Raw genomic sequence first — 45,784 nt, forward strand, 5'->3', positions numbered from 1 at the left:
AACCCTTCGCCCGGCTTGCTGGCTTTACGCTGCAGCATCACAATCTGCCGCGAGCTGCGGGCCAGATGCGGCCCTTCCGGGCGCAGGCCGCCTGCCTGCTGCAGGCTGGTATCAATGCCCCATTCTACGCAAAACTCCGCGATATTCTGGCTGGTGGGCTCGCCCGGCTGGCTTAAGTACATCGCCGTATCAAAACCGATGCCGCCGCAGCCGATGATCGCCACGCGCTGCCCCACCGGCGTCTTGTCACGCAGCACGTCCAGATAGGTCAGCACTTTCGGGTGATCGATGCCGTCGATCGGCGGGGTACGCGGCGCGATCCCGGTAGATAGGATCACTTCATCAAAGCCGAGGAGATCGTCGGCACTGACGCGCTGGTTGAGCTTCAGCGTCACACCGGTGACGTCGATCATCCGGCGGTAGTAGCGCAGCGTTTCGTAAAACTCTTCTTTGCCGGGGATCTGCTTGGCGATATTAAACTGCCCGCCGATCTCCGCGCTGGCGTCGAACAGCGTCACCTGATGGCCGCGCGCGGCGGCGTTGATCGCAAACGCCAGCCCCGCCGGGCCTGCGCCGACGACCGCCAGGTTTTTGCGCGTGGTCGCTGGAAGGATCGGCATTTTGGTTTCGTGACAGGCGCGCGGGTTGACCAGGCATGAGGTTACCTTGCCAACAAAGATCTGATCCAGACAGGCCTGGTTGCAGCCGATACAGGTGTTGATCTCATCGCTGCGTCCCGACTGAGCTTTTGACAGCAGCTCGGCATCGGCAAGGAACGGACGGGCCATCGACACCATATCGGCATCGCCGCGTGCCAGAATATCGTCCGCCACCTGCGGATCGTTAATGCGGTTAGTGGTAATCAGCGGAACGGTGACCACACCTTTTAATTTGCGCGTCACCCAGCTAAACGCACCGCGCGGTACCGGCGTGGCGATGGTTGGGATCCGCGCTTCGTGCCAGCCGATCCCCGTGTTGATGATCGTTGCACCCGCGGCTTCGATCGCCTGAGCGAGACGTACGGTTTCATCAAAGGTGCCGCCGTTGTCTACCAGGTCGAGCATCGACAGGCGATAGATAATAATAAAGTCTTTCCCGACACGCTGGCGTACGGCGCGCACCACTTCTACCGCGAAGCGCATGCGGTTCTCATAACTGCCGCCCCATTGATCGTCGCGCTGGTTGGTGCGCGCGGCGAGAAATTCGTTAATCAGGTAACCTTCCGAGCCCATCACCTCTACGCCGTCGTAGCCTGCTTCCCGCGCCAGCTGGGCGCAGCGGGCGAAGTCGTCAATCAGCGCGAGGATACCTTCGTGGGTGAGTTCGCGCGGCGTAAAGCGGTTGATGGGGGCCTGAAGTGGGGAAGGGGCGACCAGGTTTGGCTGGTAGCTGTAGCGCCCGGTATGCAGGATCTGCAGCGCAATTTTGCCGCCTTCCTGATGGACGGCATCGGTAATGGTGCGGTGGTGCGGCAATTGGCTGACATCGTTCAGCATCGCGCCGCCGGCCATCCCTACGCCGGTAGCATCCGGTGCGATGCCGCCGCTGACGATCAGCGCCACGCCGTGACGTGCGCGTTCCGCGTAGAACGCCGCCAGACGCTCGGCGCCATCGGGATACTCTTCCAGCCCGGTATGCATGGAACCCATCAGCACGCGGTTTTTCAACTGGGTAAAACCAAGATCGAGCGGGGCAAACAGCGACGGATAGCTCATAAGGATGTCCAGTATGTGAAATTATTGTTATGTGGTCGGATGAGTTACTAATTTAGCCGTCGGCGGGAAAAAGGGAAAAGGGGAATGCGATGATTGTGATGGGATTCAAAGAACGCCCCCCCACCAAAGGGTAGGGGGCGTGAGTTTACTGCTCGGTGGCAACCTGACTCTGGCTGACACGCAGGGCCGCCAGCGCGTTACGCGCGGCCTTAAGCACCTGGTCGCATTGTTCCATCGTTAAGGTTAACGGCGGTTCGATGCGGATGGTCTTGGCATTGTTGAGCGTCCCGGCAACCAGCACGCGCTGGCGGAACATCTCGCTAGCAAAGTGATAGCCGATTTCGTTATCGACAAACTCAATGGCCATCAGCATGCCTCTGCCGCGCGCTTCACGGACCAGATCCGGATATTCACGCGCCATGCTGCGGAAACCGTCCAGCAGAATATCGCCTTTCTGCTCCGCCTGAGCGGGCAGGTTTTCGGTCAGCAGCACGTTGATGGTCGCCAGCGCGGCCGCACAGGCCAGCGGGTTACCGCCAAAGGTGGTGGTGTGCAGGAACGGGTTGTCGAACAGCACCGAGAACACCTCTTCGGTGGCGATGGTCGCGCCAATCGGCATCACGCCGCCGCCGAGTGCCTTCGCCAGGCATAAAATGTCCGGCTGAACGTTCTCATGCTCGCAGGCAAACATCTTACCGGTGCGCCCCATGCCGGTTTGCACTTCGTCGAAGATAAGCAGCGCGCCAAACTCGTCGCACAGCTTACGCACGGCGGGCAGGTAGCCTTGCGGTGGCAGAATGACGCCACCTTCACCCTGGATGGGCTCGAGGATCACCGCCGCCACGTCATCGCCGGTTTTCTGGCATTCGCTCAGCATCGTGCGCATGGCGTCGAGATTACCGAACGGCACGTGGCGGAAGCCCGGCAGCAGCGGCATAAACGGCTTGCGGAACGTTGACTTAGCGGTGGCCGACAGCGCCCCAAGCGATTTGCCATGGAACGCGCCGCTGGTGGCGATAAAGGTGAACTTGCCGCGCGGCGACTGGTAGGCTTTCGCTAGCTTCAGCGCCGCCTCTACCGACTCGGTGCCGCTGTTGCTAAAGAAGCTGTACTTCAGCTTGCCCGGCGCCAGCGCCGCCAGCGTTTTAGCGAGCATCGCCCGTAGCGGGTCGAGGAGTTCCTGGCTGTGAAGCGGCTGTTTCGCGAGTTGATTCTGTACGGCGGAAACCACAACTGGATTACGGTGCCCCACGTTGAAAATACCAAAACCGCCCAGGCAATCGAGAAACTCCTGACCCTGGGTGTCGACAAGCGTATTTAACCCTCCCGCTTGCCACTCTACGGCTCCGTAATCCCCACCGGCAGTTACAGATTTTCGGTACTCTAAAAACCCCGGATTCACATGTTCTTTGAAGTATTCCCTGACCTCCTGGTTAAGAGCTTTCATCTCCTCATGATCAAGCGTTCGCTTTTCAATGAGATTCAGTGCGTGTGCGCTGCAGGCCAGAGCCGATGCGCTGGAAGGTAACCTGTTCAAAATAAGCTCCTGGGGATCACGTATCACACGATACTGATTTAAGTATTGCAGGGATTACGCCACATCAGCGTTGACGGTAAAAATCGGGATAAACGCCAGGGGAAATCGCACTTGTACAATATTTGATCGTCCAGAGAAATGGGAGAGTGTGAAAGCGGTCACGCAGAGGTGCGTTGTGGTTGGGCGTATTGCCCTACAAAAGGGCAGGTTTTGCGCCACGACTGAGCAGCAAAGAATGACGTGGGGAAAGTAGGGCTTTTGTCGATTTTGCGATCTAACGCAAAATTAACAATTAAGGTTAATTTAATATCCTCCGATATAACAATTGTAATACATTTCTCTTTGCACCTGAAAAGGATGTTCGTATGTCTACCCTGCCCGACCTGAATTCGTCCGAATCGCTTCTGGACGACCACACCACTTTGATGTCCACCACCGATCTCAACAGCTATATCACCCACGTAAACGATGCCTTTATAAAGGTGAGCGGCTATAGCCGTCACGAGATGCTGGGCCAGCCGCACAACATGGTGCGCCATCCTGATATGCCAAAAGCTGCTTTCGCCGATATGTGGCGTACTCTGAAGCAGGGCGAGCCGTGGAGCGGCATCGTCAAAAATCGCCCGAAACACGGCGGCCATTACTGGGTGCGTGCGAACGCCATCCCCCAGGTGCGTAATGGCAAAACGATTGGCTATATGTCGATTCGTACCAAAGCCAGCGAGGAAGAGGTGGCGGCGGTTGAGCCGTTGTATCAGGCGCTTCGCGAAGAACGCAGCAATAAGCGTCTCTATAAAGGTCGCGTTATTAGCAAGCGCTGGTGGGGCAAGCTGTCGGCTATTCCGCTGCGCTGGCGGGTCAGAAGCATTATGTTGGGGTTCTATCTGCTGCTTGCGGCGAGCCTGCTGGCCCTGGGCGCACCGATTCTGCCGGTGCTGGCGTCAGCGGTGATCCTCTTACTGACCACGCTGGTACTGGAGTGGCAGATTGTTCGCCCGGTGGAAAATGTGGCGCGACAGGCGCTTAGCGTGGCAACCGGTGAACGTAACAGCGTTGATCCGTTGCCGCGCAGCGATGAGCTGGGCCTAACGCTACGCGCGGTTGGCCAGCTCGGGTTGATGTGCCGCTGGTTGATAAACGATGTCTCGACGCAGGTGAATAGCGTGAGCGACGGCAGCGATGTGCTGGCGCGCGGTAATGAAGATCTGAATCAGCGCACTCAGGAAACGGTGGTCAACGTGCAGCAAACGGTGGCGACCATGAGCCAGATGGCGGCGTCGGTGCAGAATAACTCTCAGACGGCCGCCGAGGCCGATAAGCTTTCGTTGGCGGCCAGCGGCGCGGCGGCGCAGGGCGGCCAGGCGATGCACCGGGTGGTGCAGACCATGGAAGATATCGCTGACAGCACGCAGCGCATCGGTTCTATCACGACCTTGATTAACGATATCGCGTTCCAGACCAATATCCTGGCGTTGAACGCCGCCGTTGAAGCGGCGCGCGCGGGCGAGCAGGGGAGAGGGTTTGCCGTGGTCGCCGGGGAAGTTCGCCATCTGGCGAGCCGTAGCGCGACGGCGGCAAACGAAATTCGTCAGCTGATTGAGGCCAGCGCCAGCAAGGTGCAGTCGGGCTCCGAGCAGGTTCACGCTGCCGGGCGCACGATGGATGACATTGTCTCGCAGGTACAAAATGTCACCCAACTGATTGCGCAGATTAGTCAATCTACGTCTGAACAGGCCACGGGGCTGTCTGATTTAACGCGTGCCGTGGCGAAGCTGGATGAGATCACCCAGAAAAACGCCGGACTGGTGGCGGAAAGCGCCAACGTGTCGGCGATGGTAAAACACCGCGCCAGCCGTTTACAGGATGCGGTCACCGTCCTGCATTAATCCAGCTGCGAGATCTCCAGCGCCGCGCGGTCGATAATGCCAATCACCTGTTTCAGCTGCGCGTCGCCGATCTCGCCCTGATTCACCTTCAGGTCGAGCACCGCCTTAAAGTTATCCAGCGCCCGCTTCATTTGCGGGTTTTTGCGCAGCTCATGTCCGACCATCCTGGACTTCAGACGTGCCTGAATATGTTCCAGCGGTTCCTGATTTTCTTCCAGCGTCTGGATGCCTTCTGCGGTAATGGCGATTTTTTTACGCCCGCCGTCCTCTTCATGCACGGTAATCAGCCCCTGGTCCTGGAGCAGGTCGAGCGTCGGGTAGATAACGCCTGGGCTTGGGCTATAGTTGCCCTGGGTTAGTGTCTCAATGGCTTTAATCAGTTCATAGCCGTGGCTGGCGTTATCCTTCAGGATGTTGAGGACCACCAGGCGTAGTTCGCCGTGGCCGAAGAAGCGCTGGCGACGTCCGCCGCCGCCGTGGCCTTCACCACGCCCGCCACGATGTTCACACTCACCGTGCTCGCCGCGATGTCCGCGACCACCACGGCCACGATGTTCAGAATCAGAGAAAGGTCTCATGATGTTTATCCTTACGTTATTTAGATATATCTAAATTACATCTAAAGTTATGTCTTTAGCAATATCGAAAATGAGAAAATTATTAATTTATTGATATTTAATGATTTTAATTTTGGTGGTGAGTTTTTTGTGCGCTGTTATTCATATATCTTAAAAATAGCTTGCTTTCTGTTTAGTTGGCAATCATTATCATTTGCAAATGATTTAGATATATCTATTTGTGAGAGAGACGCCGAATGAAAGAGAACAAGTACCCACAGCGCGTGCGCAATGAACTCCGTTTCCGTGAACTGACCGTCCTGCGCGTTGAGCGCATTGGCGACGCTTTCCAGCGCGTGGTGCTGGGCGGCGAGGCGCTGGATGGTTTTAGTTCGCGTGGCTTTGACGATCACACCAAGCTGTTTTTCCCGCAGGCAGGTAGCACCCTGACACCACCGACGATGACCGATGAGGGCATTGTGTGGGCAGACGGTGTACGCCCGCAGGCCCGCGACTATACGCCGCTCTATAACGCCGAGCGCCATGAGCTGGCCTACGATTTCTTTATCCACGATGGCGGTGTTGCCAGCCAGTGGGCAATTGAGGCAAAAGCAGGCGATACGCTGCTTATCGGCGGCCCGCGCGGTTCACTGGTGGTGCCGGAAGATTATGCCTGGCAGCTGTATGTTTGCGATGAAACCGGTATGCCAGCGCTGCGTCGCCGTCTGGAAGCGCTGCAAACGCTAGCGGAGCGCCCGCAGGTAACGGCGCTGGTGATGGTAAAAGACGAAGCGGATAAAGCCTATCTGGCCGGGTTTGATGGTTTCAATATCGAGTGGATCTCCGGCTACGATGCAGCCACCGTTGCCGCGCGGCTGGCACAGCTCACGGTGCCGGCGTCGGATTACTTTATCTGGCTGAGCGGTGAAGGGAAGGTGGTAAAAAACCTGACCGATGGTTTTGTGACCGACGCTATCGACCCGCAGCTGGTGCGATCAAGCGCCTACTGGCACGCGAAATAACCGCATTCCGGTTGCGCTATACGATGACGTGATAGCGCGACCCCCTTCCTGCCATCTCTCTCCCCATGATTTATCCTGATCTTCCATCATCATTATGATGAACACCCCGTTTTCCATACTTTTTATACGATTATTTTGCACAGTTATTAAGGCTTTATTTAGCGATTGATTTTTATCTAATTGATTGTTTTTAAATGATTATTATCACTTAAACATATGGTTATGTGATGTCAATCACTACATTCGGTTTTCCAATACAAAATCTGTAAAACTAGAACTTTGTCGACTTTTCGTCTAAAAATACCGGGTCAAGGGCTAGACACGACCACTTAATGGTTATCAAATGGTTAAAAAATACCGTGTCAGATGTTATTCATCGACAAAATTAAAAAATGGTTAGCCCGCATATACCCTAAATAATTCGAGTTGCAGGAAGGCGGCAAGGGAGTGAATCCCCAGGAGCTTACTCTAGTAAGTGACTGGGGTGAGCGAACGCAGCCAACGCACCTGCAACTTGAAGTATGACGGGTATACACGACTTACCTGCGTTACGACGCACCTTCTGGAGAAACTATGCATTCCTCTGTTAATAAAAACGAAAGCCGAACCTTTTTCGGTCATCCGTACCCATTGGGTTCGCTGTTCTTTACCGAAATGTGGGAGCGATTCTCGTTTTACGGTATCCGCCCGTTACTGATTCTGTTTATGGCGGCAACCGTCTATGACGGCGGCATGGGCTTAGCGCGTGAAAACGCCTCGGCGATTGTAGGGATCTTCGCGGGGACCATGTACCTGGCGGCGCTGCCGGGCGGCTGGCTGGCCGATAACTGGCTTGGCCAACAAAAGGCAGTGTGGTACGGCTCCATTCTGATTGCGCTCGGCCACCTGTCGATCGCGCTGTCGGCCTTTATGGGTGACAACCTGTTCTTTATCGGCCTGATGTTTATCGTGCTGGGCTCTGGTCTGTTCAAGACCTGTATCTCGGTCATGGTTGGTACACTGTATAAAAAGGGCGATGCCCGTCGTGACGGCGGCTTCTCGCTGTTTTATATGGGTATCAACATGGGGTCATTTATCGCGCCGCTGATTTCCGGCTGGCTGATTAAATCCCACGGTTGGCACTGGGGCTTTGGCATCGGTGGTATCGGGATGCTGGTGGCGCTGGTTATCTTCCGCGTGTTCGCTGTACCGGCGATGAAACGCTACGACAGCGAAGTGGGCCTCGACTCCACCTGGAACAGCCCGGTGGCGAAGAAAAACGGCGTCGGCGCGTGGCTGCTGGCGTTAGCGGTAGGCGTGGCGGTGATTATCACCCTGATTGCCCAGGGCATCATTGTGATTAACCCGGTGGCGGTTGCCAGCGTGCTGGTGTACGTGATTGCGGCGTCCGTTGCGCTGTACTTCATCTACCTGTTTGCCTTCGCGGGCCTGAGCCGTAAAGAGCGCGCGCGTCTGCTGGTGTGCTTTATTCTGCTGGTCTCCGCCGCGTTCTTCTGGTCGGCCTTCGAGCAGAAGCCAACGTCCTTTAACCTGTTTGCCAACGACTATACCAACCGCATGATCGGTGATTTTGAGATCCCAGCGGTGTGGTTCCAGTCGATTAACGCCCTGTTTATCATCCTGCTGGCACCGGTCTTTAGCTGGGCCTGGCCTGCGCTGGCGCGTAAAAACGTCCGTCCAGGCAGTATCACCAAGTTCGTTATCGGTATTCTGTGTGCGGCGGCAGGCTTTGGCCTGATGATGCTGGCGGCGCAAAACGTGCTGAGTAACGGCGGCGCTGGCGTATCGCCAATGTGGCTGGTGGGCAGCATCCTGATGCTGACGCTCGGCGAACTGTGCCTGAGCCCGATTGGTCTGGCGACCATGACGCTGCTGGCACCGGAGAGAATGCGCGGCCAGATGATGGGGCTGTGGTTCTGCGCCAGTGCGCTGGGTAACCTGGCGGCGGGTCTGATCGGTGGCCACGTGAAGGCTGACCAGCTGGATATGCTGCCGGACCTGTTTGCCCGCTGTTCTATCGCGCTGCTGATTTGTGCGGCGGTGCTGTGCGTGCTGATTGTGCCGGTTCGCCGGATGCTGGAAAACGCCAAATCCAGCGCGGAGCAAAAGCCAGTCAGCAACGCGTAATCCCGTTCTGACACCTGAGCCGGTACAATGCTGTACCGGCTTTTTTTTGCGCAGCGTGCACCATTTCTTGCGCAAAACAGCCATAAAACGTGATTTTTGATCGAGAATAAGTGCAATAACGTGAGCGGTTCCTTTGAAATTGCGGCGGATTCCGGTCCATAGTATAGACTTGATTACTACGTGGTTAATTTTAAGGACAAGCATATGCCAGCAGTCATTGATAAAGCGTTGGATTTTATTGGTGGTATGAACACGTCTGAGCCAGTACCACAGTCCATGGATGAAAGTACGGCAAAGGGAATTCTGAAATATTTGAAAGAATTAGGTACTCCGGCGAGCGCTGCCGATGTGGCTGAACGCGGCCATCAGGAAGGCTGGAGCGACGGATTTACCGAAAAAGTCGCAGGATGGGCCGACAAGGTTGAGTCCGGCGAGCATATGGTGATTAAGAACCCTGAATTCTTCTCTTCCTACATGCGTGAAGAGCTTCGCTCACTGGTGTGAGTTAATCCTGTATAAACCGCAATAACCGATCCCGGATGCTTTCACTTTCAGCGTGAGAGCATCCTTTCTTAGTTTGTGCCCTTCATTTTCCAACCCTGCAATATTCGCTTTTTTCCCGCCGCGATGCTGGTATTACTTGTGGCGAAATTAAAATCACATCACGTATTTATTTTAAGCATTTTAAATATTTCATTTATTAGCAGTGATTTTATTACCAGACTATTTATTTCGGCGTTTATTTTTATCGTATTTTTTCTATCAAGAAATTTAACCTTTCTTGTCGCTATTATTTTTTTTCATCATCTTAAATTAAAAAATTATGAATAAATTGCTACTAAGGTTAATCGATTACATTATTTTGATTTGCGAAAGCAGCGGTGATGATTAAAGAATCATTGCGGATTTATTGATATTTACCGTTGAAATTTGATTTTAGTCAACAAATCATGCTGATGATTTATGCTGAAGGCACAGTGGGTATGGAGTTAAACCTACCTGTCATGAGGCTTTGCTGCCATTCGTTACCTATTTTAGAGATGTTGTTTAACAATTAATTCATGTTGACGGAGTTACATTTTAAATATTAGGCTTTACACAAATTTACGACCAGAAGTAAACGCTTTCACACCTATCTGAAAGCCAGTTATTTCTGCGTTGAAAAGAAATAAAAGCACCGATAACGAGTGCGTAACAAAAAATACCGTAATAAAAACTGCAAAAGCAGATGTGGTGTTTTTTGACGATCCATTATTTGTTAATTGATGAGTGGCAAAATGATACGGAATGGTTCTATGCGGAGCATGATAGCCTCTGCACGTTCGTTCGACATACGTCAAATCGATTCTGAATCCCGCTTGCATCGCGGGATGCTCGGAAGCCAGCTCATCCTTTGAATTCGGTAATCAGCCTTAGGCTCTCCCTTGCGGGAGGGCTTTTTTAATGACGCGCGATAGCCTTGCGAGCCATTAAAAAAGCCTGGATTACCGGGCAAATCCCTACGGGGAATAATAATCAAAGGAACATAAAAAAATGATGAAAAGCAAGCTGGCAATTCTGATCGGTCTCGTGGCGCTGGCATCCACCGCTCACGCTGCTGAAATCTATAACAAAGACAGCAACAAACTTGATCTGTACGGCAAAGTGAAGGCAGAGCACGACTTCACCTCTTCCGTTGGCAACTCTGACGCGACCTATGCTCGTCTGGGCTTCAAAGGTGAAACTCAGATCGCCAACGGCGTGGTGGGTTATGGTCAGTTTGAACACCAGTTCAACGCTGACCAGGCCGAAGGCCCTGCGCAGACTGAATCTACCCGTCTGGCGTTTGCTGGTCTGGATCTGGGCGACTACGGTTCTATCGACTACGGCCGTAACTACGGTATCCAGTACGACATCGGTTCTTATACCGACGTGCTGACCGAATTCGGCGGTGACTCTTTCCAGAACGTCGACAACTACATGAACCAGCGCACCACCGGTGTTCTGACCTATCGTAACAAAAACTTCTTCGGTCTGGTCGACGGTCTGGCGCTGGGTCTCCAGTACCAGGGTGCTAACGAACGTGAAGATGCGCCGCTGAAGTCAAACGGAGAAGGCTTCGGTACTTCCCTTCAGTACGAAATTCCTGATTCTGGTGTGACTGTAGGCGCAGCATACAGCCGCGCGAACACGACGGATGTGGTATATGAAATCCCGGGAGGTGGCGCTTCTTATAAACCTGCTTTAGGCAATACTGCTGAAGCCTGGTCTGTGGGTGCAAAATATGATGCTAATAGCCTCATGCTGGCCACCACTTATACCGAAACTCATAACATGACCCCACTGAAGCCAGTGATCCATGATGAGATGCTCCCGATCTTCACCGATAAATCTAAAGCGTTTGAAGCTATCGCAGGTTACACCTTTGACTTCGGTCTGCAGCCTACCGTTGGTTACGTACAGCAGCGTGCGGAACTTGCCGGTCACTCTTTCGACGCGGTTAAATATGTTCAGCTGGGCGCTGCTTACTACTTCAACAAAAACTTTGCGGTGGATGCAGCATACAAAATCAACCTGCTGAAAGATGGTAATGACTTCGGTTTCAAAACCGACGATCAGACCGTACTGGGCGCTACCTACCAGTTCTAATTCAGGTAGCAAACTCTCATTAGTTTGTTTTTTTTATATGTGCCTAATTTTTTTGAACGTATTTTGCCCCACTTTGGTGGGGCTTTTTTATGCCCTAATTTTCGGCTTTTAACCTGCGCCAGAAGGTGGTGCGGCTCACCCCCAGATAGCGCGCGGCGGCACCTCTATCGCCGTTAAACTGCGCGAGTACCTGATGCGGTGTAAGCGAGACTGACGGCGGCGAGTCGGCGCGGCATTCTGTAAGTTCAGGCAGGCACTGGCGTAAAAAATCACCGTTCAGCTCCGGCTGTGGCTCAACGCTTAAAAACAGCGCCAGCCGCTCCATCATATTGCGCAGTTCGCGGATATTGCCTGGCCAGGTGTAGCTCAGCAGTACCGACTGGCTTTGCATCAGCCCCTGATGCATCGCTTCGCCAAACGGCGCGTGTAATGCCGCCAGCGACTGCTGCAAAAAACCTTCCGCCAGCGGCACGATATCTGCCAGCCGCTCACGCAGCGGCGACAGCTTCAGCCGCAGAATACTCAGGCGATAAAACAGGTCCTGACGAAACTGCCCGCGCTTCATCTCCGCTTCCAGATCGCAGTGGGTGGCGCTAATCACCCGTACATCGACCGGAATCGGTAGGTGCCCGCCAACGCGCGTGACCTCTTTCTCCTCCAGCACGCGCAGCAACCGGGTTTGCAGAGGCAGGGGCATCTCGCCAATCTCATCTAAAAACAGCGTCCCGCCATGGGCGATTTCAAACAGCCCGGCACGCCCGCCGCGCCGCGAGCCGGTAAACGCCCCTTCTTCATAGCCAAACAGCTCTGCTTCTAAAAGCGATTCGGCAATTGCCCCGCAGTTGACGGCGACAAACGGTGGGAAGGATTTACCCTGACGATGACCGAGCTTCGCGAAATATTCACGATGGATTGCCTGCGCCGCCAGCTCTTTCCCGGTGCCGGTTTCCCCCTGAATCAGCACCGCGGCGCTGGAGCGCGCATAGAGCAGGATGGTATGGCGTACCTGCTCCATCGGCGCGGACGCCCCACGCATATCGTCTAATGCATAACGCGTGCGCAGGCCGTTACCAGCGGCATAGCGGCGACTTTGTCGCTGGGTCAGGCGAGTCATATCCAGCGCATCGCTAAACGCCTGGCGGACGGTGGCTTCGGAGTAGATAAAGATGCCGGTCATCCCGGCCTCTTCGGCGAGGTCGGTAATCAACCCGGCGCCCACCACGGCTTGTATACCGCTGGCCTTTAACTCGTTGATTTGTCCGCGCGCGTCCTCTTCGGTGACGTAGCAGCGCTGATCAAGGCGCAGGTTAAAGGTCTTTTGAAAAGCGACCAGGGCGGGCAGCGTCTGCTGATAAGTCACCACGCCGATAGACGCGGTGAGCTTGCCGGCTTTTGCCAGCGCCTGCAGCACGTCAAAACCGCTGGGTTTAATCAGGATAACCGGCACGGAGAGGCGGCTTTTTAAGTACGCGCCGTTGGAGCCTGCGGCAATGATGGCGTCGCAACGCTCGGTCGCCAGCTTCTTGCGGATGTAGTTCACCGCTTTTTCAAACCCAAGCTGGATGGGCGTAATAGTGGCCTGGTTATCGAACTCGAGACTGATATCGCGGAACAGTTCAAACAGGCGCGTTACCGACACCGTCCAGATAACCGGCTTGTCGTCATTCACCCGTGGCGGAAGAGGGGTAGCTGCCATTGTGTGCTCAAAAAAAGAGGGCCGAATATTGGGTGTAGACCATGTTTCATGAATGTTGCAATGAAACGTTATGGAACGATAAGTGAAACGTTAGCTGACACGCTTTAATCGCCAGATATAGCGCAGTGAATGGCTAATCTATTGTTATCAAAGATGTTTAAAGAATGGTGGTGAAAAATCAGCTGTTGGCATACCCCTTGCTTTATCTGAATCAACAGATAGTAACAAGTTGATAACAAGAGGACGGGATATGTCTCTACACTCTCCAGGCCAGGCATTCCGCGCTGCGCTAACGAAAGAAAACCCCTTACAGATTGTTGGCACCATTAACGCTAACCACGCGCTGCTGGCTCAGCGAGCCGGGTATCAGGCTATTTACCTCTCCGGCGGCGGCGTGGCGGCCGGTTCCCTCGGGCTGCCGGATTTGGGCATCTCCACGCTCGACGACGTGCTGACCGACATTCGCCGCATTACCGACGTTTGCCCGCTGCCGCTGCTGGTGGATGCGGATATCGGCTTTGGCTCATCGGCGTTTAACGTGGCACGGACGGTGAAGTCGATCAGTAAGGCCGGAGCCGCCGCGCTGCACATTGAAGATCAGATTGGCGCTAAGCGCTGCGGCCATCGCCCGAACAAAGCCATCGTCTCAAAAGAGGAGATGGTCGACCGCATTCGGGCGGCGGTAGATGCGCGTACCGACCCGGACTTCGTGATCATGGCGCGCACCGATGCGCTGGCGGTGGAAGGGCTGGAGGCGGCTATCGATCGCGCTCGTGCTTATGTGGAAGCGGGGGCCGACATGCTGTTCCCGGAGGCGATTACTGAACTGTCGATGTACCGCCAGTTTGCCGATGCGGTACAGGTACCGATCCTTGCCAATATCACCGAATTCGGCGCGACGCCGCTGTTCACCACCGATGAACTGCGCAGCGCCCACGTGGCGATGGCGCTCTATCCGCTCTCGGCCTTCCGCGCCATGAACCGCGCCGCCGAACAGGTCTACAACGTGCTGCGTCAGGAAGGCACGCAGAAAAGCGTTATCGACATCATGCAGACGCGTAATGAGCTGTACGAAAGCATCAACTACTACCAGTACGAAGAGAAGCTCGACGCGTTGTATACCAAAAAGTAGGCCGGATAAGGCGTACACGGACACCCTCAGTACCCTACACATGATAATAATGACGAGGACAATATGAGCGACACATCGATCCTGCAAAATAGCACCCATGTCATTAAGCCTAAAAAATCCGTCGCCCTTTCCGGCGTACCGGCGGGAAACACCGCGCTGTGCACCGTCGGTAAAAGCGGCAACGACCTGCACTATCGCGGCTACGATATTCTCGACTTAGCGGAGCACTGCGAGTTTGAAGAGGTGGCCCATCTGCTGATCCACGGCAAGCTGCCGACCCGCGATGAACTGCAGGCCTACAAGATTAAACTTAAGGCGCTGCGCGGCCTGCCGGCCAACGTGCGCACCGTGCTGGAAGCGCTGCCGGCGGCTTCCCACCCGATGGACGTGATGCGCACCGGCGTCTCGGCGCTGGGCTGCACGCTGCCGGAAAAGGAGGGGCATACCGTCTCCGGCGCGCGCGATATTGCCGACAAACTGCTGGCCTCGCTCAGCTCAATCCTTCTCTACTGGTATCACTACAGCCACAACGGCGAACGCATCCAGCCGGAAACCGACGACGACTCGGTCGGCGGCCACTTCCTGCATCTGCTGCACGGTGAAAAGCCCTCGGCCAGTTGGGAGAAGGCGATGCACATTTCGCTGGTCCTCTACGCCGAGCATGAGTTTAACGCCTCCACCTTTACCAGCCGGGTGATTGCCGGGACCGGTTCTGACGTTTACTCGGCCATTATCGGCGCCATTGGCGCGCTGCGCGGCCCGAAACACGGCGGGGCCAACGAAGTGTCGCTGGAAATTCAGCAGCGCTATGAAACGCCGGATGAAGCCGAAGCGGATATCCGCAAGCGGGTGGAAAACAAAGAGGTGGTGATTGGTTTCGGTCACCCGGTTTATACCATCGCCGACCCGCGCCATCAGGTGATTAAGCGCGTCGCCAAACGACTCTCTCAGGAGGGTGGTTCACTCAAAATGTACAACATTGCCGACCGTCTGGAGTCGGTGATGTGGGATACCAAGAAGATGTTCCCCAACCTCGATTGGTTCTCGGCGGTCTCCTACAACATGATGGGCGTCCCGACCGAAATGTTCACCCCGCTGTTCGTCATCGCCCGCGTGACCGGCTGGGCGGCGCACATTATTGAACAGCGCCAGGACAACAAAATTATCCGTCCTTCCGCCAACTACACCGGCCCGGAAGACCGCGAATTTGTGCCGCTGGATAAGCGTCAGTAATCCCTTACCGCTAACGATAAAAAACAGGAAAAGTACCTTATGTCCGCTCAGATGATGAATGTTCGCCCGGAGTTTGATCGTGAAATCGTGGATATCGTGGATTACGTGATGCACTACGATGTCACCTCAAAAGTGGCCTATGACACCGCCCATTACTGCCTGCTTGATACGCTGGGCTGCGGGCTGGAAGCGCTGGAATACCCGGCTTGTAAAAAGCTGATGGGGCCGATTGTCCCGGGCACCGTCGTGCCGAACGGCGTACGTGTGCCGGGCACCCAGTTCCAGCTCGACCCGGTGCAGGCGGCGTTTAACATTGGCGCGATGATCCGCTGGCTCGATTTTAACGATACCTGGCTTGCCGCCGAGTGGGGTCATCCATCCGATAACCTTGGCGGAATTCTGGCGACGGCGGACTGGTTGTCGCGCAACGCCGTTGCTACAGGCAAAGCGCCGCTGACCATGAAGCAGGTGCTGACCGGGATGATTAAGGCCCATGAAATTCAGGGCTGTATTGCGCTTGAGAACTCCTTTAACCGCGTCGGCCTCGACCACGTACTGCTGGTGAAAGTGGCGTCTACCGCCGTGGTGGCGGAAATGCTGGGGCTGACGCGCGATGAGATCCTCAACGCGGTTTCTCTGGCGTGGGTCGATGGCCAGTCGCTGCGCACCTATCGTCATGCGCCGAACACCGGGACGCGTAAGTCCTGGGCGGCAGGGGACGCCACCTCCCGCGCTGTGCGTCTGGCATTGATGGCGAAGACCGGTGAAATGGGCTATCCGTCGGCGCTGACGGCGAAAACCTGGGGCTTCTATGACGTCTCGTTTAAGGGCGAAGCGTTCAGCTTCCAGCGCCCGTACGGCTCCTACGTGATGGAGAACGTGCTGTTCAAAATCTCCTTCCCGGCGGAGTTCCATTCGCAGACGGCGGTCGAAGCGGCGATGACCCTGTATGAGCAGATGCAGGCGGCGGGCAAAACGGCCGATGATATCGAGAAGGTGACCATCCGCACTCACGAAGCCTGTATTCGCATCATCGACAAACAAGGCCCGCTGAATAATCCGGCCGACCGCGACCACTGCATCCAGTACATGGTGGCGATCCCGCTGCTGTTCGGTCGCTTAACCGCCGGAGACTATGAGGACAACGTGGCGCAGGATAAACGCATCGACGCCCTGCGCGAGAAGATTTATTGCTTTGAAGACCCGGCGTTTACTGCTGACTACCACGCGCCGGATAAGCGCGCCATCGCCAACGCCATTACCCTCGAATTCACCGACGGCACGCGCTTTGAAGAAGTGGTAGTGGAGTTCCCAATTGGTCACGCCCGCCGCCGCACCGACGGTATTCCGAAGCTTATCGACAAGTTTAAAATCAACCTGGCGCGCCAGTTCCCGACCCGCCAGCAGCAGCGCATTCTGGATGCCTCCCTCGACAGAACCCGTCTGGAGCAGATGCCGGTCAATGAGTATATGGATCTGTTCGTTATCTGAAACACGACTTATCAGGCGTAAGTTCAACAGGAGAGCATTATGTCTTTTAGCGAGTTTTATCAGCGTTCCCTTACCGAGCCGGAGACTTTCTGGGCCGAACAGGCCCAGCGTATCGACTGGCAGACGCCCTTTACCCAGACGCTGGATAGCAGCCATCCGCCGTTTGCCCGTTGGTTTTGCGGCGGCACCACCAACCTGTGCCATAACGCCATCGACCGCTGGCTGGACAAACAGCCGGACGCGCTGGCGCTGATTGCCGTCTCCTCGGAGACCGAAGAGGAGCGCACTTTTACCTTTCGCCAGCTGTATGACGAAGTGAACGCGGTAGCCTCCATGCTGCTGTCTCTGGGCGTGCAGCGTGGCGATCGGGTGCTGGTCTATATGCCGATGATTGCCGAAGCACAGATTACGCTGCTGGCCTGCGCGCGCATTGGCGCGATCCACTCGGTGGTGTTCGGCGGCTTTGCCTCACACAGCGTGGCGGCGCGTATTGATGATGCCAGGCCGGTGCTGATTATCTCGGCGGATGCTGGCGCACGCGGCGGCAAAATTATGCCGTACAAAAAGCTGCTTGATGATGCCATCGACCAGGCACAGCACCAGCCGCGCCACGTGCTGCTGGTGAACCGTGGGCTGGCGAAAATGGCGCGCGTCGCCGGGCGCGATCTCGATTTCGCCACGCTGCGCCAGCAGCATGAAGGGGCGAGGGTGCCGGTAGCCTGGCTTGAGTCCAACGAGACCTCCTGCATTCTCTATACCTCTGGTACCACCGGTAAACCGAAAGGGGTGCAGCGCGATGTGGGCGGCTACGCGGTGGCGCTGGCGACCTCCATGGCGACCATTTTTGGCGGCAAGGCGGGTGGCGTGTTCTTCTGCGCTTCGGATATCGGCTGGGTGGTCGGGCACTCCTATATTGTCTACGCGCCATTGCTGGCGGGTATGGCGACCATCGTTTATGAAGGGCTGCCGGTTTATCCCGACTGCAGCGTGTGGTGGAAAATCGTCGAGAAATATCGGGTCAACCGCATGTTCTCCGCGCCAACGGCCATCCGCGTGCTGAAGAAGTTCCCGACCGCACAGATCCGCCACCACGATCTCTCCTCGCTGGAGGCACTTTATCTGGCCGGTGAACCGCTCGACGAACCGACCGCCGCGTGGGTGACCGAGGCGCTGGGCGTACCGGTAATCAACAACTACTGGCAGACCGAATCCGGTTGGCCGATTATGGCGATTGCCCGCGCGCTGGACGACCGACCGTCGCGCCTCGGCAGCCCCGGCGTGCCGATGTACGGCTATAACGTCCAGTTGCTCAATGAAGTGACCGGTGAGCCCTGTGCGGTCAACGAGAAGGGGATGCTGGTGATCGAAGGGCCGCTGCCGCCGGGCTGTATCCAGACTATCTGGGGGGATGACGAACGCTTTGTAAAAACCTACTGGTCGCTGTTTTCCCGCCAGGTGTACGCCACCTTTGACTGGGGCATCCGCGATGCCGATGGTTATTACTTCATTCTTGGTCGCACCGACGATGTGATTAACGTTGCCGGGCACCGTCTGGGCACGCGCGAGATAGAAGAGAGTATTTCCAGCTATCCGAACGTCGCGGAAGTGGCGGTAGTGGGCGTCAAAGATGCGTTAAAAGGGCAGGTCGCTGTGGCGTTTGTGATCCCCAAGCAGAGCGACAGCCTGGACGATCGCGAGGTCGCCCATACCGAGAAGGAGGCGATCATGGCGCTGGTGGACAGCCAGATTGGCAACTTTGGCCGCCCGGCGAACGTCTGGTTTGTCTCGCAGCTACCGAAAACGCGATCCGGCAAGATGCTACGCCGCACTATTCAGGCGATATGTGAAGGGCGCGATCCGGGGGATCTGACCACGCTCGACGATCCGGCAGCATTGCAGCAGATCCGGCAGGCGATTGAGGCGGGGTGATTTGCAGACTGGCTGAGTGCTAAAAATTTTATTTGTAGAATAATGACGCGTAACGTGAACAGGTAAATAAGCGCTATTTTTACGATAGCGCTTATTTTTTGTTAATTAACAGCGACCCGCTTTTTTCGATAACGCATCGCAGGTTTTGGTATTCGAGCCCGCATTTCCACCTGCGCAAATCGCATCAGATACCGTACTGCTGCCACCCAGCGATATCACGCCATACAATTTCGGCTCAGCGGCTTTTGTAACGTAACAACGGTGTGTTGTTGTGCCGACGGTCGCAACAAAATTGGTTTTTACGCCATCCTGGCGAATATCCGAAATGGTCACCTGAGATGCATCGACGTTCAATGCAAAAGAGGCGGCGTCCCGGACTTCACTCTCCGTGGCGATAGGCGGTTTAGCCACGCATCCTGCCAGCAGCAGTACCGACAGCACACATGTAGTTATATTTATTTTTTTCATTCTTCAATCCCTCGAGGTATTTGGTGTGAAAGCAGGTATAGATTATTTATTGGTTTTATTCATTGATTTTAATCATTGGTTTTTTTGCGTTGGAAAAAGTATGGGGTTGAGTTATTTGATTGTTGTATGTGGAGTGGGGTATATATTGATGGGTTTTTTTTATCGTTGTAAAATATATTTAGATTAATGTTTTCGAAAATAAACATAGCCTGACCAGATATATTTCTGCATATACATTGCAGTATCTTTATCGAAGAAAAACCTAAAAGCACGTCCTGTTGTAGGAGAGACTATGTACATGACACTTAGCGACCGCCTGCAGTTGTTGCTCATTGAGAACAATGTACTGGCTTGGAGCGTGATGATTGACCGTCATTGTGCGGTAGTCTCTAAGAAGACTGAAAAGGAGTTGGCGCTCCTCAATCGGGCGGGCGGTACAGTTTTCAGCGTGCGTGGAAGTGCCTATCACGCCTGGGAAAAATGGGAAAAGCGATGCTAGAATATTCAGAAACCGAAGAGTGCCAGGGTTTATAAAATTTCTTCTTCACCTAAATTGGTAGGTGATATTGTGGTCTTGCAATTTGACAATATTTTTACGTATAAGACAATGGCTGATCTATATTCGCCTACAATAATATTAGGCCAGCACTTGCTTGCAGCCATCCGACATAAAGCATATATCTCAGGGTTAATAAAAATGGAACAACTAAAGCCAAATTTAATTTCTGACCGGGATTACCATTCCACCTACGCTTCTGCCTCTTCAGGTGATATGAAAGCTCAAACTAAACTCGGTTATATGTATCGTGATGGTGACGGGGTTGAGAGAGACGGCGACAAAGCTGTTGAGTGGCTGACCAAGGCTGCTAACCAGGGACACACTGAAGCTAAATTTAGTCTGGCCTATATGTACATGGATGGCGATGATGTCCCTTTAAATTATTCAAAGGCCATTGAGTGGTTTACGTCAGCTGCTGACGACGGGGACATGGATGCTTTGGTATGGATTGGAATTCTACATCAAAGGGGCCACGGGTTTGCACAAGACTTCTCTAAGGCAGCTGAGTGTTACTCCGTGGCCGCATCGAAGGGAAACAGTTACGGGCAATATAATCTCGGAACCTCTTATCGGGATGGGAGGGGTGTGCCTCGTAATAGTGATAAAGCCTTAGAACTTCTTACTCTGTCTGCTGATCAGGGAAATGAACTTGCTATGGAAGCGCTGGGTGAGTTTTACATTGCACAGCGTGATTATGAAAAGGGTAAGGAATATCTTCGCCGGGCAGGTGAGAAGGGCAGCCAAAGCGCTCTTGAAACGCTAAGGAAAATTGAAGCGGTTCAAGAAAAACACAGAATCGAAGACAGTATCAAGAAAGTCACCTGCCCCTTCTGCGGTAAGACGAGCGTTTGGAAGGCAAAATATTGCCATGGCTGCACAGCTAGGATTACGTACGAACCTATAAGGGAATATGAATGGATAGGTATAGGTATCGGTATTATTTTCGCTGTAGTTGGAATTGCAATGGACCCGAATCATATTGGCAGAATGCTATTTTACGCCTTCATTATATGGAGTCTATCCCTCATCCTCGGTAAATTGTTCGGTAAACAAAGAGCTATGTTCAGCAAAGACTAAGTCTTCAGTCTCACACATCGGTTTTATTTTCATCTGATTTGGGCAGTGAGGTGCTGGTTGGCAAAATTCCGAAGTAAAGCTTGTTGAGCTAAAACAATAAGTAAAAAATTTACTGAGCGTAAACGTGCGCCACGTTTTTCGTCGTCACTGTCCCGGCGAAAGATGATCCCAGCCGTGAAGATTCCCCCTTCACGGTTTCTTTCCTGGAACGAATCGTGACACCCGAACAACAAAAATGACTAGAAGAAGAACTCGTCTTCATGACCGAAATGGAGCGCGATAAGCCGTTCCTGGCTGATGCCTTCTACACCTGCAAGCAGAACATTACCGCGATGCTTGAGGCCAGACCAGGGCTATAGGTACCCTAGAAATAACTAAGGGCCTACATGTATATGTAAGCCCTTGAAATTTGGTGGCCCCTGTTGGGTTTGAACCAACGACCAAGCGATTATGAGTCATAAAATTGGCATGTTTTTAATTGTTCGGGATTGTCTCTGTTTGTATTTTTAATTGCCTATAATCAATTAGTTATGAAATTATTTTTGTTTCTGATTGGTTCTCTCATTTCCCCATTGTACTATCCTTACCTGACCCGTTACCTGACCCGAAATGGGCATCGGGTCAGGTAACGCTTATCCTTAGAAAGGTAAACTCATGGCCGCTAATCTTACCGAGACTGCTATACGTGGATTGAAGACAAAAAGCACGGCGTACTACGTATGGAGCAACAGCGCTCAACGTGGTACTGGCAGGCTTGGCGTTAAGGTTCAGCCTTCAGGCAGCAAAGTTTTTTATTTCCGTTACTACGTTGAGAAAGGGAAGAAAGAGAAGTTCATCCAGTTGGGCATCTGGCCTGAGATGAAACTGGTGACGGCCAACGAGCTTGCGAAAAAGTATGGTGCCTGGCTTGTTGAAGGGAAAGAACCCCAGCAAGAACTTGAGCAACAACGCCTGGCCGAGCAGCACATTATGCAGATCCATCGCTCTCAAGGATCGTTTGAGGAGCTGGTGCATGGCTACGTTAACAAGATGAAGCTCGACAATAAGCGGACCTGGGCTGATGTTCTGAAGCGCCTTGAAAAAGAGTGTTACACGGTTATCCCTCGCGAAACTAAAGCGAAAGATGTAACACCTCTTCAGGTCAAAACCATCCTCTCAGGCATTATCCAGCGTGATGCGGTAGTCCATGCAAACCGCATTCGTTCCTACCTGATGGCGGCATTTAACTACGGCCTGAAAGCCGATAACGATCCGATGAATACCAGCGTGGGTATTACGTTTGGTCTTGAAGTAAATCCGGTATCGGCCATACCGAAGCAGTCCTCGGCGGAGAAAGTGGGTGATACATGGTTAACGCTGGAAGAACTGCGTTTTGTCATGGAGCAGTTCGCACAGGCCACTAATGTTGGGCCGCTGATGCAGCATCTTATCCGCTTCTGTGTCTATGCTGGTGGACAGCGCCCGTTTGAAATGATTGCCAGCCAGTGGAGTGCTATTGATTGGCAACAGAAGACGTTGCTGGTCATAGCCGATGTATCGAAAAACAAGCGTGAGCACCTGATCCCGCTGACTGAATCGGCACTACAGGAATTAGCCTCAGTTAAAGAGCTGACTAAGGAAAGTAACAGTCCCTATATTTTTCCGTTATCAACGAACGGTGAGCGCCCAGTGCGCACGGATAGTCTGGCGCGTTCCATCATGTATTTTCGGGCCTTTAATCCTGAGTTTAAAGTTTTCACGGCGCGAGATTTACGCCGTACCTGTAAAACGCTGATGGGGGAGGCGGGGATCAGCAAAGAGATCCGTGACCGTATTCAAAATCACGCTTTGAACGACGTTAGCTCGAAACACTATGATCGTTATGATTACCTGCCTGAAAAGCGTAGGGCGCTTGAGATCTGGGAAGACCGGGTTAATAACTATCAGCGGCAGCATGAAAACAACGTTGTGAACCTGTTTGGGCGGAGGTAAGGGCTTGTCAAAATATGAGCTTAATTCAGCAGAAGAGCGATATCAGCCAGGCTCAAACGACCTAGTGCTTGCCAATAAGCTGGGGATCATTGATGAGCAGGAAATGGAGGCGCTGGAGTCTGGCTTGCTGCTGATGTTGTATGAGCAGCTATTTATTGAGGGCCAGCCGCCTGAGGCGCTGGCTTTTGAGCACGTCAGCAGGTGGCATCGCCAGTGGCTAGGGAATGTGTACGATTGGGCAGGGAGGCTACGTAACGCTAACCTGACTAAGGACGGCTTTCAGTTTGCGGCTGCCGACAGGATTCCGCTGCTGCTTGATGGTTTCGAGAAGCAGTTTCTTTCTCGGTCTGGTGAACTGAAATCCCTGGCTCGTCCGGAGCTGGTTCGTTATCTGGCTGAATGTCATGTGGAATTTATTTTGATCCACCCATTCAGAGAAGGTAACGGGCGTCTGTCGAGATTGCTTTGCGATGTGTTGTCGGTACTGGCGGGGAAGGGCTTATTGGACTACAGCCTGTGGGATGAGCACAAGGTGTTTTACTTCAAGGCAATACAGACAGGTGTCTCAGGGAACTACAGCCCTATGATGCAGCTGATGAGCGATATCTTGCCAGACTAGCGGGCGAGGCCAACGGCTTTCGCCTGTGCCTGATTTTGTTTCAGTTGCTGCTCAATTTTTGGGATAGAAACACCCGTTTCGATTGCAGTTGAACTGGCAACGGCACGGAGGATTTTTGCTTTAGTTACTTGAGATGATGTATGTTTTCTCATGAAAAATTTCCTGATGGCTGCTGCTAGTATTGTAGGTGTTTGACGATAGTTTGGTCCAGTTAAATTCACATTGCTTATCGTAATTTTTTTTGGTTGCAAGATGTTTGTTGATTTTAAAAGGATAAAAAATGTTTGATAAGTCTGATTTGACACGAGAAAATTTTGAGGAACTACTGAGGATAAATAATGCTTTAAAAAGCGAAAACAGTAATCTTTTAGATGACATAAAAAAGTATCATAAAGATATGGAAAACTTCCTTGTTGATAGAGGAAATTTCATCAAAGATATTGAAATGCTTAGAAGTGAAAATAATGAGTTGAAAAAAGGGTTGTCAAATAATGGCGCGACATCAAAAGTTAAAAGCTCTGTCCCAAGAGCAGGAAAGGCAACAGTAAATGCAATTTATCTTCTCATTAAAGCTCACTATGGAATGGATAAGTTTGTTGCAAAGGATTTAATTAAAAAATTCGATTCCATAGCAAGGTCACATGATATTGTTTACTCCTTCCAATTAAAGACTGTTGAGTCTTGGTGTACAGAATTCAAAAAAATGGATGCTAAACAGTAATCTCTTTAAATCTGAGAGTTACTTATCAGTACGCTTGTAATTCTCAGGTAATACAAGGTTCTTGAATTTATTGAAAGTCGTTTCAGCAATCATCCTTCAGCTCTTCTCCAGCATGAATCTTTCACATATTATTTCTGTGATATATGGTTTGCTGTGTGCAATTTATCTCAGTCATATCATAGCACCCCTTAATAAGGGAAAATGCATGCATGGCATAACCTGTTGATAGTAAAGTTTTTTATTTTGTTTTAAGTTCTCTTTTCCTTAATGAGAATCGTGAATGTTGCGCACGTATCTTGGCTCGACCATTATAATTTCACGCTATCAACAAGGAAACTCAAATGATGCCTTTCAAGTTAACAAATGAACAACGTATAAAAGTATTAAGAGATTATGGTGAGACTTGCGATCGATTAGTACGAGAAAAAGAACGGCAATATATTACTTCAATTTCCCGCTCTACCGCGTGGAAACTGGAACAGGTTGGTAAGTTTCCGCTACGTAAGCCTATTGGCCTGAAATCCTGCGGATGGCTATTAAGTGATCTGCTCTATTGGATCAATGAACGTTAGTTTCAAGGGAGATCATTTTCTGAGTGACCCGCGTTAACCCTGCTACTTCCGCTATTAATAGCGGAATAGCAAATTGTGCGGGAATTTTTAACGTGAATTGTATTAGAGGTGTTATATGTTTAACGGTCGTCCTTTCCCTGTGCATGTGTTCCCGCAGATCATCAGAAATGCTGTATATGAAGCGGAGCAGCAGACCCAGGCTCCCCAAGCTTTGATTGCTGCATCGGTATTGGGAGTAATTTCGCTTGCCTGCCAGAACCGGATTGATGTGTGCAGATTGAATAATCTGCGCAGCCCTGTATCGCTTTTTTTACTGACACTGGCTGATTCTGGTGAGCGCAAAAGCACTGTGGACAAACTACTGATGAAGCCAATGTATCAACTGGAAGAAGAATGGTCTAAAAAATATACCCAGGACCTAATTGTCTGGAGGAATGAAGAAACGGTTTTTAATATTGAAAAGAAAGCACTGATGTCAAAATTGAAATCCGATATTCGCCGTAATAAAGATCACTCCACAACGAATGAACGGCTGAAAGTGTTACTGGCTGCGTCTCCAAAAGCACCGGTCCGGTTAAGGCAGATATACAACGATGCCACACCTGCGGCGATAAAAGACTCTCTCTGTGGACGCTGGCGGTCCATAGGACTTATGTCTGATGAAGCTGGCACTATTTTTGACGGCTATGCGCTGAATGAACTGCCGTTCATCAATAAAATGTGGGATGGCGCAATGTTTCCCGTGGAAAGAAAAAGCGAGCCAGATAAATTAATCAAAGATGCCAGAATGACGCTGGGGTTGATGATTCAGCCTGATGTGTTTAAAAAAGGGTATCTGGAACGAAAAGGCGATGCCGCGAAAGGGATCGGATTCTTCGCCCGATGTTTGATATGTCAACCGGGTTCAACACAGGGCAACAGGCAAATTACCAGTCCGGTTGTCTCAAATGAGCATCTGCCGGTATTTCATCAACGACTGATAGACATTGTTAATGAGAGCATTGCGAGAAATGAGGAAAATGAGCGTCAGTGTCTGCGTTTCTCTCCCGAAGCAGAAAAACACTGGCTCGAATTTTATAACAAAGTCGAGTCAGAAATGGGGTTGCTTGGCTTCCTGTCTGATTTTAAGGATTATGCATCTAAAATGGCGGAGAATATGGCGAGGCTTGCTGCCTTACTACATTACTTCAGTGGTGATGAGGGCGATATATCTATTGCCGCTGTAAAAGCAGCAGTGGATATAATGGCCTGGTATATTGAAGAATACATCCGTTTGTTCTCCAAAAAAGAAAAGTTTTCTTTAGATGTTGCGGAAACAGATGAGCTTTACTGCTGGATAAAAAACTATTGCATTCGTTATTGTAAACCTTTTATTACGAAAAACACCATACTCCAATATGGTCCTAATAAATTCAGGAATCGTAGTAAAGCAAATGAATTACTCAGTACATTATTCTCTCAAAATAAAATCCTTGTAGGAAAAAAGGGGAAAACCACATTAATAGCTATCGCTGGCTTGAACTCCTCAACTTCATTCTGATTAATTGTTTTTAATTCAAGAGCAAAAATGAATAATTAGCCCAGTTCAGTTAATGGTTTGTTGTCATGATAGGTAATATATATTAAATCCATCACTTACTCCAATATCATCAAACAGGATGCTATATGACATACGATAGTGAATTCGGATCACACATATCCCTATATCGGGATAGAATCAAACAGGTTATTGAAGACTCCCTCAATGAACATCCTAACTCAATGATTCTTCGTGTTGATCTGCATGACCCAATTGATACAGAAGAAATAGATAACCCATTCTTTCAACCTAGGGTTGACTCTGCTGCTATATCTCGCTTTACCAGTGCGTTAAAAGCAAAGCTTGAACACGATAAGCATATTAAAACTCAACGGAAAGACTGGCCTGATACCCGACATTCAACCTTACGTTACGCATGGGTCCGAGAATATACCAAAAATGGAAAGCGGCATTACCATTTGATACTGTGCTTCAATCAGGATGCTTATTATCATGTAGGTGATTACGATTTAAACCGTAATACGATAAGAACAATGATAACAACAGCTTGGTACAGTGCGCTTGGCATCCCGATAGATAGCTCGGGGAAGTTAGTTAATTACCCGCCAAATGGCAAATACCTTCTCAATCGTAAAAGGGACAACTTTGAGCAGACTTATAGCGATTTGATGAATAGAGTGGATTACATGACCAAAGTAAGAACTAAAATAGTCGGTGATGGGGACCGTAATTTCGGCTGCAGTCGCGGGTAATTTATTTTTTACAACGATGGCCTTTCTTATGGATGGAAAGGCCAAACCCATCAGTTAAAGATGGTTGTTTTACTATAATCCAACGACCTCATCCCCGATATTAGTCAAAATCATTAATTCTTTAATCTCTCGTTGTGCCAACTGTAATTCAAACTGCTCTTGAATTAACATCCACTTCGACCAACTTCCACCGACTACATGCGATAACCGGAGTGCCATAGCTTTCGTCAGTGAAACTGAACCGTTCAACAATTCAACTATCTCTTGCTCGCGACATCCCATGTAAACCGAAAATTTATTCAGTCCTATATTTGATACCGCTAGTATTTCGGCCAGTTTAATGCCGGGATGATCAGGAAGTAAGGTCATGCCGTATTCATCCTGATAAATTCCATAAATAGAACAGCCAGTTTCTCTCAGTTCTCGTAAATTCTTCCCTGCAAACTTCAGCTCGTGTGAAAGCCCGAGAAACTCACCAGTAAATTCATATTCTGCTTCAGGCCTATGGTGGCATTTGATCAATGCAAATGCCGCCCCTACTTTTTCAACTGTTACAGTAACCGACATTGAACCACCTCCGTCAAGATAATCGATGAACGTTTTAGACTGTCCAGCTGTTCGACACCACTTCTGCCTGCTTCAAAATCAGTTCCACGGCGCCCGGCGTTTTGTCCGGCGGATACTTATACTTACGCAGCGTCTGGCGCACCAGAATACGCAATCGGGCACGCACGCTTTCACGCACCTGCCAGTCCACGGTGGTGGACTGCCGCAATTTCAATGTCACTTCGATGGCCAGCTTTCTCAGCGTATCATCGCCCAGTTCACGCACTGCACTTTCATTTTCAGCCAGCGCATCATAGAAGGCGATTTCATCCGGGGTCAGCCCTAACGCATCATCACGCGCTATCGCCTCCTGGAACGCTTTCGCCATCTGGATCAGCTCTTCAATCACCTGCGCGGTCTCAATGGCGCGGTTATTGTATTTGAGCAGTACGGCTTTCAGGCGGTCAGAATATTTCTTCTGCTGCACTACGTTATTACCGGAACGTGCATGAATCCCGTCATTGAGCAGTTTTTCCAGCAGTTCCACTGCCAGATTACGCTGCGGCATTTCCCGCACTTCTTCCAAAAACTCATCGGACAGCAAACCTATGTTCGGTTTATCCAGCCCGGCGAGTGCGAAGACATCCTCAACCCCGGTCGCGACAACCGCGTTATCGAGGATCTTGCTCAGCAGCGAGTTTTTTTCGGACTGGCTAAATTTGGCCTTCGGATCGAGCTTGATAAGCCCCACCCTGACCGCCGAAAGAAACGCGAACTCCTCCTGTAAGGGTTTCGCCTCATCCAGCGTATTACACAGTGACCAGGCTTTACTCATCGCCAGCGAAACATCGAGGTAGCGTTTTTTACCGTCATCCAGTCCCAGAATGTAGTTCACGGCATCACGCAAGAAGGCCAGCGGATCGCGGGAGAAGCCCGTGTAATCAAATCCCGGCTTACCCGCCGAACGGGCAAACATCCCATGAATGACATCCATTTTTTCCAGCAGAATCGCAAAGGCTTCCCTGGCATCGACCGTTGTCTGTCCTTTGCCTTTTGAATCGGTATAGGTTTTCAGCGCCTGCTTCAGCTCGTTAGCAATGCCGATATAATCCACCACCAGCCCGCCGGGTTTATCCCGGAACACGCGGTTAACGCGCGCAATCGCCTGCATCAGGTTATGGCCGCGCATCGGTTTGTCGATATACATGGTGTGGCAGCATGGGGCATCAAACCCGGTCAGCCACATATCCCGCACAATCACCAGTTTCAGCGGGTCGTTCAGATCTTTAAAGCGGGCTTCCAGGCGTTTTTTGGTCTGTTTGTTGTAGATATGCGATTGCAGATGGTCTTTATCTGACGCCGATCCGGTCATGATGACTTTGATCGCCCCTTGTTCAACGTCTTCACTGTGCCATTCCGGGCGGATCGCCACGATGGCATCGTACAGTTTCACGCAGATCTCGCGGCTCATGGCGACAATCATCGCTTTGCCGTTCATAGCAGCATTGCGCGTTTCAAAATGTTGAACCAGGTCAGCGGCGACCTGTTTGATACGCGGCTCTGAACCGACCAGCTTTTCCAGACGGCTCCAGTCGCCTTTGGTTTTCTCCTGCTGACCCGTCTCTTCGTCTTCTACCAGTTCATCGACCTGATCGGATAGCGTTTCCAGCTCTTCATGGTTCAGGTCGAGTTTTGCCAGCCGGGATTCGTAGTAGATCGGCACCGTTGCGCCGTCATCGACCGCATCCTGAATGTCGTAGATAGAGACATAATCACCGAACACGGCACGGGTATCTTTATCTTCCGAGGCAATCGGCGTGCCGGTAAAGCCCATAAACGACGCATTCGGCAGCGCGTCGCGCATATGTTTTGCGTAGCCGTATTTATAGACACCCGTTTGTCTGTCCAGCGTAGCGCTCAGGCCATACTGGCTACGGTGCGCTTCATCCGAAATCACCACGATGTTGCTGCGCTGATTGAGTGCCGGATGGCTCTGCTCACCGTCCAGCGGCGCAAACTTCTGCACGGTGGTAAAGATGATGCCGCCGGATTCACGGGCGTTGAGCAACTCGCGCAATTCATCTCGATCGTTGGCCTGTAGTGGCGTCTGCTTCAGCAAATCCTGTGCCTGGCAGAAGGTGGCGTATAACTGGCCGTCGAGATCGTTGCGATCCGTCACCACCACAATGGTCGGGTTGTTCATCTCCGCCTGTTGCAGCAGTTTCCCGGCATAGCAGCACATAGAGATACTTTTGCCGGAACCCTGGGTATGCCAGACGACCCCCGCTTTTTTACTACCGGGCTGAATATTACTGTGCAACGGCAGGTGTTTACCGGTCGAGGCCACAATCGTCGCCGTCACCGCTTCACGCACTGCATGGAACTGGTGATAGGCGGCAATCTTCTTAATCAGCCGTTTGCCGTCATTCTCAAACAGGGCAAAATAGCGGATATAATCGAGCAATAATTCACGGTTAAAAAAGCCCTGCACGACGGTTTTAAGCTGCCAGTCAAACTGCGGTTTGTCATTTTCGTTCGCCACCGTTTTCCACGGCAGGAAGCGCTCTTCATCCGCCGTGAGAGAGCCAATGCGCGCATTCTGCCCATCGCTCACCACCAGCGCTTCGTTACAGATAAACAGATCGCTCAATTCGTTTTTATAGGTTGTTAAAGCACCTAGCCTGTGGTAAAAAAGGTCAGAATAAAAAACATGTCAAATTACACAATTATTCATTTGATTGTATCAATACATTAGCTGTCCGGAGATGGCGGGTCAAGATCACGCCGCTTTACACCCCAACGCACGGGCTTTGGTTAAGGGAAATGACACGGGCTATACGTAAGTAGAAGGACATGGAACTGTCGACTCAACAGGCTCCAGCACACAAAAAGCTAGCAAAGGCGCAGGCCATTATTCTCAGTCATAAAAGCCACATCATCATCCCTGGGATAAACAAATCGGATTTCGATTATTACCGCGTTAGCAATTAAAGATCTGCACGCGCTGGCGGTACTCGCCAGAGCTTCTTAACGTTGAAAGTGAAATGTTTAAAGATAAAGTAAAGGAATTGGTCAGCACACTGCGTGCCCGCACCTGCAAAATCAATCTTGCCTGGATACAGCAGCATCTCGCCCGCATCATTATTGTGGCCCCTATGTCGTTGTTGGTTGTCTATCTGCTGATCTTCAGCCAGCCGCGCTATATGAGCGAATCCACGGTCGCCGTCAAACGACCTAGCGATATCGAAGGCAGCAGCCTCAACGTCGGCCTGTTGCTGGGTGCCTCTAACCCAAGCTCTGCGGAAGATTCCCTCTACCTGAAGGAATACATCAACTCGGCGGATATGCTGCGTGTGTTGAATAAAATGCTCAATTTCCACGATGCGTGGAGCCAAAGCGGGCTGGATTTTATCAACCATCTGGCGCAAAACACGACGGCCGAACAATTCCTTAACTACTATCGTGACCGTATCTCCATCACCTACGACGATAAGGCAGGGCTACTGGCTATTCAGACTCAGGGATTCACCCCAGAGTTCGCCCAGCGTTTCAACCAGGCGGTGCTGAAAGAGTCTGAGCGCTTTATCAACGAGCTGTCGCACCGTATTGCCCGCGACCAATTGAACTTTGCGCAAGAAGAATTGCAGCAGGCACGCCTGCGCCTTGATAACAGCAAAGCTGAGCTCCTGGCCTATCAGAACAAAAACAACGTCCTCGATCCGGAAGCTTCTGCCGTTGCAGCCAGCACGTTAATCAATACGTTGATGGCGAAGAAAATTGACCTGGAAGCAGAGCTGCGCAATCAGCTTACCTATCTGCGTGAAGATGCCCCGCAGGTAGTCAGTACCCGTAACTCAGTCAACTCATTGCAGGCGCAGATAGACAAAGAGCAGAGCAAAATTACCGCGCCTGGAACCAACAAGCTCAATAGCATGGCTGCCGACTTTGAAGAGATCAAAGCCCGCGTCGCCTTTGATACCGACCTCTACAGCATGGCGCTGAAGGCAATCGAGAAAACCCGACTTGAGAGCGCGCGTAAGTTAAAAGTTCTGTCCGTGATTAGCTCACCGCAGCTCCCTGAAGAGTCCAGTTATCCCAATAAACTCTATCTACTGGCTAGTTGGCTGCTGGTATGCAGCTTGCTGTTCGGCACGGTGAAACTGCTGCTTGCCGTCATCGAAGACCATAAAGATTAAAAGTAAAACGAGCATACAAGTGACCATGAAATTAGTGAAATCGGCGCTGGTGATTCTGGCATGCCAGGCCACCGCGGCCAGCGCAGTCGGTATCAGCGCCGATCCGAATCTTACCGGTGCGGCACCGCTACCCTCGATAATCTCGGGAAAAAGCGGCGAGACACCTGTCGTCTCTGGCTTTGACGACACGCCATCACCGCTACCAGCCGTCGAGAACAGCCGCATGTTCGGCGCCCAGTTGTTTACCGCCACCAGTGCTGCCGGAGGCACAAGCATCGGTTTTAACCCGAGCTATGTTATCGGCCTCGGGGACACCATTCAGGTACGCCTGTGGGGTGCTTTTAACTTTGAAGGCGCGCTGACCGTCGATCCGAAAGGCAATATCTTCCTGCCTAACGTCGGGCCGCTAAAAGTCACCGGCGTGACGAATGCCCAGTTGAACAGCCTGGTTGAAAGCAAAATCAAAGAAGTCTATCAGGCTAACGTGAACGTCTACGCCTCCCTGTTGCAGGCTCAGCCAGTCAAAGTCTTTGTCACCGGCTACGTACGTAACCCAGGCCTGTACGGTGGCGTGGCGTCTGACTCACTGCTCAACTACCTGAGCAAAGCCGGCGGCGTCGATAGCGATCGCGGCAGCTACGTGGATATCATCGTTAAACGCGGCACGAAAGTACGTTCTCGCGTGAATCTGTATGAGTTCCTGCTCAACGGCCAGCTTGGCCTGTCGCAGTTTGTCGATGGCGATACCATCGTCGTTGGCCCACGCCAGCACACCTTTAGCGTTGAAGGCGACGTTTTTAACGGCTACGACTTCGAATTTGCCAATAGCAGCATTCCGGTGACAGAAGCCCTGAGCTGGGCACGACCTAAGCCGGGTGCCACCCACATGACCATCATCCGCCAGCAAGGCACGATGAAGCGCAGTGAGTACTTCCCGCTGAGCTCCGCGGCAGGCCGCATGTTGCAGGATGGCGACAAGCTGATCATCAGTTCAGATCGCTATGCGGGCACAATCCAGGTGCGTATTGATGGCGCTCACTCCGGCGAGCACGCTGTAGTACTGCCATACGGCGCTTCAATGCGTCAGGTGATTGCGCAAATTCGTCCGAACAGCATGTCGCAGCTCAACGCCATTCAGCTCTACCGCAGATCGGTCGCCGAGCGGCAAAAAGAGATGCTGACCGTTTCTCTGCAGAAGCTGGAACAAGCATCGCTCTCCGCCCAGTCAGCCACTCAGGAAGAAGCTCGTCTGCGCATGCAGGAAGCGCAGCTAGTCAGCCGTTTCGTCGCTAAAGCCCGTACCGTCGTGCCGAAGGGTGAAGTCGTGCTTAACGAAGCGAATATTGATTCCGTTCTGCTGGAAGACGGTGACGTTATTGTCATTCCAGAGAAGAGCTCACTGGTGATGGTACACGGGGAAGTTCTGTTCCCGAACGCCGTCAGTTGGGAGAAAGGAATGGATGCTGATGACTACATCAAGAAATGTGGCGGCCTGACCCAGAAGTCCAGCAAAGCGAAGATCATTGTTATCCGCCAGAATGGCGAAACTCTGAGTGCCAGCGATGCTGGATCGCTAAAACCGGGCGACGAAATTATGGTTCTGCCGAACTACGAGACCAAGAATATCGAAGTTACGCGCGGGATTTCGACCATCCTGTACCAGCTGGCGGTCGCCGCGAAAGTGATCCTCGATTTTTAAGTCTGACCTTTGATGTTCACGCTCTCCCTGTGCTGACAGGGAGAGCGAACCCGACAACCTGGGCGATATTTTTTCACCATCCAACCCATCGAATTAGGGACATAGATATACATGCTGGGCATTTATTCCTCAGGCATTTGGCGCATTCCATTCCTCGACAATTTACTGCCGGGTAATCGCGTCAAGTTAAGCACCCGCGCGCCCATTCCGGAAGGGGTGACGGCGGTGGCTGTCTGGGGCTACCGCCCGAGCGCGCAAAAGCCGGTCGAGCTGGCGACAGAGGCCGGGCTACCGGTCATTCGACTGGAGGACGGTTTTATCCGCTCCCTGGGGCTGGGTGTAGAAGGTGCGCCGCCGCTATCGATGGTTATTGATAACCAGGGGATCTACTACGATGCCTCAACGCCCAGCGAACTCGAAGCATTAATTAAAGATAGCGCTGGCAACGCATGCCATCACCAGCAAGCACGCGACCTGATGAAGGCTATCGTCGATAGCGATCTCTCGAAATACAACAAGGCGCCACCATTTTCCCCTCCGGTTACGATGGCCCCTTGCGTTCTGGTGGTTGATCAGACCTTTGGCGATGTCTCGGTCAGTAAAGGCAATGCTGATGCTGATGCTTTCCGCCGGATGCTCGATACCGCCTGCGCGGAGAACCCGGACGCTGAAGTCTGGGTCAAGGTTCACCCCGACGTGCTGTGTGGCAAAAAAGCCGGGTACTTCGCCGGACTAAAAAACAACGCCCAGGTACGGCTGTTCGCTGAAGACGTTAGCCCACAATCGCTACTGCGCCACGTCAAACATGTTTATGTCGTTACGTCCCAGTACGGCTTCGAAGCATTGTTGGCGGGTAAGCCGGTAACGTGCTTTGGCCAACCCTGGTATGCCGGATGGGGGCTGACCGACGACCGCCACTCACAGTCTGCAACGCTCACCGCACGACGCGGTAACGCAACGTTAGTCGAGCTGTTTATCGCGGCGTATCTGCGTTACAGCAAATATCGTCATCCAGTGACCGGCAGCGCGAGCACGCTGGGAAGCGTCGTGGCCTGGCTAAGCCAACAGCGCCAGCATCGCCTTACCCGTACTGGAACGCTATGGGCTCCAGGGCTCAGCCTGTGGAAAAGTGCCATTCTCAAACCTTATTTACAGACCAGCGATAACCGGGTTCGTTTTGCCAGCCAATGCCCGACCGCCACGGCGTTGATCGCCTGGGGGACGCGCGGAGAAGCGCGATGGCAGCAGCAGGCAAAGCAACAAGGGCTGCCGTTATGGCGGATGGAAGATGGGTTTATTCGCTCGTCGGGCCTCGGCTCCGACCTGCTCGCTCCGCTGTCGCTGGTGCTGGATAAAACCGGTATTTATTACGATGCCACGCGCCCAAGCGACCTGGAAAATCTGCTCAATGCCAGTCAGCTGAGCCTAAGCCAACAGCAACGTGCGGATACTCTGCGCCATTCACTGGTTGCGCATAAGCTCAGCAAATACAACCTCGGCGAGGATTGGCAACTTCCGCCGCAGGCACGGGGCAAACGTGTGTTGCTCGTGCCGGGTCAGGTTGAGGATGACGCCTCCATTGCGACCGGCGCCCTGTCCATCAATACCAACCGCGATCTGCTGCGCACAGTACGCGAACGCAACCCGGATGCCTTTATCGTTTTTAAGCCGCATCCGGATGTCCTGGTTGGCAACCGTAAGGGCGCGGTCAGCGGTGATGACGTGGCGAAGTGGGCCGACTGCCAGGCTCTGGATGCCGATATTATTCAGTGCATTCAACACGCCGATGAGCTGCATACCATGACGTCGCTCTCGGGTTTTGAGGCGCTGCTACACGGTAAGAAAGTGTTCTGCTATGGCCTGCCATTTTACGCCGGATGGGGGCTGACTCATGACGAACACCACACCGACCGCCGAACTCGCCGGCTGAGTCTTACTGATTTAGTGTGGCAGGCGCTTATCGCCTACCCGACCTACATTCATCCGCAACGGCTGGAGCCGATGGCGGTTGAAGAGGCGGTACAGTGGCTACGCAACGCGCCACGTGGCGAGATGAAGGTGAGCCAAAAGAGTATTGGCCGCCTTGCCAGGCAATATCGAAAGTTGCAGATGTTTTACAAAGTGCGATTCGGCTGACGCCGTCGACAAAGATGCAAGGGAAAATGATGCATAACGCTACCGTAAAAAAACTGCTGGCAGGTAAAAAATACCTGCTGCTACAGGGGCCGATGGGGCCATTCTTTAACGACGTTGCAAACTGGCTGGAAACGCTGGAGCGCGAGGCTGTTAACGTGGTGTTCAACGGTGGTGACCGTTTTTACTGTCGCCAGCGTAACCACCTGACCTATCAGCAGACTCCGCAGGAGTTCCCTGGCTGGTTAAAAGAAACCTGGCAGTCCTACCCTTTCGATACGATTCTTTGCTTCGGCGACTGTCGCCCACTTCATCAGGCCGCTCGCGCATGGGCGAAGGCAAAAGGCATCCGTTTTCTTGCCTTCGAAGAAGGATACCTGCGACCGCACTTTATTACCGTTGAGGAAGATGGCGTTAACGCCTTCTCACCTCTGCCGCGAGATCCTGACTTTTATCGCGCACTGCCTGATATGCCACCCCCGCAGGTTCAACCACTGAAGCCATCCAGCGGTAAACGTTATGCCCACGCCTGCTGGTATTATCTGGTGAGCTGGCGCTCGCGTCATGAGTTTCCAGCCTACCGTCACCACAAATCGTTCTCCCCCTGGTACGAGGCCCGCTGCTGGACCCGCGCCTGGTGGCGTAAACACTGGTATGGTTTCAAGCAGCGCAAAGTCCTTGGCAAACTTCAAACCACGCTGGATCAGCGCTATTATCTGGCGATTCTACAGGTTTATAACGACAGCCAGATCCGCAATCACAGTCCCTATAACGACGTTCGCGATTATATCAACGACGTGATGTTCTCGTTCTCGCGCAAAGCGCCGATGAGTGAGTTTCTGGTGATTAAGCATCATCCGATGGATCGCGGCCACCGTCTGTACGGCCCGCTTATCAAACGACTGAGCAAAAAGTATGGTGTGAAAAACCGGGTGATTTACGTGCACGATCTGTCAATGCCGGAGTTATTAACGCACAGCAAAGCAGTAGTGACGATTAACAGTACGGCGGGGATTTCAGCGTTGATTCACAACAAACCGCTGAAGGTGATGGGCAATGCCCTGTACGACATGAAAGGCCTGACGTATCAAGGGCACCTGCACCAGTTCTGGACGGCGGGGTTTAAACCGGATATGAAACTGTTTAAGAAGTTTCGTGGGTACTTGTTGGCAAATACCCAGGTGAATGCAGTGTATTATGGTGGAACTCTAAAAATTGCGGAGGCAGAAGAGTCTCAGAGGGCTGTAACGATGGTTTCTCAGTCTCAGCCATAATTAGTAAAATTATAAAATGAAATTACAACCATACATTTATTTCACCAGTAAATATTAAACACCATAACAGGCATTGACTGGTAAAATTACAAAACATGCTGTGCATTCCTGGTAATGACTCCAACTTACTGATAGTGTTTTATGTTCAGATAATGCCCGATGACTTTGTCATGCAGCTCCACCGATTTTGAGAACGACAGTGACTTCCTGCCCAGCCTTGCCAGATGTTGCCTCAGATTCAGGTTATGCCGCTCAATGCGCTGCGTATATCGCTTGCTGATAACGTGCAGTTCTCCCTTCAGGCGTGATTCATAAAGCGGCCAGCCATCCGTCATCCATACCACGACCTCAAAGGCCGACAGCAGGCCCAGAAGACGCTCCAGCGTGGACAACGTGCGTTCACCGAATACGTGCGCCACAACCGTCCTCCGTATCCTGTCATACGCGTAAAACAACCAGCGCTGGCGTGATTTAGCGCCGACATAACCCCACTGTTCGTCCATTTCCGCGCAAACAATGACGTCACTGCCCGGTTGTATGCGTGAGGTTACCGACTGCGGTCTGAGTTTTTTAAGTGACGTAAAATCGTGTTGAGGCCAACGCCCATAATGCGTGCACTGGCGCGACATCCGACGCCATTCATGGCCATATCAATGATTTTCTGATGCGTACCGGGTTGAGAAGCGGTGTAAGTGAACTGTAGCTGCCATGTTTTACGGCAGTGAGAGCAGAGATAGCGCTGATGTCCGGCAGTACTTTTACCGTTACGCACCACGCCTTCAGTAGCTGAACAGGAGGGACAGCTGATAGAAACAGAAGCCACTGGAGCACCTCAAAAACACCATCATACACTAAATCAGTAAGTTGGCACCATTACCTGCATTCCTTAATAAATAATATTGCAATGTGCATTGAAATATCTCACATGGAATAATTAAAACCCAACTATAATTAATCATAAAAAAGAAAAGAACGATTTCAGTGGACTGTAAACCTCTCCCAATCTTTAACATTCTTACAATTAAGTTGCACTTGCCCATTTTTATTTGCAGTTAAATAAATGCCATGGAATGACAAACTTATAAAACCATTTTCAACCGGACTAGATTTAATAAATTTATTATTATTACTAACAAAATCCTTAAGATTACTTAATATAAAAATAGTTCCATCCGTAATTATTGGGAAAATAGAATCATCATTCTCAACAACTAATATCCCTTCACCTCCAACACTCATTATTTTTACTATTTTATATATACCAATAAGCTCTACGCAATCACTCGCATTTAACTGCCTAAGGGATTTTGAAATAAGATCATAAACCAAATAACATTCATGATGAGATTTTATAACCTTAAGGTTATAAAAAATATTTCTTTCTAACAATGAAAGCAAAGAGCCACTCTCTGCTTCATTCCCCTCATCAAAAGTTGACATATACATATAAATACTTCTTAATGCTGTAAAATCTTTAGACCTAAGGTAATTTCGGACAATATAGTTTAAGGAAGCAATAGCACCTTCTGATTTTATATTTGAATTAATGATAATTTTTGCAGTAACGAAAGGATGACTGATAGAAGCAATACGTAATAAATTATCTTGTCGCACAATACTATTACGTTTAATTTTGGTTATTATTCGTTTAAATAACTGCACATCCTTACTCAGAACTGCATCAACTAATGTTTTAACATTTTTTGTTCCAGCAATAGCCGTTGTAACATGATGTCTAACATATGGCATGGCTATAGGATGTACTTCACAACTTAGTTGATGGATTTTTGAAAAATGAAAACTGTCTACCCTATGCTTTGGATCATAAATCAAATATATATCCCCAAAGATATCCTCTTTTTCAATACGCATATTAAGCATTTCGTCAGTATAATACTTTCCATATTTATTTTTAATTCCCTGACAATCCCTAGGCGCTATTGACCATTGCGGACAACATGCAATTGTAGATGTTGTCATCAAAAGTCTTGAATACTTTATTGCAGCATAAGCCCCCATTGAACCACTATATGCGATACGAACTCCATACATAGAAATAATATCTTTACAGATATCTATAGCTTTACGCATAGATATTTCAGGATACCAATTCCTTGATTTAGGCATAAACCCAAGACTTGAGTATCCTAGCTTAGACGAAACAGTTTCCGCATATATTGAGTGTTCAAATGCCAAGGTTGTAGAATCACCGAAAGTAACAAACAAAAAATCACTTGTTTTTCTTTTGTAGATCACGATGACATTCTCATCTTCATACACAACCTTATTCTTCTCATCAAAACACAGTAAATCCATATATTTTTCGCAGCCCACGATATCTATTAAAAAAGAATAACAAAACAACTAATTAAATATCATTGAGTTTATTTTATATCAACTAACTCCCTCAACACATCTGAAAATGGCCCCTGAGAATCAAGAAACTCTTCCATTATTTTCTTGGCAGCCCCATGATTATTACCCAAGAACTTCGTCACATCATTTTTCGTTAATGACGAGTTAGAATACAAAAGATAAAGTTTAATCATACCGTTATATTCGGAAAATTTACTGAATTTACCAAAATCAACTTTTGTTAGATGCTTAGATCTCTTAGGGTCATTAGCTAACCGCTTAAAAATATTAAACTTTACATATTCCGCATTAGGAATGTAATTTATTACATTTTTCAGCATATCTATTCTCGTAGGATAGTCATCCAACTTAAATATTAAACGATCGGCTCCATCCACACTGGAAATACTAATATCACTTTGAATATTATTTTTTGTTTTAATATTGAGAAAGAATGCAACACTACCATCATGTAATGGCACAAGATTAGATGATAAGATTTCTATTTGATTATCGATAACAACCCTAATAGTTTTAATTTCAAAAGCTGATTTAATTCTAAATATGATTAGCGTGTTATTAGAAAAAATAATATTACCGGACACCCCCCCTTTGAGAAAAAACCTTTCCTTCATATCATCTACATTTAATTTAACCTCACCACTTAACTTAAACAAATCATAATTACACGTTGTTTGATTATTATATTTCTCAAAAAGCTGTATATCCGCATATTCAACATGAGCGCGATCCGCTTTCGCTTGAGATTTTCTTTTAATCCATTCACTTTTGGACTTAGTAAAATAATGATGAACTCTAGCATAGCCCCTACTTGGATTATTAAGGCAAATAGGCATAGGTCCATTCCATTTTGCTTCATTGAAATCATTATCTAAATATATACCAGTGTGAAGATCAACAATATGTGTTCGAATTTGATATACTGCTGATGGTTTAAATAATGATTTAACTCTACTAGTAACATTATCATCAGAGTATGTGAATCTGTATGTAACCAACTCATCCACAAATTCTTCATTTCCCGATGAGCCAAACATCAGCCATGGTACTGCAATTGCTGCTGCTGCAGGTTCTTTGTTTAATGCTGACCTAATAAAATCTTTCACGTTACCAAAATCTGTATACAAAAACTCATCAAGATCACAAATGAATGCCCAATCAAATCGAGCTGCATATTTTTCAAGAAAGTCTGCATATGCCGATCGCTGAGGAGCGATGGTATCCAAACGAGGCCAGAATACCCTATTAATAATTCCAGCATAATCAAGTTTTATTAGCAACTCTGAAGTTCCATCATCACTGTTATTATCATAAATAAAAACCTCATCAAAACCTAATTTTTTTTGATATGCAATCCACTCAAATATATATGGAAATTCATTTCTACAAATAGCACAAACAGCAGTTTTCATATTCAAACCATTGTATAATAAAAATTAACACATAAAATCATTTTTATTTTTCAAAAGATGATTTAAACGGAAAATAAGAATCAAGAAACTTTCGCGTAAGTTCGTTAGTTATTACCAACTTATCTTCAGTCACCCCTACATCATTAATACAAATTGTTTTATATTTCCTAGTAACAAAGACACCATTCAATTGAGCTTTAATACTATCTTTATAAAGAGCTAAATAACGATTTGATATATCACTCTGTATAGCTTTACCATCATAATATCCGAAATTATATTGCATAAAAGCAATTGGTCTCAAATCGGTTTTATTTCTAAATTTATTAGAGGAGCATTTCAGAAACTCTTTTTTGAACTTAGACTCAAGTTCATAGAGATAACTCTTAGAGCATGGATATGGAGCATGCTTCATAATCATTCTAGATGTTTTATTACTGTATTCATTCAGTAATAGTATTGCATTACGATCCGCTATCAAATACTCTTCTCTAGTATCATCAATATCGTACTCATATGCTCTAGCTTCTGATGGGAAAAATTTTAGTATACCGTTAGGATAGAAAAAATCATCTGGGGTGCAAAAACTTGCAAACATAAAATCATCATTAAGGTATAGAAAATGCTCTGAAAGCCCTGGGATATGATGAAGTTGAGTCTCAATACCACTAGAATTAAAGGTAGGTAAGTCATTCTTATTTGTATAAATATCCTCATGCTTAATTAATTTTATTTTATCTGATAATTCATTTAGCCACTCAGGGTAATGGCCGCAAGTGACAATGTATATGTTGCGAACAAAAGGAGCATATAGTTCCAAAGAGCGTAGTGAATAAAGGAGTTCATCTCTATTTCTAAATCTCTCATCTGAAAATGCTCTACCTGCATTATCCACATCCACATCCACATCCACATCCACATCCACATCCACATCTTGCTCTTGATATTCCCCTGTTCCTATAGTGGAATAAAGATCTTTCTGTACCTTCCATTCTTTATCATCACCATCGACCCAAGTATATACAACATCGATTGGGAATGTCACATCAGAAATATTATTATCATCATCAATATGATGGTAACTTTTCATATAATCATCGAAAATTGGAGTCCTCAAACGATGTATATATTTATTCTTCTCACAAATAGAATACATAGATTCAGAAGAGTAACCATCCAATTTTTTCCAAAGCATAAAGTGAATAATAGATGAGTAGTATATTCTAGTATTACTATTAGAATCATACCATTCTTTTTCAACACAAAGAATATCAAAACTTCCTTGTGTGTAAAAATCTTTTCTAGATATAGCTTCCTTGATGGAGTATATATTGTTTTTAAACCTAACAAAATACTTCTCATTATCTGAGAACCAAAAATCCAATAATTTAGAAAATATCTTAATATCACTGTGATTAATATGCATCCCATGCATCCATTTATCTGGAGCGGCACCAGTCATAAAAGTGATATTCATATTTTTACAACACTCACTCAACCTAGCATAGAAAACATCACCCATATTTCCCAGAGCTATTCTTGAATGAATATATTGCTCTTTAGTTTTCTTACCGATTATTTCTTTTGGTTTTGATGCGGTTTGTGATATTGGATTTTTTTTAACATCAGGATTGTTATTTTTTATAATCGACCTTAACTCAACACCTCTTTTTAAGAGAAAATCATGCATAAATAAGTTGGGTTTTGTAACCAGTTTTCTAAATTTCCTATAAAAAATCATTAATAAATCCTAATGTCTAATAAAAATATCTTGATTGATAGAATGACGTTAACCAGAAAACAGCTAAATTATTAACGCTATGTAAATAATTTAATTATTGCAGAGGGTTACTTACTCTCAGTCAACATTAGTTTTCTCATCATCCATAAAGTATGTTTTTAATTTCGCGATAAGTGGCAATTGATAATTAATAATGCTTTTTTTTGTTTCTGTGAAATCATTAGCACAAAAAGAATGAGGTGCATCTTTAGATGAATATTTAGTCAATGCTAAGTAATAAGTTTTAGCTACAGGAGAACGAATATTAAAATAATAACAGATATCTCTTGTAAAAATAGAATACCCAGAACAATATGTAAACCAAGGAACAAGAAATGTTGCAAGATTTAAATCGTCATTAGTTCTAAACTTATTACCTAAAAATGCATTAATCTCTTTATTATAAGTATTCCAAACCATCTCAAACATACTCTTCCGAAGAGGTACGTAAGTATGTACAAGAGGAATATCAATATCATAGCAGAATTTATTTCTCAAAATCTTTTTAGCATTAAAAGATGCACATAGTGTTGGAGTTATCACGCCACGACTCTTCATCTTCGAAAGACTCTTCTTAGAAATAAAAAGGGATGTTATTTTTTTATTTTTAAAAAAATGTCCAGGTAACAAAGGACGAGCGACAAAAACGTCGTCATTGAAATAGATGAAGTGCTCAGACAACCCATTAATTCTATGGAGATGAGCTTCAATTACGTGAGAGTTAAATGTAGGTAAAAAATCTTCTGATATAATATCTCTATGATCGACAATAATTACATTATTAAATTCACAAAGCCACTCAGGAATCTGAGAGTCTGTTACGATATATATATTTCTTACCCAAGATATATTTTTCCTCACACTCTTAATTGAAAAATATAACTCATCATGATTGTTAAATCTCGCATTATCAGAAGCATACTGCCCATGATTATGACGATCAATATCTTTATATTTATTTAATTTTAATTTCCACTCTGGATCATTATCATTAACCCAAGTAAATACGACATCTATCGGGAAATTAATATTAATATTTTTTTCAAACTCTAAATCATACTTTATAAGTATAGTTTCCTCTTCTTTTGGACATAATATTTCATTGTAAATCCTAGGGTATTTTTTATTAAAAAAATCACGAAAAAAAACCCCAGGTGAATGAACAAATTTTTTGATTTTCTTTAACAACACCCTAACATTCAATTTAAATACGCCCTATAGCAACTCATCTTTTTTATACATTTCGATTGCATCTAATGTTGAATCAAAATATTTAACAGAATTATTTCTTCCTATAAATATAGCTGATTCACAGTATTGAGCAAGAGACCCTAAACTATGTGATACCATAAGAAAGGATGATTCTTTATGCCTAGACTTAAAAATATCCTCACACTTCCGTTTAAATCTAGCATCACCTACCGCAGTAACTTCATCAACTAAATAGTAGTCAAATTTAAATGCCATACTCAAACCAAAACCTAATCGTGATTTCATGCCTGATGAGTAAGTTTTGATTGGCATATCAAAGTACTTTCCAAGCTCTGCAAAGTCCTCTACAAAATCAACTTTATCGTTTAATTCACTTCGTTTTGCATAAAGCCTAGCAACAAACTTTACATTTTCTCGTCCAGTGAGACTCCCCTGAAATCCCCCCGCTAAACCGACAGGCCAGGAGATCGTACTATTGGTAATTATTCGCCCACTATCGGGCCGATCAATGCCACCGATCATTCGCAATAGCGTCGATTTTCCGGCACCGTTACGTCCTATAAGCGCCACGCTTTTCCCAGTTGGCAACTCAATGTTGAGATCTTTAAATACATAGTGCCTTCCTTGCGAAGTTCGATAGGATTTTGAGAGGTTTTCAATCCGAATCATGATGTCAACATAGCCTCTTCACGGTTGCGATAGAGCGCGAGCCCCATAAAGAAAACAACCAGTGAGCACAGGGCCAGATAGTTAATACTAACGCCCTGGCTCACATAACCCGCGACCACAGATGAGCGGCTTAATTCCACAACATGTACCAGAGGATTCCATAGCAAATACGGCCAGTACTCTTTCGGAATCGCATGCAACGGGAACATAACGCATGAAATGAAGTAGAGGGGTTTAATAAATATGGGTAAGAACTTCTCTGTTTCCGGGAGAGTATTTCCCATGACCATAAAGATCAATCCAACACCACAAGAAAAGATAACCAATAAAAACCACGTACAAGCTAACGATAATAGGTTGGTGATTTCAAATTGTTCACCAGCCAGGCCAACCACGGTCATCAGTAAGATATAAACAGCGACATAGATAACTGTTTCTAGCAAAGCACGGGCAATAATTGTGTCGATAGGCTTTACAGGCCGATAGTTAAACAACCCCTGGTTGGCGGCGATTGCCCCAACGGATCGGACAGCAATATTGCTAAAAAGAAAGTAGGGGATAATGCCGTTCAGTAAAAACACCGGAAAAGAAATATCCGGCATCGTCCGATGCATGATGAAACCGAAAACAGCTAACAGGATCATCAGATGCGCGGCTGGCTCCAGGATCGCCCAGAGGTACCCTAATCGGTACTTGCCAAAACGCGTTTTGATCTCGCGCAGAAACAGCGCCTTTACGGCGGCCTGTTGTACTTCTAACCCACTTCTGGCCATTGATATTTGTTACCTTGGTGCGATTGAGCACGCTACCGCCTTTGGCTCTAGCAACCAGATTACTCAATGCATAAATTAGAATAGAAAGCGTCAGAACAATTAGCATGCTAATTGCCAGCTTAAAATAAGATGATTGCTTAAGGATAATTAGCGTATACGTCTGGATGATAAGAGGACTTAAGGGGGAAAAGTAAACTAGTGGTACATCTCCCTGATAAAACCACACATCTCTGCAATCAGCTACAAATTTAACCGCTGCATAAGATAATTTCTATAAGTTAAAAACTATTAATTATCGCGTATTAATCCATGATAACTATAAAAAACTCATTCTATAAAATTTAAACCATAAAAATAAACAAGTTAAGGTAATGACTCCAACTTATTGATAGTGTTTTATGTTCAGATAATGCCCGATGACTTTGTCATGCAGCTCCACCGATTTTGAGAACGACAGCGACTTCCGTCCCAGCCGTGCCAGG

The 45,784-nt window shown here is 48.9% G+C and carries 36 protein-coding genes and 1 pseudogene (1 of these 37 only partly in view); 21 read left to right on the top strand and 16 right to left on the bottom strand.

The features are described from left to right. Together FHC49_RS22810 and ygjG are read right to left on the bottom strand one after the other, a co-directional pair. On the bottom strand, positions 1–1,715 hold the 5' portion of the coding sequence (locus FHC49_RS22810; RefSeq protein ID WP_220440916.1) for an NADPH-dependent 2,4-dienoyl-CoA reductase. 304 nt of this gene lie to the left of the window's left edge; the window shows 1,715 of its 2,019 coding nt (coding positions 1–1,715); its start codon is at positions 1,713–1,715; its stop codon lies off the left edge, out of view. A gap of 145 nt (positions 1,716–1,860) precedes the next feature. Beyond that, positions 1,861–3,252 carry a putrescine aminotransferase gene (gene ygjG / locus FHC49_RS22815; RefSeq protein WP_220440917.1) on the bottom strand — a complete coding sequence of 464 codons (1,392 nt, stop codon included), beginning with the start codon at positions 3,250–3,252 and terminating at the stop codon, positions 1,861–1,863. Positions 3,253–3,617: 365 nt separating this feature from the next. Here ygjG and FHC49_RS22820 point away from each other — a divergent pair, with 365 nt between their 5' ends. Further along, positions 3,618–5,138 carry a PAS domain-containing methyl-accepting chemotaxis protein gene (locus FHC49_RS22820; protein ID WP_220440918.1) on the top strand — a complete coding sequence of 507 codons (1,521 nt, stop codon included), beginning with the start codon at positions 3,618–3,620 and terminating at the stop codon, positions 5,136–5,138. Here FHC49_RS22820 and FHC49_RS22825 read toward each other — a convergent pair. After that, complete coding sequence (locus FHC49_RS22825) at positions 5,135–5,716, bottom strand: PadR family transcriptional regulator (protein ID WP_220440919.1); 582 nt, start codon at positions 5,714–5,716, stop codon at positions 5,135–5,137. The genes FHC49_RS22820 and FHC49_RS22825 overlap by 4 nt on opposite strands. Before the next feature lie 236 nt (positions 5,717–5,952). On the opposite strand from FHC49_RS22825, the gene FHC49_RS22830 reads away from it, so the two are divergent. The 4 genes from FHC49_RS22830 (at position 5,953) to FHC49_RS22845 (ending at position 11,472) form a co-directional block, all read left to right on the top strand. Next, positions 5,953–6,717, top strand: coding sequence for a siderophore-interacting protein (locus FHC49_RS22830; RefSeq protein WP_220440920.1), 765 nt, complete (start codon positions 5,953–5,955; stop codon positions 6,715–6,717). 573 nt (positions 6,718–7,290) lie between these two features. Beyond that, positions 7,291–8,844, top strand: a complete 1,554-nt coding sequence (locus tag FHC49_RS22835; protein ID WP_185667889.1) for a peptide MFS transporter — start codon at positions 7,291–7,293, stop codon at positions 8,842–8,844. A gap of 204 nt (positions 8,845–9,048) precedes the next feature. Beyond that, entirely contained in the window at positions 9,049–9,348 is a 300-nt protein-coding gene (locus FHC49_RS22840; protein ID WP_220440921.1) for a DUF1889 family protein, read from the top strand. 1,029 nt (positions 9,349–10,377) lie between these two features. After that, positions 10,378–11,472, top strand: a complete 1,095-nt coding sequence (locus FHC49_RS22845; protein WP_220440922.1) for a porin — start codon at positions 10,378–10,380, stop codon at positions 11,470–11,472. Between the two features lie 94 nt (positions 11,473–11,566). On the opposite strand, the gene prpR is transcribed toward FHC49_RS22845, so the two are convergent. Then, positions 11,567–13,168 (bottom strand): propionate catabolism operon regulatory protein PrpR, encoded by a 1,602-nt coding sequence (prpR, locus tag FHC49_RS22850; RefSeq protein ID WP_220440923.1) that lies wholly within the window; start codon positions 13,166–13,168, stop codon positions 11,567–11,569. 250 nt (positions 13,169–13,418) lie between these two features. Between prpR and prpB the strand changes: the two genes are divergently transcribed. The 4 genes from prpB to prpE all read left to right on the top strand — a co-directional run bounded on the left by prpB (position 13,419) and on the right by prpE (position 18,953). After that, positions 13,419–14,300 carry a methylisocitrate lyase gene (gene prpB, locus FHC49_RS22855; RefSeq protein WP_185667893.1) on the top strand — a complete coding sequence of 294 codons (882 nt, stop codon included), beginning with the start codon at positions 13,419–13,421 and terminating at the stop codon, positions 14,298–14,300. A 63-nt stretch (positions 14,301–14,363) separates the two neighbouring features. Then, on the top strand, positions 14,364–15,533 hold the full coding sequence (prpC, locus tag FHC49_RS22860) for a 2-methylcitrate synthase (RefSeq protein WP_220440924.1): 1,170 nt from the start codon (positions 14,364–14,366) through the stop codon (positions 15,531–15,533). Positions 15,534–15,572: 39 nt separating this feature from the next. Continuing rightward, on the top strand, positions 15,573–17,024 hold the full coding sequence (locus FHC49_RS22865; RefSeq protein ID WP_220440925.1) for a bifunctional 2-methylcitrate dehydratase/aconitate hydratase: 1,452 nt from the start codon (positions 15,573–15,575) through the stop codon (positions 17,022–17,024). Between the two features lie 39 nt (positions 17,025–17,063). Then, positions 17,064–18,953: a propionate--CoA ligase gene (prpE, locus tag FHC49_RS22870; RefSeq protein ID WP_220440926.1), complete on the top strand. Its 1,890-nt coding sequence runs from the start codon at positions 17,064–17,066 to the stop codon at positions 18,951–18,953. Positions 18,954–19,058: 105 nt separating this feature from the next. Here the strand turns inward: prpE and FHC49_RS22875 are convergent, their stop codons facing one another. Further along, complete coding sequence (locus tag FHC49_RS22875; RefSeq protein WP_185667940.1) at positions 19,059–19,349, bottom strand: hypothetical protein; 291 nt, start codon at positions 19,347–19,349, stop codon at positions 19,059–19,061. Between the two features lie 364 nt (positions 19,350–19,713). Here FHC49_RS22875 and FHC49_RS22880 point away from each other — a divergent pair, with 364 nt between their 5' ends. The 4 genes from FHC49_RS22880 (at position 19,714) to FHC49_RS22895 (ending at position 23,647) form a co-directional block, all read left to right on the top strand. Beyond that, positions 19,714–19,920, top strand: a complete 207-nt coding sequence (locus FHC49_RS22880) for a hypothetical protein (RefSeq protein ID WP_220440927.1) — start codon at positions 19,714–19,716, stop codon at positions 19,918–19,920. A gap of 198 nt (positions 19,921–20,118) precedes the next feature. Continuing rightward, positions 20,119–21,057 carry a tetratricopeptide repeat protein gene (locus FHC49_RS22885; protein WP_220440928.1) on the top strand — a complete coding sequence of 313 codons (939 nt, stop codon included), beginning with the start codon at positions 20,119–20,121 and terminating at the stop codon, positions 21,055–21,057. 654 nt (positions 21,058–21,711) lie between these two features. After that, entirely contained in the window at positions 21,712–23,028 is a 1,317-nt protein-coding gene (locus tag FHC49_RS22890) for a site-specific integrase (protein ID WP_045269869.1), read from the top strand. A gap of 4 nt (positions 23,029–23,032) precedes the next feature. After that, positions 23,033–23,647 carry a Fic family protein gene (locus FHC49_RS22895; RefSeq protein WP_255581444.1) on the top strand — a complete coding sequence of 205 codons (615 nt, stop codon included), beginning with the start codon at positions 23,033–23,035 and terminating at the stop codon, positions 23,645–23,647. Here FHC49_RS22895 and FHC49_RS22900 read toward each other — a convergent pair. Then, positions 23,644–23,799, bottom strand: a complete 156-nt coding sequence (locus FHC49_RS22900; RefSeq protein WP_001225594.1) for a hypothetical protein — start codon at positions 23,797–23,799, stop codon at positions 23,644–23,646. The two genes, FHC49_RS22895 and FHC49_RS22900, sit on opposite strands and share 4 nt — an antisense overlap. 128 nt (positions 23,800–23,927) lie before the next feature. Here FHC49_RS22900 and FHC49_RS22905 point away from each other — a divergent pair, with 128 nt between their 5' ends. The 4 genes from FHC49_RS22905 (at position 23,928) to FHC49_RS22920 (ending at position 27,232) form a co-directional block, all read left to right on the top strand. Then, the gene (locus FHC49_RS22905; protein ID WP_000459847.1) at positions 23,928–24,368 is read left to right on the top strand and encodes a hypothetical protein; all 441 of its coding nucleotides are present in this window, start codon (positions 23,928–23,930) and stop codon (positions 24,366–24,368) included. A 341-nt stretch (positions 24,369–24,709) separates the two neighbouring features. After that, entirely contained in the window at positions 24,710–24,940 is a 231-nt protein-coding gene (locus FHC49_RS22910; RefSeq protein WP_000982619.1) for an AlpA family transcriptional regulator, read from the top strand. 115 nt (positions 24,941–25,055) lie between these two features. After that, positions 25,056–26,480: a YfjI family protein gene (locus FHC49_RS22915; protein ID WP_000481743.1), complete on the top strand. Its 1,425-nt coding sequence runs from the start codon at positions 25,056–25,058 to the stop codon at positions 26,478–26,480. Between the two features lie 125 nt (positions 26,481–26,605). Beyond that, positions 26,606–27,232, top strand: coding sequence for an inovirus Gp2 family protein (locus FHC49_RS22920; RefSeq protein ID WP_023294607.1), 627 nt, complete (start codon positions 26,606–26,608; stop codon positions 27,230–27,232). A 72-nt stretch (positions 27,233–27,304) separates the two neighbouring features. Here FHC49_RS22920 and FHC49_RS22925 read toward each other — a convergent pair whose 3' ends face one another. Then, on the bottom strand, positions 27,305–27,799 hold the full coding sequence (locus tag FHC49_RS22925; RefSeq protein WP_006809979.1) for a hypothetical protein: 495 nt from the start codon (positions 27,797–27,799) through the stop codon (positions 27,305–27,307). Positions 27,800–27,833: 34 nt separating this feature from the next. Then, a pseudogene (locus FHC49_RS22930) lies at positions 27,834–30,449 on the bottom strand (type I restriction endonuclease subunit R); the annotation flags it as partial. 373 nt (positions 30,450–30,822) lie between these two features. Between FHC49_RS22930 and FHC49_RS22935 the strand changes: the two are divergent. The 4 genes from FHC49_RS22935 (at position 30,823) to FHC49_RS22950 (ending at position 37,080) form a co-directional block, all read left to right on the top strand. Next, positions 30,823–31,974 (top strand): capsule biosynthesis protein, encoded by a 1,152-nt coding sequence (locus tag FHC49_RS22935; protein ID WP_181539117.1) that lies wholly within the window; start codon positions 30,823–30,825, stop codon positions 31,972–31,974. Positions 31,975–31,999: 25 nt separating this feature from the next. Continuing rightward, the gene (locus tag FHC49_RS22940) at positions 32,000–33,673 is read left to right on the top strand and encodes a polysaccharide biosynthesis/export family protein (protein ID WP_104652377.1); all 1,674 of its coding nucleotides are present in this window, start codon (positions 32,000–32,002) and stop codon (positions 33,671–33,673) included. Between the two features lie 111 nt (positions 33,674–33,784). Then, positions 33,785–35,809, top strand: a complete 2,025-nt coding sequence (locus tag FHC49_RS22945) for a capsular polysaccharide biosynthesis protein (protein ID WP_220440929.1) — start codon at positions 33,785–33,787, stop codon at positions 35,807–35,809. A gap of 29 nt (positions 35,810–35,838) precedes the next feature. Then, a complete protein-coding gene (locus tag FHC49_RS22950) occupies positions 35,839–37,080 on the top strand; it encodes a capsule biosynthesis protein (protein ID WP_220440937.1) in 1,242 nt (413 codons plus the stop codon). Positions 37,081–37,205: 125 nt separating this feature from the next. Here the strand turns inward: FHC49_RS22950 and FHC49_RS22955 are convergent. From FHC49_RS22955 to FHC49_RS22990, 8 genes are all read right to left on the bottom strand, one after another. Continuing rightward, a protein-coding gene (locus FHC49_RS22955; protein WP_223433957.1) for an IS1 family transposase occupies positions 37,206–37,903 on the bottom strand; the annotation gives its coding sequence in 2 pieces (ribosomal slippage) (positions 37,206–37,654 and positions 37,654–37,903; 699 coding nt in all). Positions 37,904–38,058: 155 nt separating this feature from the next. Then, positions 38,059–39,396, bottom strand: coding sequence for a hypothetical protein (locus FHC49_RS22960; protein WP_220440930.1), 1,338 nt, complete (start codon positions 39,394–39,396; stop codon positions 38,059–38,061). A gap of 68 nt (positions 39,397–39,464) precedes the next feature. Beyond that, positions 39,465–40,868 (bottom strand): glycosyltransferase family 2 protein, encoded by a 1,404-nt coding sequence (locus tag FHC49_RS22965; protein WP_220440931.1) that lies wholly within the window; start codon positions 40,866–40,868, stop codon positions 39,465–39,467. A gap of 43 nt (positions 40,869–40,911) precedes the next feature. Beyond that, the gene (locus FHC49_RS22970; protein WP_220440932.1) at positions 40,912–42,609 is read right to left on the bottom strand and encodes a stealth family protein; all 1,698 of its coding nucleotides are present in this window, start codon (positions 42,607–42,609) and stop codon (positions 40,912–40,914) included. Positions 42,610–42,726: 117 nt separating this feature from the next. Further along, positions 42,727–43,839, bottom strand: a complete 1,113-nt coding sequence (locus FHC49_RS22975; protein WP_220440933.1) for a Stealth CR1 domain-containing protein — start codon at positions 43,837–43,839, stop codon at positions 42,727–42,729. Between the two features lie 24 nt (positions 43,840–43,863). Continuing rightward, positions 43,864–44,529 (bottom strand): ABC transporter ATP-binding protein, encoded by a 666-nt coding sequence (locus tag FHC49_RS22980; protein ID WP_220440934.1) that lies wholly within the window; start codon positions 44,527–44,529, stop codon positions 43,864–43,866. Beyond that, positions 44,526–45,302: an ABC transporter permease gene (locus FHC49_RS22985; RefSeq protein WP_220440935.1), complete on the bottom strand. Its 777-nt coding sequence runs from the start codon at positions 45,300–45,302 to the stop codon at positions 44,526–44,528. The genes FHC49_RS22980 and FHC49_RS22985 overlap by 4 nt, the downstream gene beginning before the upstream one ends. Positions 45,303–45,684: 382 nt before the next feature. Continuing rightward, the coding region (locus FHC49_RS22990) for an IS1 family transposase (RefSeq protein ID WP_000641146.1) at positions 45,685–45,784 on the bottom strand (100 nt) is incomplete at its 5' end.

It is taken from the genome of Kluyvera sp. EC_51 (assembly GCF_019584505.1).
GTDB lineage: Bacteria > Pseudomonadota > Gammaproteobacteria > Enterobacterales > Enterobacteriaceae > Kluyvera > Kluyvera sichuanensis.

Excerpts from the sequence above, each read along its gene's own strand:
- FHC49_RS22845 (WP_220440922.1), top strand. The coding sequence starts at position 10,378 with ATGATGAAAAGCAAGCTGGCAATTCTGATCGGTCTCGTGGCGCTGGCA.
- FHC49_RS22960 (WP_220440930.1), bottom strand. The coding sequence starts at position 39,396 with ATGGATTTACTGTGTTTTGATGAGAAGAATAAGGTTGTGTATGAAGAT.
- FHC49_RS22830 (WP_220440920.1), top strand. The coding sequence starts at position 5,953 with ATGAAAGAGAACAAGTACCCACAGCGCGTGCGCAATGAACTCCGTTTC.
- FHC49_RS22915 (WP_000481743.1), top strand. The coding sequence starts at position 25,056 with ATGTTTAACGGTCGTCCTTTCCCTGTGCATGTGTTCCCGCAGATCATC.
- FHC49_RS22880 (WP_220440927.1), top strand. The coding sequence starts at position 19,714 with ATGTACATGACACTTAGCGACCGCCTGCAGTTGTTGCTCATTGAGAAC.
- FHC49_RS22950 (WP_220440937.1), top strand. The coding sequence starts at position 35,839 with ATGCATAACGCTACCGTAAAAAAACTGCTGGCAGGTAAAAAATACCTG.
- FHC49_RS22980 (WP_220440934.1), bottom strand. The coding sequence starts at position 44,529 with ATGATTCGGATTGAAAACCTCTCAAAATCCTATCGAACTTCGCAAGGA.
- prpB (WP_185667893.1), top strand. The coding sequence starts at position 13,419 with ATGTCTCTACACTCTCCAGGCCAGGCATTCCGCGCTGCGCTAACGAAA.
- FHC49_RS22825 (WP_220440919.1), bottom strand. The coding sequence starts at position 5,716 with ATGAGACCTTTCTCTGATTCTGAACATCGTGGCCGTGGTGGTCGCGGA.
- FHC49_RS22865 (WP_220440925.1), top strand. The coding sequence starts at position 15,573 with ATGTCCGCTCAGATGATGAATGTTCGCCCGGAGTTTGATCGTGAAATC.
- FHC49_RS22935 (WP_181539117.1), top strand. The coding sequence starts at position 30,823 with ATGTTTAAAGATAAAGTAAAGGAATTGGTCAGCACACTGCGTGCCCGC.
- FHC49_RS22905 (WP_000459847.1), top strand. The coding sequence starts at position 23,928 with ATGTTTGATAAGTCTGATTTGACACGAGAAAATTTTGAGGAACTACTG.
- FHC49_RS22835 (WP_185667889.1), top strand. The coding sequence starts at position 7,291 with ATGCATTCCTCTGTTAATAAAAACGAAAGCCGAACCTTTTTCGGTCAT.
- FHC49_RS22900 (WP_001225594.1), bottom strand. The coding sequence starts at position 23,799 with ATGAGAAAACATACATCATCTCAAGTAACTAAAGCAAAAATCCTCCGT.
- FHC49_RS22920 (WP_023294607.1), top strand. The coding sequence starts at position 26,606 with ATGACATACGATAGTGAATTCGGATCACACATATCCCTATATCGGGAT.
- FHC49_RS22985 (WP_220440935.1), bottom strand. The coding sequence starts at position 45,302 with ATGGCCAGAAGTGGGTTAGAAGTACAACAGGCCGCCGTAAAGGCGCTG.
- FHC49_RS22945 (WP_220440929.1), top strand. The coding sequence starts at position 33,785 with ATGCTGGGCATTTATTCCTCAGGCATTTGGCGCATTCCATTCCTCGAC.
- FHC49_RS22840 (WP_220440921.1), top strand. The coding sequence starts at position 9,049 with ATGCCAGCAGTCATTGATAAAGCGTTGGATTTTATTGGTGGTATGAAC.
- prpR (WP_220440923.1), bottom strand. The coding sequence starts at position 13,168 with ATGGCAGCTACCCCTCTTCCGCCACGGGTGAATGACGACAAGCCGGTT.
- prpC (WP_220440924.1), top strand. The coding sequence starts at position 14,364 with ATGAGCGACACATCGATCCTGCAAAATAGCACCCATGTCATTAAGCCT.
- FHC49_RS22910 (WP_000982619.1), top strand. The coding sequence starts at position 24,710 with ATGATGCCTTTCAAGTTAACAAATGAACAACGTATAAAAGTATTAAGA.
- prpE (WP_220440926.1), top strand. The coding sequence starts at position 17,064 with ATGTCTTTTAGCGAGTTTTATCAGCGTTCCCTTACCGAGCCGGAGACT.
- FHC49_RS22940 (WP_104652377.1), top strand. The coding sequence starts at position 32,000 with ATGAAATTAGTGAAATCGGCGCTGGTGATTCTGGCATGCCAGGCCACC.
- FHC49_RS22925 (WP_006809979.1), bottom strand. The coding sequence starts at position 27,799 with ATGTCGGTTACTGTAACAGTTGAAAAAGTAGGGGCGGCATTTGCATTG.
- FHC49_RS22965 (WP_220440931.1), bottom strand. The coding sequence starts at position 40,868 with ATGAAAACTGCTGTTTGTGCTATTTGTAGAAATGAATTTCCATATATA.
- FHC49_RS22890 (WP_045269869.1), top strand. The coding sequence starts at position 21,712 with ATGGCCGCTAATCTTACCGAGACTGCTATACGTGGATTGAAGACAAAA.
- FHC49_RS22820 (WP_220440918.1), top strand. The coding sequence starts at position 3,618 with ATGTCTACCCTGCCCGACCTGAATTCGTCCGAATCGCTTCTGGACGAC.
- FHC49_RS22970 (WP_220440932.1), bottom strand. The coding sequence starts at position 42,609 with ATGATTTTTTATAGGAAATTTAGAAAACTGGTTACAAAACCCAACTTA.
- FHC49_RS22885 (WP_220440928.1), top strand. The coding sequence starts at position 20,119 with ATGGAACAACTAAAGCCAAATTTAATTTCTGACCGGGATTACCATTCC.